The organism is Rosistilla oblonga, assembly GCF_007751715.1.
In the GTDB taxonomy this organism is placed as follows: domain Bacteria; phylum Planctomycetota; class Planctomycetia; order Pirellulales; family Pirellulaceae; genus Rosistilla; species Rosistilla oblonga.
Genome location: NZ_CP036292.1, coordinates 807400 through 865070 on the forward strand (window position 1 = coordinate 807400; position 57671 = coordinate 865070).

At 58.9% G+C, this 57671-nt stretch carries 44 protein-coding genes and 1 tRNA gene (1 of these 45 running past the window's edge); 33 read left to right on the plus strand and 12 right to left on the minus strand.

All coding sequences use genetic code 11. From position 1 onward, the window contains the following. Positions 1–718 precede the first annotated feature (718 nt). Complete coding sequence (gene dcd, locus CA51_RS02865; RefSeq protein WP_145117603.1) at positions 719–1297, minus strand: dCTP deaminase; 579 nt, start codon at positions 1295–1297, stop codon at positions 719–721. Positions 1298–1604: 307 nt separating this feature from the next. Here dcd and CA51_RS02870 point away from each other — a divergent pair, with 307 nt between their 5' ends. The 8 genes from CA51_RS02870 to CA51_RS02905 all read left to right on the plus strand — a co-directional run bounded on the left by CA51_RS02870 (position 1605) and on the right by CA51_RS02905 (position 10181). Further along, the gene (locus CA51_RS02870; protein WP_231745966.1) at positions 1605–2351 is read left to right on the plus strand and encodes a Bax inhibitor-1/YccA family protein; all 747 of its coding nucleotides are present in this window, start codon (positions 1605–1607) and stop codon (positions 2349–2351) included. 99 nt (positions 2352–2450) lie between these two features. Beyond that, a complete protein-coding gene (locus CA51_RS02875; RefSeq protein WP_145117605.1) occupies positions 2451–3170 on the plus strand; it encodes an LON peptidase substrate-binding domain-containing protein in 720 nt (239 codons plus the stop codon). 35 nt (positions 3171–3205) lie between these two features. Further along, a complete protein-coding gene (locus CA51_RS02880; RefSeq protein ID WP_145117608.1) occupies positions 3206–6148 on the plus strand; it encodes an anaerobic glycerol-3-phosphate dehydrogenase subunit C in 2943 nt (980 codons plus the stop codon). A 78-nt stretch (positions 6149–6226) separates the two neighbouring features. Continuing rightward, the gene (locus CA51_RS02885) at positions 6227–6487 is read left to right on the plus strand and encodes a MoaD/ThiS family protein (RefSeq protein WP_145117610.1); all 261 of its coding nucleotides are present in this window, start codon (positions 6227–6229) and stop codon (positions 6485–6487) included. A gap of 3 nt (positions 6488–6490) precedes the next feature. Further along, complete coding sequence (locus CA51_RS02890) at positions 6491–6925, plus strand: molybdenum cofactor biosynthesis protein MoaE (RefSeq protein WP_145117612.1); 435 nt, start codon at positions 6491–6493, stop codon at positions 6923–6925. Then, complete coding sequence (locus tag CA51_RS02895) at positions 6922–8061, plus strand: aminotransferase class V-fold PLP-dependent enzyme (protein ID WP_145117614.1); 1140 nt, start codon at positions 6922–6924, stop codon at positions 8059–8061. The genes CA51_RS02890 and CA51_RS02895 overlap by 4 nt, the downstream gene beginning before the upstream one ends. Before the next feature lie 113 nt (positions 8062–8174). Then, positions 8175–8591 carry a YkgJ family cysteine cluster protein gene (locus CA51_RS02900; protein ID WP_145117616.1) on the plus strand — a complete coding sequence of 139 codons (417 nt, stop codon included), beginning with the start codon at positions 8175–8177 and terminating at the stop codon, positions 8589–8591. 162 nt (positions 8592–8753) lie between these two features. Continuing rightward, positions 8754–10181 (plus strand): NAD-dependent malic enzyme, encoded by a 1428-nt coding sequence (locus CA51_RS02905; protein ID WP_145117619.1) that lies wholly within the window; start codon positions 8754–8756, stop codon positions 10179–10181. Between the two features lie 207 nt (positions 10182–10388). On the opposite strand, the gene tig is transcribed toward CA51_RS02905, so the two are convergent. Continuing rightward, a complete protein-coding gene (tig, locus tag CA51_RS02910) occupies positions 10389–11882 on the minus strand; it encodes a trigger factor (RefSeq protein WP_145117621.1) in 1494 nt (497 codons plus the stop codon). 39 nt (positions 11883–11921) lie between these two features. After that, a tRNA-Gly gene (locus CA51_RS02915) sits at positions 11922–11994 on the minus strand. Positions 11995–12393: 399 nt separating this feature from the next. On the opposite strand from CA51_RS02915, the gene CA51_RS02920 reads away from it, so the two are divergent. From CA51_RS02920 to CA51_RS02940, 5 genes are all read left to right on the plus strand, one after another. After that, positions 12394–13407 (plus strand): ketoacyl-ACP synthase III, encoded by a 1014-nt coding sequence (locus CA51_RS02920; protein WP_145117623.1) that lies wholly within the window; start codon positions 12394–12396, stop codon positions 13405–13407. Then, positions 13404–13955 (plus strand): YqgE/AlgH family protein, encoded by a 552-nt coding sequence (locus CA51_RS02925; RefSeq protein WP_145117625.1) that lies wholly within the window; start codon positions 13404–13406, stop codon positions 13953–13955. The genes CA51_RS02920 and CA51_RS02925 overlap by 4 nt, the downstream gene beginning before the upstream one ends. A 17-nt stretch (positions 13956–13972) precedes the next feature. Then, positions 13973–14710 carry a metallophosphoesterase family protein gene (locus tag CA51_RS02930; protein ID WP_145117627.1) on the plus strand — a complete coding sequence of 246 codons (738 nt, stop codon included), beginning with the start codon at positions 13973–13975 and terminating at the stop codon, positions 14708–14710. Between the two features lie 28 nt (positions 14711–14738). Next, the gene (locus tag CA51_RS02935; protein WP_145117629.1) at positions 14739–15482 is read left to right on the plus strand and encodes a hypothetical protein; all 744 of its coding nucleotides are present in this window, start codon (positions 14739–14741) and stop codon (positions 15480–15482) included. Positions 15483–15686: 204 nt separating this feature from the next. Then, on the plus strand, positions 15687–17495 hold the full coding sequence (locus tag CA51_RS02940; RefSeq protein WP_145117631.1) for a TolC family protein: 1809 nt from the start codon (positions 15687–15689) through the stop codon (positions 17493–17495). 42 nt (positions 17496–17537) lie between these two features. Here the strand turns inward: CA51_RS02940 and CA51_RS02945 are convergent, their stop codons facing one another. The 3 genes from CA51_RS02945 to CA51_RS02955 all read right to left on the minus strand — a co-directional run bounded on the left by CA51_RS02945 (position 17538) and on the right by CA51_RS02955 (position 21004). Next, the gene (locus tag CA51_RS02945) at positions 17538–18848 is read right to left on the minus strand and encodes a sigma-70 family RNA polymerase sigma factor (RefSeq protein ID WP_197451546.1); all 1311 of its coding nucleotides are present in this window, start codon (positions 18846–18848) and stop codon (positions 17538–17540) included. Between the two features lie 260 nt (positions 18849–19108). Beyond that, positions 19109–19918, minus strand: a complete 810-nt coding sequence (locus CA51_RS02950) for a hypothetical protein (RefSeq protein ID WP_145117635.1) — start codon at positions 19916–19918, stop codon at positions 19109–19111. A 57-nt stretch (positions 19919–19975) separates the two neighbouring features. Beyond that, positions 19976–21004 (minus strand): FAD:protein FMN transferase, encoded by a 1029-nt coding sequence (locus CA51_RS02955; protein WP_145117638.1) that lies wholly within the window; start codon positions 21002–21004, stop codon positions 19976–19978. A gap of 381 nt (positions 21005–21385) precedes the next feature. Between CA51_RS02955 and lpdA the strand changes: the two genes are divergently transcribed. The 3 genes from lpdA (at position 21386) to aspS (ending at position 26374) form a co-directional block, all read left to right on the plus strand. Further along, positions 21386–22777 (plus strand): dihydrolipoyl dehydrogenase, encoded by a 1392-nt coding sequence (gene lpdA, locus CA51_RS02960; protein ID WP_145117640.1) that lies wholly within the window; start codon positions 21386–21388, stop codon positions 22775–22777. Between the two features lie 207 nt (positions 22778–22984). Further along, positions 22985–24400, plus strand: a complete 1416-nt coding sequence (locus CA51_RS02965) for a DUF58 domain-containing protein (protein WP_145117641.1) — start codon at positions 22985–22987, stop codon at positions 24398–24400. Between the two features lie 186 nt (positions 24401–24586). After that, entirely contained in the window at positions 24587–26374 is a 1788-nt protein-coding gene (gene aspS, locus CA51_RS02970; protein ID WP_145117643.1) for an aspartate--tRNA ligase, read from the plus strand. Here the strand turns inward: aspS and CA51_RS02975 are convergent. Beyond that, positions 26371–26922: a hypothetical protein gene (locus CA51_RS02975; RefSeq protein WP_145117645.1), complete on the minus strand. Its 552-nt coding sequence runs from the start codon at positions 26920–26922 to the stop codon at positions 26371–26373. The two genes, aspS and CA51_RS02975, sit on opposite strands and share 4 nt — an antisense overlap. A gap of 26 nt (positions 26923–26948) precedes the next feature. Then, positions 26949–28607: a HEAT repeat domain-containing protein gene (locus CA51_RS02980; RefSeq protein ID WP_145282351.1), complete on the minus strand. Its 1659-nt coding sequence runs from the start codon at positions 28605–28607 to the stop codon at positions 26949–26951. An 86-nt stretch (positions 28608–28693) separates the two neighbouring features. Between CA51_RS02980 and CA51_RS02985 the strand changes: the two genes are divergently transcribed. Next, positions 28694–29725, plus strand: coding sequence for a class I SAM-dependent methyltransferase (locus tag CA51_RS02985; protein WP_197451547.1), 1032 nt, complete (start codon positions 28694–28696; stop codon positions 29723–29725). A 23-nt stretch (positions 29726–29748) separates the two neighbouring features. On the opposite strand, the gene CA51_RS02990 is transcribed toward CA51_RS02985, so the two are convergent. Next, positions 29749–30792 (minus strand): glycosyltransferase, encoded by a 1044-nt coding sequence (locus CA51_RS02990; protein WP_197451548.1) that lies wholly within the window; start codon positions 30790–30792, stop codon positions 29749–29751. Positions 30793–30906: 114 nt separating this feature from the next. On the opposite strand from CA51_RS02990, the gene CA51_RS02995 reads away from it, so the two are divergent. From CA51_RS02995 to CA51_RS03005, 3 genes are all read left to right on the plus strand, one after another. Then, positions 30907–31911 carry an NAD-dependent epimerase/dehydratase family protein gene (locus CA51_RS02995; protein WP_197451549.1) on the plus strand — a complete coding sequence of 335 codons (1005 nt, stop codon included), beginning with the start codon at positions 30907–30909 and terminating at the stop codon, positions 31909–31911. Further along, the gene (locus CA51_RS03000; RefSeq protein ID WP_145117654.1) at positions 31904–33256 is read left to right on the plus strand and encodes a hypothetical protein; all 1353 of its coding nucleotides are present in this window, start codon (positions 31904–31906) and stop codon (positions 33254–33256) included. The genes CA51_RS02995 and CA51_RS03000 overlap by 8 nt, the downstream gene beginning before the upstream one ends. A 417-nt stretch (positions 33257–33673) precedes the next feature. Then, on the plus strand, positions 33674–35101 hold the full coding sequence (locus CA51_RS03005) for a DUF6513 domain-containing protein (protein ID WP_145117656.1): 1428 nt from the start codon (positions 33674–33676) through the stop codon (positions 35099–35101). Here CA51_RS03005 and CA51_RS03010 read toward each other — a convergent pair. Next, entirely contained in the window at positions 35064–36020 is a 957-nt protein-coding gene (locus tag CA51_RS03010) for an MBL fold metallo-hydrolase (RefSeq protein ID WP_145117658.1), read from the minus strand. The genes CA51_RS03005 and CA51_RS03010 overlap by 38 nt on opposite strands. A gap of 262 nt (positions 36021–36282) precedes the next feature. Here CA51_RS03010 and CA51_RS03015 point away from each other — a divergent pair, with 262 nt between their 5' ends. The 4 genes from CA51_RS03015 (at position 36283) to CA51_RS03030 (ending at position 41085) form a co-directional block, all read left to right on the plus strand. Beyond that, on the plus strand, positions 36283–36756 hold the full coding sequence (locus CA51_RS03015; RefSeq protein ID WP_231745967.1) for a low molecular weight protein-tyrosine-phosphatase: 474 nt from the start codon (positions 36283–36285) through the stop codon (positions 36754–36756). Positions 36757–37053: 297 nt separating this feature from the next. Beyond that, on the plus strand, positions 37054–39435 hold the full coding sequence (locus CA51_RS03020; protein ID WP_145117660.1) for a zinc ribbon domain-containing protein: 2382 nt from the start codon (positions 37054–37056) through the stop codon (positions 39433–39435). Positions 39436–39543: 108 nt separating this feature from the next. Further along, positions 39544–40707 (plus strand): hypothetical protein, encoded by a 1164-nt coding sequence (locus CA51_RS03025; protein ID WP_145117662.1) that lies wholly within the window; start codon positions 39544–39546, stop codon positions 40705–40707. Positions 40708–40848: 141 nt separating this feature from the next. Next, positions 40849–41085, plus strand: coding sequence for a type II toxin-antitoxin system Phd/YefM family antitoxin (locus CA51_RS03030; RefSeq protein WP_145117664.1), 237 nt, complete (start codon positions 40849–40851; stop codon positions 41083–41085). 137 nt (positions 41086–41222) lie between these two features. On the opposite strand, the gene CA51_RS03035 is transcribed toward CA51_RS03030, so the two are convergent. After that, positions 41223–42506, minus strand: a complete 1284-nt coding sequence (locus CA51_RS03035; RefSeq protein ID WP_197451551.1) for an aminotransferase-like domain-containing protein — start codon at positions 42504–42506, stop codon at positions 41223–41225. A 315-nt stretch (positions 42507–42821) separates the two neighbouring features. Here CA51_RS03035 and CA51_RS03040 point away from each other — a divergent pair, with 315 nt between their 5' ends. The 6 genes from CA51_RS03040 to CA51_RS03065 all read left to right on the plus strand — a co-directional run bounded on the left by CA51_RS03040 (position 42822) and on the right by CA51_RS03065 (position 51018). Beyond that, the gene (locus tag CA51_RS03040) at positions 42822–43619 is read left to right on the plus strand and encodes a ComF family protein (protein WP_197451552.1); all 798 of its coding nucleotides are present in this window, start codon (positions 42822–42824) and stop codon (positions 43617–43619) included. 148 nt (positions 43620–43767) lie between these two features. Beyond that, positions 43768–44721, plus strand: coding sequence for a DUF502 domain-containing protein (locus tag CA51_RS03045; RefSeq protein ID WP_145117670.1), 954 nt, complete (start codon positions 43768–43770; stop codon positions 44719–44721). Between the two features lie 227 nt (positions 44722–44948). Beyond that, on the plus strand, positions 44949–46484 hold the full coding sequence (locus CA51_RS03050; protein ID WP_145117672.1) for a hypothetical protein: 1536 nt from the start codon (positions 44949–44951) through the stop codon (positions 46482–46484). A 101-nt stretch (positions 46485–46585) separates the two neighbouring features. Further along, the gene (locus tag CA51_RS03055) at positions 46586–48451 is read left to right on the plus strand and encodes a carbon starvation CstA family protein (RefSeq protein WP_145117674.1); all 1866 of its coding nucleotides are present in this window, start codon (positions 46586–46588) and stop codon (positions 48449–48451) included. A gap of 18 nt (positions 48452–48469) precedes the next feature. Then, the gene (locus CA51_RS03060; protein ID WP_145117676.1) at positions 48470–49477 is read left to right on the plus strand and encodes a DUF6384 family protein; all 1008 of its coding nucleotides are present in this window, start codon (positions 48470–48472) and stop codon (positions 49475–49477) included. A gap of 17 nt (positions 49478–49494) precedes the next feature. Further along, the gene (locus tag CA51_RS03065; RefSeq protein ID WP_145117679.1) at positions 49495–51018 is read left to right on the plus strand and encodes a coiled-coil domain-containing protein; all 1524 of its coding nucleotides are present in this window, start codon (positions 49495–49497) and stop codon (positions 51016–51018) included. A gap of 479 nt (positions 51019–51497) precedes the next feature. Here the strand turns inward: CA51_RS03065 and CA51_RS03070 are convergent, their stop codons facing one another. Continuing rightward, on the minus strand, positions 51498–54173 hold the full coding sequence (locus tag CA51_RS03070) for a SurA N-terminal domain-containing protein (RefSeq protein ID WP_145117681.1): 2676 nt from the start codon (positions 54171–54173) through the stop codon (positions 51498–51500). A 430-nt stretch (positions 54174–54603) separates the two neighbouring features. On the opposite strand from CA51_RS03070, the gene CA51_RS03075 reads away from it, so the two are divergent. From CA51_RS03075 to CA51_RS03085, 3 genes are all read left to right on the plus strand, one after another. Next, positions 54604–55887: a Gfo/Idh/MocA family protein gene (locus CA51_RS03075; protein ID WP_145117683.1), complete on the plus strand. Its 1284-nt coding sequence runs from the start codon at positions 54604–54606 to the stop codon at positions 55885–55887. Positions 55888–56176: 289 nt separating this feature from the next. Then, the gene (locus CA51_RS03080) at positions 56177–56923 is read left to right on the plus strand and encodes an ABC transporter ATP-binding protein (protein ID WP_145117685.1); all 747 of its coding nucleotides are present in this window, start codon (positions 56177–56179) and stop codon (positions 56921–56923) included. After that, a protein-coding gene (locus CA51_RS03085) for a hypothetical protein (RefSeq protein ID WP_145117687.1) crosses the window boundary here: on the plus strand, positions 56920–57671 show its beginning. Its footprint extends 946 nt past the window's final position; only the first 752 of its 1698 coding nucleotides appear in the window; its start codon is at positions 56920–56922; its stop codon lies off the right edge, out of view. The genes CA51_RS03080 and CA51_RS03085 overlap by 4 nt, the downstream gene beginning before the upstream one ends.

Below are 57671 nucleotides of genomic sequence, written 5' to 3' on the forward strand. Positions count from 1 at the left end.
GGTTAGTTTGCTGACGCAGCACCGCTTGGGCACTTTGCTGTCGGGGCGTTCGACGCAAGAGTTCCTCTGCTGAGACATGGGCTAATTGCTGCTGCCCCTGTCGAGCGGTTGCGTGTGCAAATTCGTAAAGGACAGGCACTTCGCGGTTTTCTTGGCTCGAGTGATGCCGACTAGCGTTTTCTGTGGCGGCAGTGGTGGCGAGTTCGCTTCGCCAGCTGGCCAAACCGCCGGGAACGTAGATTTGAGGAAGCCGCAGTTGGGGAGAGGAGCATTCAAGGCGGTCGTGCGTTTTCCGCCGCACCGCTGCCGGGGACTGCTCTCTGATTCGTCGTTCGAAGCCAGTTCCTCAGCTGAGCCATGGGCTAATTGCTACTGACCCTGTCGAGCGGTTGCTTGTGCAAATTCGTAAAGGAGAGGCACTTCGCGGTTTTCTTGGCTCGAGCGATTTTGACTAGCGTTTTCTATAGTCGCAGGAGTGGCGGGTTCGCTTCTTTAGTTGTCCAAACGGCCGGGGACGCAGGTTTATGGAAGTGGCAGTGGGGGGACGCTGTTGCTGCGGGGGAGCGATTTCCGCTTCCGCCGCGATCCCGCTGAGAGGGCTTTTTCTGTCTGGGCGTTTCGTTTTGGTTCTCGGCTGCGCTGTGGGGGGACTCAGGACCGTGACTATATAAGATGACAAGGAGTTCGTGGGACGGCTTCGCTTTACCGGAACGTTTGCTCAGGAGATCGCTTCGCGGACCAAGGATTCGAAGTCGAGTTCGAGCTGTTGGTCGGATTCGCTGCCGCCGAGTTCGCGATACATCATGCTCGGTTGGATGTCGCGACTGTTCTGATATTTGCTGCAGTACTCTTCGACATCGCCGCAGATCTCGTGGTACATGATCTGGCAGATATCGATCCCAGGATAGATTCGGATCGGTTGGACGGTGTAGATCTCCAGGGTCCAGTAGCCGCAGAACCCAGCGTCTCCGAAACCTGTGGTCACGTGGACGAACAATCCCAGTCGCCCGAGCGACGATCGGCCTTCGATCATCGGAACCAGGCCGCGGGTTTCAGTCCACTCACACGTTCGCCCCAGATAGAGGCAGCCCGGTTGCAACACAAAACCATCGGCGGGGATCTCCAGTCGCCGATACCGGTTCGGCTGCCGAATGTCCAACACCACCTCTTCGTAAACCAGCAGTTCGTCGTGCAGCGACAGATTGCAACTGTTGGGGTTCAGTTTGTCGTCGTCGAAGGGTTCGATGACGATCTGTTTTCCGATCCGCGACCTAATTTCTTCGCCCGATAGAATCATGCGATCTTTGCTCCGAGAAGGTCGGCGGCCAGGTGAGTGGGAGGGAAGCGTTGACCGCAGATGTTAATTCTCAGGCATCCGGGGACCCGATGTCAACTAATCGGCCGGACGAAACCTACCCGATTTCCAAAACAGGAATCCTTGGGGACCGGAGAATGTATGTGGTACACTTCCAATGGTTCCTGCGGTGGCAGTGTTCTCGCCGATCTGGGCCGCGTAGAATAAATGAAGCGATTACAGCAACTGAAAGTGCTTGTTTCGATTTTGTATCGAAGAGCGATTAAATAAACCCTGTGGAGTGCGTAGCGTGAGTTCAACGAATCCCTATCAATTTGAGACTGGCCAAGCTGGAATGGGCGGCAACATGATGGCTGCGTTTGCCGAAGAATCGGCTCGCGCCGGCTTCATTCGCAAGACGTATCTCCATCTCGCCGCAGCCGTCTTGGGCTTTGTCGGCATCGAAGCGCTGCTGTTGACGGCGGTTCCCGCTAACACGATGGAAATGATCGTCACCCGAATGGTTACCGGTTATGGCTGGTTGATCGTCTTAGGGGCGTTCATGGCGGTCAGTTGGATGGCTCGCCGGTGGGCCGAGAGCGGCGCGTCGCCGGGGATGCAGTACATGGGGCTGTCGCTGTACGTTGTCGGTCAGGCGATCGTCTTTTTGCCGCTGTTGTACATCGCGATGCGATTCGACCCCCAGACACCTGTGATCGCAGGAATGTTGACAAGCATCGTCTTTTTTGGACTGACAGCGTTTGTCTTTGTGACCCGCGTCGACCTTAGCTGGATGGGCAAGATCCTGTTCATGGCCGGGTTGGTCGCGATGGGAGCGATCGTCTGCGGCATCATGTTCGGTTTCTCGCTGGGGATCTTCTTCTCGGCGATCATGGTCGCGGTTGCGTCGGGGTACATCCTCTATGACACCTCCAACGTGCTGCATCACTACCGAACGGATCAATATGTCGCCGCATCGTTGGCTCTGTTTGCTTCGGTAGCACTTCTGTTTTGGTATATCCTGCAGTTGGTGATGTCGTTTTCGTCGAACGATTGATCGACGCCGGCTCTCGCTTAGCGGGAACTTTCATTTTTATGCGACCACTCCCGTAGTGGTCGTTGGTCAGGGGCAGTGTCTGGGGACAGCGATTAACCAATGTCCGATATCGAAAGTCTGACGCGATTGCCCGATCATTTTGATGGGACGGTTCGCCTGTTCCCGCTGCCTGGGGTCGTCAGTTTTCCGCATGTAATGCAACCGCTGCATATCTTTGAGCCGCGTTACTGTGATTTGCTGACCGACACGCTGGCTGCTGACCGATTGATCGCAATGGCGACGCTAGCCAGCGGTTGGGAGCCCGATTACGAAGGCCGTCCGGCGTTGGAAGAATTCGCCTGTATCGGGCGGATCGTTTCGCATACGCCGACCGACGACGAGCGTCACAATATATTGTTGTTAGGAATTCGGCGGGTGCGGATCCTGCAAGAGGTGGTCACGAATCAGACCTATCGAATGGCGAAGGTCGAGGTTTTGGACGACGTCTATTCGCCGCAAGCCGCCGCCGATCGGCCGCTGTTGAAGCGGTTGTTGTTGGAGGAGTTTCGGAAATACATTCCCGAATCCGCACTTGCTCAAGAGAACTTTAGCCAATTGTTGGACAGCCAGATGCCGTTGGGGATCGTCAGCGACATCATCGCCTACACCGTTGGCATTCCGGTCGCGCAAAAGTTGCAATTGTTAGCCGAACTCGATGTCGATCAACGGGCCAAGAAGTTGATCGCCGCACTGGCTCCTTCGCAGAGCAAAGGGGAGGTTTGCGGCCCGGAAAACGCATCGCTCTCGTCAGGATTTCCGCCGCCATTCAGTCAAAACTGACAGCTGATCCTGCCCCCGAGAGTTGACGGTTTGATATGGACGCCGACAGTATACGATTGCAAGCCGATCTGCGCGGAATCATCGAAGGGGATGTGTTGTGTGGGGATGTGCACCGGCAGATCTACGCCAGCGATGCGAGCATCTATCAATTAAAGCCGGCGGGGATCGTCCGCCCACGCTCGATCCGCGACATCGCGTCGTGTGTGCAATACGCTCGCGAACACCATCTTTCGATCCATCCCCGCGGCGCCGGTAGCGGTCTGGCGGGAGAGTCGCTGGGCCGCGGAATCGTGTTGGATATGTCGCGTTACATGCGGCGTTGGTACCGTTTAGACGATTCGTTGATCCGCGTTCAGGCGGGCGTCGTGTTGGCTCAATTGAATCGCGAACTCGCGACTCACGCCCGCTTGTACGGTCCCGATCCGCAGGCCCGCAGCGTGACCACGATGGGAGGTGTTCTTTCTCTGGACGCCTCGGGCAGCCATTGGCTCCGCTACGGATCGGCTCGCGACACCGTGCATTCGCTGCAAGTGGTCACCGCGACCGGCGAGATCGTTGAGTTTGCCAGCCATCATCGCGACTCCGAGGGCATCCCCGGTCGGATGGCGAAAGAGGTCACCGGGATCGCCAAGCGGCACTCCGAACAATTGGGGAAGCTCCGCGACGGAGCGCCTCACAATCACGGCGGCTATCGATTGGACCTCGCGGTGGCCGGGGACCAAGTCAATCTGGCCAATCTGTTGGTCGGGGCCGAAGGGACGCTGGGGATCATCGCCGAAGCGACGGTCAGCACCGAACCTATGCCGACCCACCGCGGCGTCTCGCTGTTGTTCTTTCATCGCTTGGAGCATGCTGCTCGCGGAGCGTTATTGGCAGCCGGACGTGGCGCGGCGGCTTGCGATCTAATGGATCGGCGGCTGTTGGAGATCGCTCGGGAGACCGACCCGCGGTTCGAACAATTGATCCCTCGCAATGCCGAGGCGATGTTGTTGGTCGAGTTCCAGGACGATCAGCTGCCCGAGCTGCGATCTCGTTTGCGCGACCTCAACGATTGTTTGTGCCGGCAGGAAAAGCTGGCCTTTGGTTCGCGGATGACTGTCGAACGCCGCGAACGCGATTTCTTTTGGCTGATCGTGCGGCGTGTGATCCCGCGACTGTATCGGTTGCGCGGCGATACGCGTCCGCTGCCGATCATCGAAGACATCGCGATCGAGCCTGCCAAGCTTCCCGATCTGATGGTCGAGCTGCAGAACATTTTAAAAGAGCATCAGATCACCGCGACGATGTTCGCTCACGCCGGGCACGGGCATCTGCACATCCGCCCGTTCTTGGACCTGGCCGATCCCGGCAGTCCGCAGGTCCTGCGCGAATTGGCGGAGTCGATCTTCGAGAAGGTCTTGGAGTTTGGCGGCACGATCAGCGGAGAGCATGGCGCGGGGCTCAGCCGCAGTTGGTTTCTGCCGCGGCAATACGGATCGCTGTGGCCGGCGATGATCGCTGTCAAACGGGCCTTCGATCCGGCCGGTCTGCTGAATCCTGGCAAGGTCGTCGGGTTGCCATCGCAGGGGCCCGATGAGAATCTCCGCAACGTGACGGCGATGATTCAGATCGGGCAAGAGACGGAGTCGGACGAGGAGGCGGATGCCGGTTCGGTCGCCGAGCCGAGCGTGCCGCGGTTGCCGGTGCTGCAGTCGTGGAACGATGAACCGATCGAGATGGCGACGCGAAACTGCAACGGTTGTGGGCGTTGCAAAACGCTGGCACCAAGCGAGCGGATGTGTCCGGTCTATCGCGTGCTGCCGATCGAGGAGGCATCGCCGCGGGCCAAAGCGAATCTGTTGCGTGGGGTCTTGGCTGGCGAACTGTCCGTCGATGCGTTGGCGACCGACGAGGTCAAACAGATCACCGATCTCTGTTTCGGTTGCCATCAGTGCCGGATCGAATGTCCCGCGTCGGTCGATATCCCGAAAATCGTCAACGAGCTGCGCGGGCAATACGTCGCCACCAACGGGCTGTCGGTCGCCGATTATCTGATGACGCGGATCGAGTCGATCGCGCCGCTGGCTAGCCGCGTCGCAACGGTTTCGAACTGGGTGCTGAAGAGTCCGCGTTGGCGTTGGGTTTTGGAGCGGACGATGGGGCTGGCCCGAGGCCGCCGGATCACTCCCTATGCGAAGCTCAGTTTCATGCGTTGGGCGGCGAAAAAACGACTGACTCGGCCGCTGCAAAAAGGTGGCCCCAAGGTCGCCTATTTCGTCGACTACTTCGCCAACTGGCACGACCCCGAACTCGGGCAGGCGCTTGTCGAAGTGTTGCGGCACAATCGCGTCGGCGTCTACGTGCCGCCAAATCAGTATTCGTCGATGATGCCGCGGATCGCGGCGGGCGATTTAAAAGGGGCGATGCACGCGGCGACTCACAACATTCGCATCCTGGCCGAAGCGGTTCGCCAGGGATATCAGATCGTCACGACCGAACCGACAGCCGCGCTTTGTCTGATCCAGGAATATCCCAATCTGATCGACAGCGAAGACGCTCGCCTGGTCGCCGAAAACACTTACGATTCCTGCCGCTATCTGTGGGACATGCATCTGCGGAACGAACTGTCGTTGGACTTTCGCCCGGTCGCGGCGAGCGTCGCCTACCACCAGCCATGCCATGTTCGCGCGATCGATTCGGGCAAGCCGGCTCAGCAGTTGATGGATCTGATCCCCGGGCTGCGCGTTCAGTCGATGGAGAAGGGGTGCAGCGGGATGGCTGGGCTGTACGGCATGAAACGGGAGAACTTCCGCAACAGTGTCCGCATCGGCTGGAATCTGATCAGCGGGATGCGGAAGGCTGACATTCAAGCGGCGTCGACCGAATGTAGCGCTTGCAAAAATCAGATCGAACACGGCAGCAACCGGACGACGCTGCATCCGATCAAGGTGATGGCCTACGCCTATGGGCGGCTTCCCGCTCTGACCGCTTTGGGTTAGAAGTTTATATAGGTAGGCGGCCGTACCGAGGTCCCCTGCCCTTCTGCGTCCGTTTTTCCTGAGCCTTGTTTTCCGTCGATGACCGATTCCCAAAGCACGATCGAAGTGGCGATGTTTGCCGCCGCCCAGGCGTTGGTGGGATCGGATTCGGTGACGCTGACGCTGCCCGCCGGCGCAACCGCTGGCGAGGTGTTGGTGCAACTGGGGCAGCGATGTCCGGAGCTGCAAGGTCTTTTGCCCGCCTGCCGGTTGGCTGTCGATCTGCAGTACGTGGCGGCGGATCATTTGATTTCGCCCGGTGCTCAGTTGGCGCTGATCCCTCCTGTTAGTGGAGGTTGAAGCGTGCAGCCGAACGCCGAAACGCGAGTCGTCGTTGAATTGGTCGATGGGCCGATCGAGAGCGAACCGATCTTGGAATCGCTGTCGGATCTCGATGCTGGGGCTCACAGTCTGTTTCTGGGAAAGACGCGCCGCCGAACGGCGGACAAAGAAACCGATCATCTGGTCTACGATGCCTATCGCCCGATGGCGCTGGCTGAACTGCGCCGCTTAGCCGATGCGGCGGCGGACCGCTGGCAATTAAAACGCGTCGTTGTGATCCATCGTTTGGGACGCGTCGATCTCGGCGAGGCGAGCATCGCGATCGCCGCTAGCAGTGGTCATCGCCGAGAGGTTTTTGAAGCGATCCCTTGGCTGTTGGATGAGATCAAGTCGGACGTGCCGATCTGGAAACAAGAGCATTGGTCCGATGGGCTGACGGAGTGGGTGCATCCATGAACCAACGGATCTATTTGGATAACGCAGCGACCAGCTGGCCGAAGCCGCCGGGAGTGGCAGAGGCGATCGCGGCGGAGATCACTGAAATTGGGGCCGCCGCCGGACGCGGTGCCTATGCCGCAGCGATGTCGGCAGAGCAAGTGGTCGTCAATTGCCGAGCTGCGGTCGCTCAAATGATCAACGCTCAAGCTGCGGAGATCGCGTTGACTTGCAATGGTACTCATTCGTTGAACATCGCGATTCAGGGCGTGCTGCGCCGCGGCGATCATGTCGTCACGACGCAGATTGAACACAACAGCGTCCTGCGACCGCTGGCTTGGTTGCAGGAGAGCCGCGACGTGTCGGTGACCGTTGTCCCTTGCGATCGGTTTGGATTTGTCGACGCCGATGCGATCGCTGCGGCGATCCGGGACGACACGCGTTTGGTCGCGGTCTCGCACGCGTCGAATGTGACCGGCGCGGTTCAGGATATCGCCAAGATCGGAGCGATCGTGCGGCAGCACCCTGCCCTGTTCTTGGTCGACGCGGCGCAGTCGCTTGGCCATCTGCCGATCGATGTCCAGGCGATGGCGATCGACATGCTGGCCAGTCCCGGGCACAAGGGTTGCCTGGGACCGCTGGGGACGGGAGTTTTGTTCCTGGAAAGTTCGATTCAGTCCCAGGTGCAGCCGTTGATGTATGGCGGCACGGGGACCGATTCGGATCGGATGGAAATGCCCGCTGGGATGCCGGGACGTCACGAAGCGGGTAACTTGAACGTGCCGGCGATCGCTGGATTGTTGGCGGCGCTGCGTTGGTCCGCCGGAAACGAAACGGAAGATTCAAGCGGCCCGTTGGCCGATCGACTGGCGGATGCTTTGGCGGAACTGCCGGGCGTGGAAGTCTTTCGCGATCGGGCGCGGTCGCATGTCGCGGTGGTCAGCGTGGCGATCGACGGCTGGCAGCCGACTGATGCGGCGGGAGTTTTAGACGCTCAGTTTGGAATTCAATCGCGAGCCGGCTTGCACTGTTCGCCGCGAATCCACGAAGCTTTGGGGACGTCGGCGGGGACGTTGCGGTTCAGCCTAGGACGCTTCACCAGGCAAGCCGATCTCGACCGCGCGATCGATGCCGTCGGCCAGTTGGTTGGCCAGTGAGCCAATGAAACGCAAAGCTTAACGACTTAAAACCACTCAAGACGACTTAAAAAAAGAAACTCTGCCGGCTGGATTCCATCGCCGGCTCAATTGGAACGTTTGGACGAAGATCGATGGCAGGAAAACCTTGGTACAAAGATGGCTTGCGATTTGAATGCACGCAGTGTGGCGCATGCTGCAGCGGCGAGCCGGGTTATGTGTGGGTCAACGACGACGAGATCGCGGCGCTGGCCACGCACATGCAGATGACGATCGACGATTTCGAGCACAAGTTCGTCCGCAACGTCGGTGCCGCCAAAAGTCTCGTCGAATACTCCGATGGCGACTGCATCTTTTTAGATCCCGATACCCGCGGCTGTTCGGTCTACGAAGCGCGGCCGATTCAGTGTCGCACCTGGCCGTTTTGGGACAGCACGCTGGAGGACAAGGCGGCTTGGAAAGAGACCTGCGACGTCTGCCCCGGCAGCGGCGTCGGCAAGCTGTACAACTTCAAGCAGATCGAAGCCCGTCGGAAAGAGAAGAGCGTCTGAGATCGGGCTGCCGGACGCTAGCTGATACCTCACGGAACTGCGGCTTCCCTTCGCGGCTTGGGCTGCTCTCGTCTCCCCTAGGTTCAATCTGCTAGTCTACGCGCCCATGGTGCAGCTGTTTGCGCCAACCTCTTGCTTTTGCCCGCCCCTTGGGAAACCCAAATGGACCAAACATTTTCATATTCGGCAACGATTCGACTGACCTACGCAAACGATCGTGGCATGTTGGGGAGGATCGCGACAGCGATCGGCGAGCAGGGTGGGATGATTGGGGCGATCGATATCGTCAGTTCCAGCGGAAAGGGGATCACGCGGGATGTCAGCGTGAATGCCGCCAACGCGGAACATGTGCAACGGATCGCGGAGCATCTCGAAACGATTCCGGGTCTGGAACTGCAGACGGTTTCCGACCAGGTGTTTCTGAAGCACTTGGGTGGCAAAATCGAAGTCGTTGCGAAGACGCCCATTAAAAGTCGCGATGATCTCTCGTCGGTCTACACTCCCGGCGTGGCTCGGGTTTGCATGGCGATCCACGACGACGTCGAGTCCTCTTACAGTTTGACGATCCGGAAAAATATGGTCGCCGTCGTCAGCGATGGATCGGCTGTCTTGGGGCTGGGGAACATCGGTCCCGAAGCGGCGATGCCGGTGATGGAAGGGAAGGCGATGTTGTTCAAGGAGTTCGGCGGCGTCGACGCGTTCCCGATCTGCATCGCAACGCAAGATGTCGAAGAGATCATCGCCACGGTCCAGCGTTTGGAGCCGACGTTCGGCGGGATCAATCTGGAGGATATCTCCTCGCCGCGCTGTATCGAGATCGAACGGCGGCTGAATGAAACGATGGACATTCCCGTCTTTCACGACGACCAGCACGGGACGGCGATCGTGACGTTGGCGGGGCTAGAAAATGCGCTGCGGCTGGTTCAGAAGAAGCTCAGCGAAGTCAAGATTGTCATCAACGGTGCGGGAGCTGCCGGAGCGGCGATCGCCAAGTTGTTGCAGTTGGCTGGAGCCGAGCATGTGATCGTGTGCGATCGCGAAGGGGCTATCTATGCGGGGCGAACGACGCGGATGAATCCCGTGAAGGATGAACTTGCGGCGGTCACAAACAAAGACGGTCTGCAGGGATCGCTGCGAGATGTCGTTCGCGGGGCCGACGTCTTTGTCGGCGTTTCGTCTCCCGATGTGCTGACGGTCGACGATGTCAAAAGCATGGCTGCCGATCCGATCGTTTTTGCGATGGCGAATCCCAATCCGGAGATTCGCCCGGAGCTCGCCAATGGGCACGTCGCGGTGATGGCGACGGGGCGTTCGGACCATCCCAATCAGATCAATAACGTGTTGTGCTTCCCGGGATTGTTCCGCGGCGTCTTGGATGTTCGCGCCAGCGAGGTCAACGACGCGATGAAAGTCGCGGCGGCCAAAGCGATCGCCGACATCATCACCGACGATGAACGCTGTAGCGATTACATTATCCCCAGCGTCTTCGATCGACGCGTTGCCGCCGCGGTCGCCAAAGCGGTAGCGGATGCTGCAGCCGAGACCGGCGTGGCTCGGCGTCGTCCCAAAAATTCTGCTGTCGGGCTGTAGAAAGCCAGCGGTTGTCCCGGTGCGGTTGGCACCGGGACCTCTCGGAATCGCAGACGCTTCCGAGCTGGCGATGGTTCCGCTGTGAGAAATCGCATTCGCGGCGGAGCATCGAAGGCTCGCCACGAACGAAAAAAAGGGACAGGTCGAAACCTGTCCCTTTGATTCATTTTTGTTTTGTGATTGGCGGATCGCCAATCGCCGCGATCGCTACGACTTGTTGGTTGGCGTTTCCGAAGCCTCGCCCTTGTTGCTGTCGTCGTATTTCGCTTCGGGCAACTCTTCCTTGGCGCGAACCAAGCTGTGGTCGACTGCGAAGTCGCGATCGTTGCCGGATCCGTCTTCTTTCTTCTCGGCCTTCTCTTTGGTAACCGTCGCGTCGGCAGTGATCATTTCGATCACCTTGCGTTCGACGATTTGGTTCCGCAGAGCGTCCATCTGCCCCGATTTTTCCAGGCGAGCACGGACGCGGCGTTCGGGCTGGTCGCTCTGTTCAGCGATCAGCGCGATTTCATCGTCATAATCGCTTGGTGCTGCATCGATGTCTTGATCGTCAGCGATCTTCTCTAGGATGAAGTGCTCACGCAGTGCCGCTTCGGTCTGGGCTTGAGCATTTTGTCGCGCCATGTTGACCATGTTGCGAATGTCTTCTTCCTGGAAACCGCTGCGACGCATTTCGAGGATTTGACGTTCCAGTTCGCGTCGCGTTTGGCGACGAACGAGATCTGGAGGCAATTCCCAGTTGGCGTCTTCGGTCAGGGTTTTGGTGATTTGGCTACGCAGCGAACGCTGGCGACGGTAGTCGATCTGGCGTTGCAGGCTCTCGGCGATGAACTTGCGAAGTTCTTCTTCGGTTTCGAAATCGCCAAGCTCTTCGAGAACCGCTGGAGTCAGTTCGGCAACTTCATTGCGGCTGACTTCGATGACATTGAATTCGGCTTCGATTTCTTTGCCACCCAATTCAGGATGAGCTTCTTGGCTGACGGTCACCTTGCCGGTGCGGGTTTCGCCTTCGCGAACACCTTCCATCAACTTACCAAACTCTTCGCAACGGCCGTCGGGGAAGCTAAGTCCCGAGACCAATTCGACGCGTTCCTCTTCCATTTCGGAAAGGACTTCGCCTTCGTTGCGGAAGGTCGCGGTAACCAGCAGGCGATCGCCCATCTTGGCTGCGTCGTCGACAGCTTCGTACTTCGAGTAGCGAGACATTACGCGAGCGACCGAGGCGTCGATTGCTTCGTCGTCGACTTGTTCGTCCGGTTCGGTCAGGCTGAGGCCCTTCCATTGCGGCGTATCGAATTCGGGACGGACTTCGACTTTGAATTCAAAGCGGAAATCGCCGCTCTCGGGCAGTTCGACCGATTCGAAATCGAAATCGGGTTCGCTGATCGCCGAGAAAGCTTGCTCTTCGGTCACTTGGCCCAGGCTGTCCATCAACAGCTGACCTTTGACCTGGTCGGCAACGCGTTCCTTGAACTGCTTTTCAACCAGTTTGCGCGGCGCGCGGCCAGCGCGAAAACCGGGGACGCTGGCTTCGGGAGCCAGTTCGTCGTAGGCGTTCTTTAGGTAGCGTTCGACATCACCTCGGGAGACGGTCACAACAACGTGGCGAAGACAAGTCTGCGGCGCATCGACCTCAACGGTCAGTGTCAGCTTGGTCGCTTCGGTGTTTTCGGACGAACTTGGGGCATCGGTTGTGGACATGCCGTTGAGGGCCTCTCGAGAGAAAAAAGAGAGTAGAAGAGCGGGTGATGGGATTCGAACCCACGACAACAACGTTGGCAACGTTGTGCTCTGCCAACTGAGCTACACCCGCCTGGAAATTCCTTTACTCTGAATGTTGAACACGTCTTACGTTGGACTTAGGGGCCGGGAAGGAATTCCGTGGTCCGCCAAAGTTGTTAGTGATGTTGTTGGCAACACTTGCGATAGCGTGTTCAGCGCCTCAGAGGGAATGCTGATACGAATTGTTTCGTCGCGTTCACCTCTGTGGCATGAGGGGAATTATAGAACTACCGCGATCCCGTGCAAGGCCCGGTGGTAAACTGTAGCGGATAAATTGCCAGATTAACGGTTAGGGGCGATTTGCCGACCGGTTGCCGGAGGGGAGAATGGCGTGATACGCTGGGCATCGCCGCGGTGAATGCTAGTTTTTACAACGGTTTGGGCGTTTTGTCCCGCCTGGTTCAGTCTGCCTGTTTCACGAAGGTTCCACGTGCCTTACGCCCAAATCGGACCAATTGCTGTCCATCTGCCCGAACGCGTTGAAACGAACGCTCAATTGCAAGCCGAGCATCCCGAATGGGATCTACAGGTAATTGGGGAAAAAACGGGGATCATGCAGCGGCATATCTCCGCTGACGGTGAAACGGCAGCCGATCTGGCTGTGAAGGCGGCAGAAAAACTGTTCGCAGAGCATGACATCGATCGCGAGTCGGTCGACTTTATAATGCTCTGCACTCAGACCCCCGATTACCCGCTGCCGACGACAGCTTGTCTGCTGCAACAGCGGCTGGGGCTGTCATCGACTTGCGGCGCTATCGATTACAACCTGGGCTGTTCGGGGTTTGTCTACGGTTTGGCGATGGCCGACGGTTTGATTCAATCGGGAGTCGCCCGGCGGATTTTGCTGATCACCGCTGAGACCTATTCGAAATACATCGATGCCGACGATCGCAGTCTGCGGACGATCTTCGGCGATGCCGCGGCAGCTACCTTGGTCCAAGCTAGCGACGAGAAGTCGTTGTGGGGATTCCAGTTTGGTAGCGATGGGAGTGGAGCGGACACTTTGTTAGTCGCCGATGGTGGGGCTCGCGCTCCCCAAGATGCTCACAAACCGCGACATCGCAAACGCTGGAAGAGTCGTCTTTATATGGATGGCCCCAGTTTGATCAATTTCACCGTCGGTGCGGTTCCAAAATTGATCGAAGAGATCGTCCAACGCAACGATCTGACGACCGACGACATCGATCTATTCCTGCTGCATCAAGCGACTTTTAAAATGTTGGAACAGTTGCGGATCAGCATGGGAGTCGAAGAAGCGCGTTTGCCGATTCGGCTCCGCGACGTCGGCAACACCGTCTCGGCGACCGTCCCGATTCTGATTGACGAACTTCGACGCGATGGTACGCTGAGCCAAGGTTCCACGAACGTGTTGGTTGGGTTTGGCGTCGGATGGTCGTGGGCGGGGTGTTTGTGGAAAGACACGTTTGAGCGAGCAGGTCGATGACACAACTATTAAACGGTAAGTTTCTGCTCGCATCCCCCTACCTGCCCGACAGCAATTTCCAGCGGACGGTAGTCTTCATGGTCAAGCACGATGTCGACGGAGCGTTGGGCTTGGTTCTGACCCGCCCCAGCGATCTTCGTCTGCAGCAGTTGCTCGAATCGACGATGGGGAGTTCCGGAGTCCGCGAGGATCTGGTTTATCTGGGCGGACCCGTCGAGGGCCCGCTGTGTGCATTGCACGAAGACGCTAACCTGGCCGATCTCGATTGCGAAGGAGGCCTGTTTGTCACCAGCGAACAGGAATCGATCATCCTGCTAGCGAATCGCCCCAACGCTCGGGTCCGGTTTTTTGCGGGGTACAGTGGCTGGGGAGCGGGCCAGTTGGAATCCGAAATGAAGTCGGGTGGTTGGTTGACCTGTGATGCTACCGCAGACGAGGTCTTCGGCGATTTCGAGCCGCTCTGGGAATCGCTGGTCAAACGCGTTGGGCGATCGATCATCGGCGAAGCGGTTCCGTTTGCAAGCAACGTCGATTCTCAAATGAACTAGCCCAAAAGTCGAGCAGGATGTCGGGACGCACCATCGCTTTTGGAGACATTCACGGTTGCAGTCGCGCCTTGCGGACGTTGATCGAGAATATCGCGCCGACGCCCGAGGATACGCTCGTCTTTTTAGGCGATTACGTCGATCGCGGCTCCGACAGCCGCGGTGTCGTCGATCAGTTGATCGAACTGCAGCAGCGATGCAATCTGGTGCCGCTGTTGGGCAACCATGAGATCATGTTTCTGGGCGTCGTCTGTGGCGGAATGGAAGACAAGATCTGGTTGGCGTGTGGTGGCAACGCGACGCTGGCTAGCTACGGCGGGGCGCTGCACCATATTCCGACGCGGCATATCGAGTTCCTGAAGACCTGCCGCTCCTACTGGGAAAACGATCGCAACATCTGCGTCCACGCCTCCTATCTGCCCGAACAGCCGATGGATCGGTTGGGCGAACAGCATCTTTTTTGGGAGCATCTGCCGCCGGTCGCTCCGCTGCCCCACCACAGCGGCAAGCGAGTGCTCGTTGGTCACACGCCGCAAGCCAATCTCGAGGTGTTGGATCTGGGGCATCTGGTCTGCATCGACACCTATTGTTTCGGCGGCGGTTGGTTGACGGCGTTTGATTTAGATACCGCCGAGGTTTGGCAAGCCAATCTGCACGGCCACGCTCGCCGCAAATTCGGATTGACGGTCAAGCGGCGGATCCGAGAGGCGGCCCAGGCACTGCGGCAACGGTTTTCCCGTAAGCAAGCGACTCGTTAAAAGGCTGCTCCGATCGATCGGCTTGGCAATGATGGATGAATCTCCGTGGATCGACGAATTTGAAGCGGCTTGGCAGCAGCGACGGTGGGCCGATGTCGATCGCATGTTGCGCGATCCCGAATTGCCCATCGACGATGCGGCGGAACTGGCGATGATCGACCTGGAATATCGGTGGCAATATCCGTTGCCCGAGGAGGCTTCGCGGCAGGCCGCCGTGCAAAACTCTCCGCAAGTCGAAGACTATTGCCGGCTGCGGCCCGCGTTGGCCGAAGACCCGCAGCGATTGCAGGAGTTGATCAGCGAGGAGTATCGGGTGCGGTTGAAGTGGGATCACCCGCCAACGCCCGAAGATCTCTCGACCCGCTTCGAAGCGTTACCTCGCCAGGCGATCGAAAAAATGATCTGCCGCGTCGAGCAGGAGGTCCCGCATCTGTGGTTGGCGGTTGTCCGTGGCGACACCGAACTGGTGCGGCTTCGGTTCCATCGGCCGCTGGAAATTGGTCGCCAATCGATCGGCCAGCCGCCGCCGTTTGGCGAGGTCTTGGCCGACGGCAACCGCAAGCTGGTCATCGCCGTGATCGACAACCTGCAGGTCTCCCGCCGTCAGTTGAGAATCTCGCGGTGTTCGGTCGGGGCTCGGCTGGAAAATCTCTCCAGCCAAGTTGCGGTGCAGACAGGTTTCCGCACGCGGCTGATGCCTGGTGAGACGGTCGAGCTCGCTGTGCCGCTGACGCTCACCATCGGCGATTTGCGGTTCTGCCTCAGTTGCTGATGCTTGCAAATAAGTTCGGAAAAACGCCGATTTCACGGCAATTCAGCTTGGCCCGATCGCAGCGGTTGTTCCGATAACGAAGAGGATGCACGTCCGGTGCTGCAACGCTTCATGTCGGGTGGTTCGATAGCTGCTGCGACGATTGAGTGCGTCGCCTGGAGGGCATCCAGCGAGATTCTAAGCTGATCGAAGGTCGTGATTCCCATGGCAATTGTGCGTCCCACTATTCTGCTGATTCCTACCGCGACGGTCCTTGTGATCGCCGGCGCGACGCTGGCTTGGACGCAAGATGAATCGGCCCCGCCGCGAAGCAACCCGTTGGTCGTCAGCGAGCCGGGGACCGGTAGCATTCTGGTCGAAGAGGTCCCCGACCGAAAGCGACCCGTTGTGCCGCCACCGGTCTCGCCGCCGCAGAGATCGAGCGTGCCTCGCCGTCTGCCGCCGGTCAACGATCTGGCGACGCCCCATGTCGTTGTGCCGCACCGTTTGGAAGGCGAATATTCGCGTCGCAAGGAAGCCGCTGGGGCGTCGGATATCGATAGCAAACCCGTCCCGGCGATCGAACAGCCCGATCCGGCGGTCGCGCCAGCAAACCCGCCAGCGAATGTCGAGACGCGACCGTTGCCTGCGGCTGCCGACCAAGTGCGCGACCAGTCGGTGAGGCCGCAGATGTCGCCGAACCAAGAGGTCCAACCGCAGTCGGCCCCCCTGCCCCGCAAGCCGCGAGTCTTCAGCGAGATCTTGCCGAAAGCGTTGCGAGAGGGCGAGCCGACCGAAAGCGAAACATATCGTCCAATGTCGCCGGCACCGACGGCAAACCCGTTGGCGACGGAGCCTCGCGGTGCCGAACCGATTCAGCCGGGGATGCCGTTGGTCGAACCGTCGCCCGCGAGTCCGATCTCGCCTCAGCCAGCCCGAGGCCGCGTGATTCAGGAACCGATCGGCGGGCAACCGATGGCCAGTCCCGCCGTGTCGACGACGCAGTGGACGCCTTGGTGGCAAGCCGACGTGCAGACCGGTTGCCATCTGGATGATCCTCAAAAGGTGGCTGTCGATCTGGATCAATTGATCACGATCGCGCTGCAGCATTCGCCGCTGTTGGAAGTCGTGCGACTGGATGAAGTCTTGCCGCGGCATGGCGGATATCCGATGTCCCAGCTGACGTTGCGTTACAGCCGCCCTCGCCTGCCCGGTTGCGATCCGACGCTCAGCAGCGAATTGGTCTTTGTCGCTCGCCACCGCACATCGGCTAGTCCCAGCGACACGTGTGCAGAGACCGCCGATTTCTTGTTGCAGATTGCCGATGCCTATTGGAACGTCTATCGGTTGCGAGCCCTGGTTGCGATCGCGCAGCGGCACCACGATGCGGCGCTCGCTTTATACGAACAGAGCACGCGGCAATACGCTTCGGAAAGCGACCGTCAGCGTTTTGTGACTGTCGAAGCGACGATCCGCCAGCGTCGTGCGGATGCCAATGCGATGCGGATCGAACTGAAACAGGCGCAGAACGAACTGGCGTTTTTGGTCAGCGTTCCCGGTTGGCAAAAAGATATCGAACTGATGCCGCAGGATGTTCCCTGTCAGTGCGAGTTGTCGCGCAGCGAGGCGACGGAATTGGAGTTGGCGTTGGCCGAGCGTGCCGAAGTCAAAGCTGCGATCGCGCGGTTGGGATCTGTCGGGAGGCAGTCGATCGCCGTCGATGCTCGGGCTTCGCAAGAGCTTGAGGTCGTGATGGATTTGGTGCGGTTGGACGTCAAAGACGCGATGCTGAAGCTCCGCGGCAACTTTGCTCAATTGCGACTCGAAGCCGAGACGGCTGAGAAGGTGATGGAAGAATTGGCCGTCCTGCGTGCCAACGGCGCGGAGACTCACAACATCGTGGCGATGCTCGAAGCGCAAGAGCGTTTGCGAACGGCTGAGTCGAATTATGTTACCGCTTTGGCTCGCTATAACGTCGCGATTCTGCAGCTCCGCCGTGCCGACGGACAGTTGTTCGTCGAAACGCCGCTGTAGCAGCTTCGCCGCTTGGCGATCGCGCCGACGGTCGCCAGCGATTTAGTCGTCGATCTGTTCGGCGACGTCGCGCATCTTGGCGATCGCAGTGCTTTGGATCTGCCGGATCCGTTCCCGCGACAGCGACATCGCTTGGCTGACTTGCAGCAGTGTCTTGGGGCTTCCGTCGTCCATCCCGTAACGCAGTTCGACGACGCGTCGTTCGCGTGGCAACAGCGCGTCGAGAACCATCTGCACCGTCCGGTCGATCTCCTCTCGCTCCAGCCCCGCCGTCGGATCGCTCGCCTGCGATGAATCATGCAAAAGTTCGGCGATCGATTGTCGTTGCATCGCGTTGGAGTCGTCGATCGAAACCGTCTCGCGCATCGCTTCGCGAGTGCGGTGGGCTTTGTCGACCGACACTCCCGTCAGCTTCGCCAGTTCGTCGACGGTCGGCTGGCGGTGGTGCGCGTGAACGAACAGCTCGCTCGCCTGTCGAACATCGCGGACGCCGGTCAGGACGGCGGTCGGGATCCGAACCGCTCGGGCATGAGTCGTCACGGCGCGGGAGATCGCTTGCCGGATCCACCACGTGGCGTAAGTGCTGAAGCGGAAGCCGCGGTCGGGATCAAACTTTTCGATCCCTCGCATCAGGCCGGCGTTCCCTTCCTGGATCAGGTCGGAAAATCCGAGCCCGCGGCCTCGGTAGCCCTTCGCGATCGGGATCACCAGTCGCAAGTGGTGGCTGACAAATTCCCGCTTCTGTTGCAGCAGCGATTGACGCAGCGCTTGGACTCGGCGTCGATTGGTTTGCATCGCCGAAGTGCTTTCGCCGCGCGACGCCGTCTCGTAGGCTTGTTCGAGCACCTCCAATCGCAGCGGCAGGTCGTTGACCAATCGGCGACAGACGCGAATGCGATGCCGCACCCGATGCAGTGCCGCGACGCGTCGTTTTCGAGACGTTTGCCGCGAGGCAGTTATTTTTTGGTCCAAGCTGTTTTCGTGATCGAAGCGAAGCAGCGATTGAGTTGCCACGGGCAACGCGCGTCGCAATAACGCGACACGTGTCCGATCATGAGGCGCGACGTCGATGATCGCATCGATGCGGTGGTTGCTCTGCGTCGCCTCGTTAAAGACGTCGGCGATCGACGCGATGATCGAAGCGTCGGCTAGCATCGCGCGGCGGTACGCATTCCGCGTCCGCTTGATCCGCTGCGTTGCCAGAACCTCCTCTTCGGGCGTCAATAGTTCGGTCCGCGAGACGGCTGCAAAGTATTCGGTAACCCCTTCGCTATCGTTGGGGAAGTGTCGGCCAGAGGAGATCGGCGACCGGTTTATCCAACCGCCACCGCCCTGTCGGTATGTTTTTTCCATGATATCGCCTTTCCAAATCAAGTTGGCAGAGCCAAGTGCAAGGCGACAGGGGTGCAATCGGCATGCCGGAAAGCGAAAATCGCAGCCCTTGAGCATGCGGCGGAGGCGTTTCAGCTCGATTTGAGGGTTGGGGCCCGATCGACAATCGTCGGTGGGAAACCGTACTCCTGGCAGAGTTCGAAGCCCCTCGAAGGTTTCGGTTTAGCGAAAGCGAAGGCGAATCGGCAGGCTGGCTGCTAGGGCAAGGCATGCCAGCGGTATCAGGCGTCGATTGCCAGGGCTTCGTCGATTGGCGTGGGGGATGGTTGGGTGAAGCGGCCGATGATGGCGGGGATGCTGTAGCTGGCCGCTGGGTAGACAAAGCAGACTTCGAAGGTGCCCGATCTCGGTTGTCCAAAGTCGTAATTGGTCATGAGTGTCCAGAAGCTGAGGCAGAGCAAAGCCAGTAGGACGAGCGTCGCCAGCGGCCACCGATAGGTGCGATGGCAAAACGAGGAACACCCCAATAACCAACCCGCTGTCCCGCCGACACCCAAAATTGTCATCGCTGTCAGATCACGCTGCGATGGGGCGAGTTGTTTGAAGAGCGTGAACAGCACGGCGACGCAAGTCGTGAGGGTCAACAGGCCGCGAATCGAATACTGGGATCGCGCTGCCGGATTGGGATCGTTTGCCAGCCGCCAGGCGGGAAAGCCCGCAGCAAAACTCAGCAGCCAGGCAAGCATCGCCGACGACAAAAAGAAGGGTGCAAAAAATTGGACCGTGTCGCCGCCCAAGACCGACGAGGTTGCCGTCGAAAACAAAATGGTGACGGCAAACAACACCAATCGGAGCGGCAGGTGGGGGCCCTTGGCCAAGCAGCAGGTGGCGACGGTCGCATTCCAGCTGACCAACGCACCAATAAATGCAAAGATGAACCAAGAATTGGGGTCTCGGTTTTGGATCGCACCGGACACGATGCCAATCGCGAGGATAGCCGCTCCTAAGAAGGCGATCGCTGCGACGGTGCGAGACGAACAGATTGGGCGTGTCGCGAGCGGCGTGGAATCGTTGCCATGGTCCATTTGCATTTGCCTGGTTCGTAGAGCGTGGTGCGAAGTGGCGACGAGAGCTTTTCTGCCGCAGGTCTAGTTCAGGTCGCGTGGACTCTCCTGGAACGGTTCCCAACGCTCGTCGGCGATCGCCACCGCAACGACTTCGACTTCGCTGCTGCGATCGACCTCAGCGACCCCGACGATTCCGAGCCCCGGATTGGCTTCGACGAACTGAGTCGCTTTGGGCATCCCGTCGACGAACAGCCCCGTCGCCAGGGCGTCCGATTCGGCGGCGACTTTGGCGATCAACGTCAGCGACAGCAGATCGCCGCCGGGCCAGCCGGTTCGCGGGTCGATCATGTGGCCGAGTCGTTGGCCGCGATAGTGGAAGAACTGTTTCCCCGAACCGCTCGTCGAAAGCGATTCGTTCTGCAGCCACACGCGGCCCAGTTTCCGATGGCTGCGGATCGGATGGCTCAGCGCGATCGGCCAGCCCGGTTCCCCCGGCCGTCGGCTGCCCCGCGCTACGATGCTGCTCTGCCCGCCATGGATCAGGAAGTTTTCAACGCCCGAGGTGACCAGCATCGCGACAGCTTGGTCCAGGGCGTACCCTTTGCCGATCGCCCCGAGGTTGATCCGCATCCCCGGCTGTTTGAAGCGGATCGTTTGTTGGTCGGCGTCGAGTTCCAAGTTCTTGTATCCGACAGCCTGCAGCGCCGCGGCAAGTTCTTCGTCGCTCGGCTTGCGTCCGCTGCGGTTGGTGAAACCCCAGGCGTCGACAAGCGGCCCGGCGGTGATGTCGAACGCGCCGCCGGTCGCTTCGGATATAGCGACCGCTTGTTGGACGATCTTGAAGAGGTGCGGATCGACGCGGACGGGCCGCTCGGCAGCTTCGCGGTTCAGCTTGGAGATGTCGCTGTCGGAGCGATAGACCGAAAAGATTCCCTCGAGCGTGCGAATCCATTCGAGCGCTTCCAACGCGATCTCCGGCGCCTCGCGATCGACGTCGGCCGGCATCAGCACCTCAAACTCCGTCGCCATCGCGGGGCGGATGACCGAGATCAGTTCGCCGGGGCGGGCGATGCTGGGAGAGTTTTCCGAAGGAGAAGCCGCGTTGTTCAAGGGATTGGCCGCTGAGTTGGATTTGGGTTGGAGGACGTTTTTTATGTTCCGTTTTCATTTTAGTAGCTTTTGCAGGCCGTAGGCATAGCCCGCGGTGAACGGTTGGCGCGGCGTGTTCCGTGTTTCAGTTGGCGGCTGATTTGCGCGGACACAAAAACGGACCTGACTTGGAACGGTTGGCCCGCCGGTCTGTCTATTGTCGATAGACTTGCTTTTGCTTTGCCGGGTCGCATGCGGGACTCGAATCGGCGATAAAGTAAGCCTTGCGCGACGGCGGTTTTTGCGCATGACGGCTCGCGACGGCGTCGCGAGGCGACTGGGCGCGCGGCCCGCACTCAACTTGTTAAAAACTTTTACAGCTCTTGGATCGATAGGATTGGAATGAATACGGCGCAGCATGATTTGGTTGTCTTGGGCGGTGGACCCGGTGGATACGTGGCAGCGATTCGCGCCGCTCAGCTGGGAATGAACGTCGCCTGTATCGACGAAAATGAACGCTATGGCGGCACCTGTCTCCGCGTCGGCTGTATCCCCAGCAAGGCGTTGTTGGAATCGAGCCATTTGTATCACGACGCCAAGACGTCGTTCTCCAATCACGGTCTGAAGATCGGCGATGTCGAGTTGGATCTGCCGACGATGATGAACCGCAAGGAGAAGGTCGTCGACACGCTGACCGGCGGCATCAACATGCTGCTGAAGAAGAACAAGGTGACGACTTATAACGGCCGCGGCCGCTTCATCAGCTCCGACACGATCGAAATCGAAGGCAAGACGCCCGCTCGCGTCAAAGCCGCCAAGACGATCATCGCGGTCGGCTCGCGGCCGATGTCCTTCCCGTCGATCGAAGAGGATGGCCAGCGGATCGGCAACAGTACGATGGCGCTCAGCTTTCCCGAAGTTCCCGAGCGGTTGGTTGTGATCGGCGGCGGCTACATCGGGTTGGAGCTGGGAAGCGTTTGGAATCGACTGGGCAGCAAGGTCGTCGTGCTCGAAGCCTTGGACCGCATCCTGACTGGGATCGACAGCGAACTGGCGTCGATCGCCAAGCGGACCTTCACCAAGCAGGGCTTGGAATTCAAGATGTCGACGTTTGTCGAATCAGCCAAGGTCCAAGGCGATCTGTGCGTGATCAAGACCAAGGCGGGCGAAACGATCGAAGCCGATCGCGTGCTGCTGGCGACCGGCCGCGTTCCGTCGACCGACAAGATCGGATTGGATGCTGCCGGAGTCGCGACCGACAAACGCGGGTTCCTGGAAGTCGATGCCAACTACCAAACATCGGTCCCGGGAATTTACGCTCTGGGCGATTGCATCGGCGGCGCGATGCTGGCTCACAAAGCGATGGAAGAGGGCGTCGTCTGCGTCGAGCGGATGACCGGCATGGGCAGCCACTTCAATTACGATGTGATCCCGGCGATCGTTTACACGCATCCGGAAATCGCTGCGGTCGGCAAGACCGAAGAGCAGTTGAAGGAAGCGGGGATCGAGTACAAGAAGGGAATGGCTCCCTACGGTGCCAACGGCCGTGCTCACACGCTGGGCGAGACCGAAGGCCGCGTGAAGGTCTTGGCCGACGCCAAAACCGACCGCGTGTTGGGCGTTCACATCATCGGGGCTCGAGCGGGCGATCTGATCGCCGAAGCGGGAGCGGCGATGGAGTTTGGCGCCAGCGCCGAGGATATCGCTCGCTGCTGCCACGCGCATCCAACGCTCTCCGAATCGTTGCACGAAGCGGCATTGGGCGTCGACGGCCGCGCCTTGCACACCTTTTAATTGGGCGTGGCACCGTTTGTTTTTCGGTTGATCGGCGAGGCTCTCTGCGGGCCGCGCGGGGATGGAAGCGCGGGGCGATGCCCACGCGGTTAAACTAGAAAAACTTTGTGCTGCTTGATGTGCTTAAGCATTTGGGGCGGGAAGCGTTTGAGCTTGCCGCCTCGCCGATCGCCGCGAATCGTTTGAGCTAACCGACCTGCGTTTTTAATGCCAAATTCCACAACCGAAGCGATCGGCCGCCTGGCCAACTACCCTTGGTTGTTGTTGGCCGTGGTGTTGCTGCCACTGGTGATCGTCGCGTTGGTTCGCAAGACCTATCCCAGCCGGCTGTGGATCGGACTACTGATCATCCCGGCGGCGCTCAGTCTGGCGGTGACGCTAACCGACGCCTGGGCTTACGCGGTGATCGCGGTCGACGCGGTGATCCTGGTTGTCGGCTTGGTCGACTATCTGATGTTACCCGGCTCGCGCGGCCTGACGGCTCAGCGGCAATTGGTTCGGACCGCGTCGATCGGTGCTCCGACGTCGGTCGATCTGACGGTCATCAATCGCGGGCCGCGGTCGCTTCGCGGTAGCGTGCGGGATGATCTTCCCGAAGGTTTTCTCAGCAGCCCCGAACAGCATCCGTTGACGCTGCCGTCGCGCAGCCAGTTGACGTTTCGGCGGCGATTGACGCCGATGCGTCGCGGCGTGGCTGAGCTGACGACGGTCTATCTGGAAGTCGTCAGCGGGCTGCGGTTGTGGCGGCGGCATATCGAATTGCCGTGCGAATCGAAGCTGAACGTCTATCCCGACATGAAGCAGTTGAGCGATTACGCCTTGCTGGCGCGGCAGGATCGACTGAGTCTGATCGGCGTGCGGCAGTCGCGACGGATCGGTCAGGACAACGATTTCGAGCGGCTGAGAGATTATTCCCGCGACGATAATTATCGGCACATCGATTGGCGGACGACCGCGCGGCGGAACAAGCTGACCGTTCGCCAGTTTCAAACCGACCAATCGCAGCGGGTGATCTTCATGCTCGATTGCGGTCGGATGATGACGAACGAGCACGATGGGATGACGCTGTTGGATCACGCGCTCAATTCGTTCCTGATGATGGCTCACGTCGCTCTGGCTCGCGGCGACGCCGTCGGCATGCTCTGCTTCTCCGATCGAATCCACGCCTACATCCCGCCTCGGACCGGCAAGGCGCAGATGAATCGGCTGCTGCAGGCCGGCTTCAACCAGTTCCCTCAGCTGGTCGAATCTCGCTTCGATAAGGCGTTTTTGTATCTCTCCAATCACTGCAAGCAGCGATCGTTAGTCGTGATGGCGACCAATGTGATCGATGAGGTGAACGCTGGTCAGGTGACCGATTACCTGTCGAATCTCGTCGGCAAACATCTGCCGCTGGGGATCCTGTTGCGAGATCACCAGTTGTTCGACGCGGCTGATCATCCGTCAAACGATCCGCAGCGACTGTATCGGGCCGCGGCGGCAGCGGAGATCCTGTGTTGGCGGAATCAAGTGATCCAGGACATGAAACATGCCGGAGTGCTGGCGATGGATCTGTTTCCCGAACAGATGACCGCTCCGCTGGTGAATCAGTATCTGGAAATCAAAGCCAAGCACCTGCTGTAACGCGGTTCTGGTGGCTCTACCGATCCGACAACGGCGCGTCACCGTCAATCCCCTGCCCCGACGGGTTGTTTCGGTGGTGACCTTCCCGGCCAGAGGATCGCAAGTAAAATGCTCGTCTAGATCGTTTTCGCCGGACGCGTTCCGGACCCTCCCAGCATTTCAAAAACGCCTCAAAAGGTCACTAAATTGTTACGTTCGCACACATGCGGCCAGCTTCGGTCGCAGGATATTGACACTGAAGTCACACTTTGCGGTTGGGTTGAAAGCACGCGGGACCACGGCGGTGCGGTCTTTATCGATCTCCGCGATCGCTACGGAATCACCCAGGTAGTTGTTGGCCCCGAGTGCGGTCAGGAAGCTGTCGACGCCGCCGGTCGGTTGGCGAATGAGTCGGTGATCAAGGTCGTCGGGACCGTCGCGGCGCGATTGGAAGGGAAGCACAACGATAAGCTGGCGACCGGCGATATCGAGCTGCGGACCAAGGATTTGGAACTGCTGAACAGCTGCCAACAGGCCCCGTTTGTTCCGTCGCAGCAAGATCTGCCGGGCGAAGATCTGCGACTGAAGCATCGTTATTTGGATCTCCGTCGCACCAAGATGCTCGACACGATGGTCCTTCGCAGCCGGATCATCAAGCTGATGCGCGACTATTTCGCCGATCGCGACTTCATCGACGTCGAGACGCCGATCCTGGGCCGCAGCACTCCCGAAGGTGCTCGCGATTACCTGGTTCCCAGCCGCGTTCATCCCGGCGAATTCTATGCGCTGCCGCAATCGCCTCAGCTGTACAAGCAGATCTTGATGGTCGCCGGTTTCGACCGCTACGTGCAGGTCGCCAAATGTTTCCGCGACGAAGATCTTCGCGCCGATCGCCAGCCGGAGTTCACGCAGTTGGACCTCGAGATGTCGTTTGTCGACATGGACGATGTGATCGGGATGATCGATGGTCTGGTCGGCGTGGTCGCCAAGGATGTGTTGGGGATCGACGCACCCGCCAAGTTGCCACGGATGACGTGGGACGAAGCGATGACCAAATACGGAACCGACGCTCCCGACCTGCGGTTTGGGATGGAGATCGTCGACATCAGCGATATCGCAGCGAATGTGGAGTTCCGCGTCTTCCGCGGTGCCGTCGACGCCGGCGGCAAGGTCCGCGGCATGAACGCCAAGGGAGCCGCGTCGAAATATTCGCGGCGTCAGATCGATGAACTGACCGAATACGTCAAGCAGGACTTTGGGGCCAAGGGCTTGGCTTGGTTCCGCGTCGAAGAGGACGGATCGCTCTGGTCGCCGATCAGCAAGAATCTGGAAGCGGAGCAATTGCAGGCGATCGGCCAGCGGTTGGAAGCCGAACCGGGCGACTTGTTGCTGTTCCTTGCCGATTCGTGGGAGGTGACCTGCCGCGGTTTGGCCGGTTTGCGAAAGCGATTGGGTGCGGAACTGAAGCTGTACGATCCCAAGGCGATGAGTTTTTCGTGGGTGATCGAGTTCCCGATGTTCGAACACGATGCCGAAGAGGACCGTTGGGTCGCGATGCATCATCCGTTCACCGCACCGCGGACCGCCGATTTGCCGAAGCTGAAAGAAGATCCGGCCGCTTGCCGAGCGATCGCTTACGATCTGATCATCAACGGCAGCGAAGCTGGCGGCGGCACGATCCGGATCCACGATTCGGGAATCCAACAACAGGTCTTCGATCTGCTGGGGATTTCGCCTGAACTGGCGAAGGAGCGATTTGGGTTCCTGTTGGACGCGCTGCGTCTGGGAGCGCCACCGCACGGCGGGATCGCGTTGGGAATCGATCGCTGGGTGATGTTGTTCGCCAATCTGGACAGCATCCGCGACTGCATCGCGTTCCCGAAAACGCAGAAGGCGTCCGATATGATGACCGAAGCGCCAAGCGAAGTCGACAAGAAGCAGCTGGAAGAGCTGTACTTGCGAACGACTCCGCCAGCCAGCAAGCAGCAAGCTTAAGGCTGCATTTGACGGCGGGCCAGCAGATGACGCTGCTGGCCGAAGCGGTCATATTCCAGCTGAGCGATCGCGGCGAGATCGCTCGGCAATTCGCCGATCGCACGGCGGTAATAATAATCGGCTGCCTTGAGGTGGCCTTCTTGCACGCATCGCCGGGCGTCGCGGACCAGCTGTTTCGCTGCCTCGACCGGATCGATCGGTTTCGGCGGGACAACCTTGGCCGCTTCTTTGGCCTTCTGTTGCCGCAGGAATTCCGCCGGTTCGGCGCCTAGCAATTGGCGATCCATCTCGGCCAAGTCGATGATCTGAACGTGGGCGCTCATCGTTCCGCGAGAGATTGAGCGGCCTGTCGATCGCGATCCCCAGCCCGGATTGCGGCTGCTTTCAGCCGACCGGCCGATGCTGCCCAGGTGAGCCGATCCGCCATCGGGAACCAAGACCGAGCCCGAATACTGAAACGTGCCGAACGTCGGCAGCATCACGACCTGCGCGGGGCAGGCGTTGGCGGCGATCATCGTCACGACGGCGGTCAGGATCAAGATCCGCATCGATCGGCTCCGTTGGTTCGCGAGGCTCAGCCCTCATCCAGGAAGATGTAAGACGGATTCGAAAGCAGATACCACTCTTTCCAAGCTTTGACGGCAGCTTCGACCTGTTTGGGCGTCGGGTCGTCGGGCAGGCCAAAGCCTTCGAAACGGCGGCTGACAAAACGCAAGCCGTTGCGGGCTTCGCGTTGCACCGTTTTGTCGGGGTCGGTCAGAGCGAAGATCAGCGTCGGCACGATGTCCATGTCGCTGCTCTGCCCCAGCATCCGAGCCGCCGCGCGGCGAGTCTTGTAGGGGCCGCCTTTGACCATTCGCTTCAGCCGCTTCAATTGGTCGGCTCGTTCCTGCGGATCTTTCGACAGGATCAGCGAATCGTAGATCGCTTTGTCGTCGACATCGTCGCCACCTTTTTCGAGCAAATCGAGCATTCCGCCAACGCTGCCGGCCTTGGGAGCGTCGATCAACTGGCCCCCCTTGGTCTGCATCCCCTTGGTGCTTTTGGGAAGCCCATACCCGCCCTGCATCGTTCCACTGCTCAATTCACCGATCGCGCGTCGCGTGCTGCGGATTAGGAAAAGAACGGCAAATGCTGTGTTTTCGTGCGTGGTCAACATGATTTGGTGACCCGCGGCTTTTGTCTTTTCGCCCCCCCAACCGCCGTTGGAGTCTTGCAACCGCTTGAGGTCTTCGACGCCCTGGTTGTACCAGACGGGTTCGTTTTCGTATTCGCCGACCGAGTTTTCGAGAAAGCTCATGAAGCGTTCGTGAGCGTAGGCGGCGTAGTAGTAATAAGGGTGCGGCCGCTTGGGAAAGTTCGAGAACTGAAATGGGACTTTGTTGTACAGTTGAACGGCGCGGCCGACGGAGGTGTTGATCATCGCCGCATTAAGCCGGCTGGCCTTGGCTGCCGTCTTTTCGGATTCGGGTTGGTGGATGCTGACTGCATCGGGGAGGCCATCGTCGCTCGATTTCTTTTTGCGACGGGCGCGATCTTTGTAGAAGCCAAAAAAGTCGCCAGCGATCAACAAGCTGCCCGAAGCCGCCGAGGTTAACGACATCTGGGTCCGCGTTTGTTTCACGAGCCCGCCACCGCTGGGCAGGATGCCTCGATAGCCCCACATCCCGGTCGGGTCCTGGACTTGCATCAGGTACAACGCGACGCCTTCCATGACGCGCGGTGGAACTTCGAAACCTGCTTTTTGCAGCGACCACATGCCGAGCACCGCATATTGGTTCTGCGAATTATCCCCTTCCTTTTCGTTGGGATACCCAAATCCGCCGTGCGGTTTCTGTTGAGCTAGAAAACGGCGGGCCATGCGTTTGATAGCCGCTTCGTGCTTGACGTGGTCGACATCCAGCAGCAGCAGCATCGCGAGCGAGCCGGCGTAGGTAAAGTAATGATCGACGGTGCGCGAATTCACTTGAGCATCGATATACTTTAATGCCTCGGCGACCCCAGCTTTCACTATCGGATCGGTGTGATCGTGCTCGACCTTAAAGATCGAGTAGGCCATCAACAGCTTTGTCCCTACCGGATGGTGCGAATGCTCGGTGCTCGCGGTTCGCAAGTAGGCAACGCCGCGATCGACCATCTGCATGACCTCGGGGTGCTCGGGGGAATATCCCCGGCAAATCGATGCCGTTAGCATCCAAATCAGCAGGCAAGTCAGGGGCAGTTGACGACGCATATTTAATCCCAGGTAGGCCAAGAAAAGCAGGCTTCAGCCTGTCGAAGTGGCATGAAGGCACCAGTCTATCATGCGGGGAAAGCAAGATGAACCACGAATCCTTATCCATCATACATACCATCGAAGTCCCCTGCCCATTGTGCGGGGCGGACGAATCTCGCCCGCTGCATGAGGTCGAGGACTTCACGTACGGGATTCCTGGTCGCTATACGGTCGTCCGCTGCTGCGGTTGTCGGCACCTGTTTCTGAACCCTCGCCCCACCGATGCATCGCTGCTGGACTGTTATCCCCAGCACTATGCACCCTACCACGGCGGGGACGATGCGGCCCCGGAATCGTCCGATGGCGAAAGCTCTGCGGCGGACGAGCCCAAGTCGCCGCTGCGGCGAGCGATTGGAAGCATCCCCGGTTTGAAGCGGTTTCTGTTTTGGTTGGGGCAGGAAAACGCAACCTTTCTTCCGCCTTCGCCGGTCCCTGGTAGATCGCGGTTGCTGGAGATCGGCAGTGCCGACGGCAAGTTTCTGCTGGCGGCGCAGCAGGCGGGGTGGGTTGTCGATGGGGTCGAACCGAGTCGCGAGGCGGCGCAGCGATCGATCGGCCAGGGCTTGGATGTGCAGTGCGGGATGTTTTCGGAGATGGAGGTCGCCGACGCCAGTCGCGATGCGGTCGTCTATTGGATGGTTTTGGAACATGTCACCGATCCGGCCGCGCTGCTGAAGGAATCGCTGCGGGTTCTGACTCCTGGCGGGCTGCTAGCACTGAGCGTTCCGAACGCCGGCGCGATCGAGCGTCACGTCTTCGGGCGTTATTGGTTGGGGTACGACGCGCCGCGGCATCTACAAAATTTTACCGCCAGCCAGCTCAAGCGACTGCTGCGAGAGTTCGGTTTCGAGGATCCAAAGATCATCCATCAACCGAACACACGGTATTGGTACGGCAGCGTGTCGGCGTGGGGCGGCAAGTATTTCCCCAGCCATCGCTGGCCGCAGCGTTGGATGGACTACTTCACCACCGAACCGCCAGCGTGGATGCGGTGGCCGCTGCTGTTACCAGGCAAGCTGATCGCGATGCTGGGCTGTTCGGGGCGAATCACCGTCGTGGCGCGCAAGCCGAAATAGAGTCGGCTGTTTAAGTCGGTTTTCTACTGAGTTGCCGCGCCGGTCAGGATTGCTTCCAAGCGACGCCAGTTTCCTTCGATGCTGTATTTCTGTTCGACGAGAGCTCGGCCGGCGGTTCCCAGTTGCTGGCGCAGTTGGATGTCACCGATCAATTCTTCGAGAGCGGCTTGCCACTGGGCGTCGTTGCTGGCGGCGCGACCGACGGCGTTTCCCGCCATGATCTCGTCGTTCACTCCCACCGGCGCGGCGATCCCCGGAATCCCAACGGCGAGATATTGGATCAGTTTCAAGCCGCACTTGTATTTCATCCACGGTTCTTCGGACGACAGCGGCATGATCCCGATGTCCATGTCGCGAATCATCTCGACCTCGGTCCGCGGGTCCCATTTGCGAAAGCGGACGTCGACGCCGGCCAGATTGACTTCCCCGAGTCGTTCGTCCGATGGTGCGACGACCACCAATTGCAGCGGGATCTTTCGGGCGACAGTCCGCAGCGCCGGGGCTGCCTCTTGCAAGAACGGAACGTTATGTGTCGTGCCGATCCAGCCGATCTGAGGCGTCGTTGCGCGTTGGGCTGTGGCGGGGCGGAGCGGATAATCGGCAAGCCGAACGCAAGTTGGAATTTGTTCGATCTGGGGAGTTCGCGAGGCGAGATAGTCTGCCAGCCAGCGATTGCCCGCGATCGCGACGTCGCACATCTTGGCGACTCGATCGAACTTCGCTTCGTGCCGCAGGAAGACTCCGTCGTCGAGATCCAGCACCAAACGCTGCGTCGCTTTGCGGAGTTTGGCTTCGATGTCCGAGGAGTCGTCGTCGAAGACCTCCCGTTCGATCACGATCGCATCGTAATTGCGGCGACTGGCCAGCAGGCAATGCCAGTGGCGGACGGTTCGTTTCAGCCTTTGGCTCAACCGCCAACCGATCGCGCGGAAGTGGTCGTACTTTTGCGGAAAGCTGTAAGCGACGTCGCAGCGATGTCCAGCCGACTCCAACAATGGCAGATAGGGTAAGATTCGGAAACGCGTCGACGGGACATCGCGTCCCGATACGACGAACAAAAAACGCATGGAGTATCCCTTGCTGGCGGTGCCATTTACGCTCGAACTATTGTGCATTCCAGGGCGTAATCTACACTGCATCATCGACGATTCAAACCATTCGACAGCGAGCCCGAAGCGAATATGCGAGCCATCATCACAGGAATTGCAGGTTTCATCGGCTCTCATGTGGCCACCGAAATGCTCCAGTTGGGCTGGGACGTGACCGGCATCGACGATCTCAGCGGCGGGTTTGCGGCCAACGTCCCCGAGGGTGCACGGTTTGTTCAACGCGATTGTTGCTGCGACCTGGACGATCTGTTTGGCGAGGTGAAACCCGATGTTGTGGTCCATCTGGCTGCTTATGCCGCCGAGGGTTTGAGCCACCATGTGCCGAACTTCAACTACATGAACAATTTGGTCGGGACGTCGAACGTTTTGTCGGCGGCGTCGCGATTTGGGGCTCGCCATTTCGTCTTCACGTCGTCGATCGCTGCGTATGGGCATCCGGCGACCGACAGCCCGCTGACTGAAGCGACTGCCTGTCATCCCTGCGATCCCTACGGCATTGCGAAACTGGCGTGCGAGCAACACATTGCTGCTTTCCGCGACTACTACGGTGGTCCCGACTTCACGATTTTTCGTCCCCACAATGTGTTTGGCCCCCAGCAGAACATCTCGGATCCCTATCGCAACGTGATGGGAATCTTCTTTCGTTGCGCCAAGCAGGGCCTGCCTTTTCCCGTCTTCGGTGACGGTTCTCAATCACGCAGCTTTTCTTACGTCGATGTCGTTGCGAAATGTATCGCCCAGTCGCCGGGCAACGCAGCGGCCAAGAACCAGGTCTTTAACGTCGGCGGTGATCGCGCGATGTCGATCAACGAATTAGTCGATGCGGTGGCCAAAGCCGCGGGCGTGACGGCGACTATCGATTACCTGCCGGCTCGCAAAGAGGTCCTGCACGCGCACGCAGACCATGCCAAAGCGAGAGCCGCGTTTCCGGATGTCTACCGCGATGCGATCGATTTCGAAGTCGGATTGAAGAAGATGGCTGCGTTTGTCAATCAGATGGATGTGCCGGCACCAACGCCCTGCCCTGCTCCGATCGAGATAGTTCAACAGTTGCCACCGTCGTGGAAAAATGTTTAACCAACTGCGAGGCATCGTCGAGCGTTTGCAGATCGATCGTTCGCTTGCGTATGTGCTGGCGTCGCGGATCTGGCAAGGGCTTTCGGGACCGATCACGATCCTGTTTGTCGTCAGTTTCTTGAGTCGCGATCAGCAGGGCGTCTATTACGGTGTCTTCAGCTTTGTCGCGATCCAGGCTTTTTTTGAGCTGGGGTTGTTGAACATCCTGGTTGGTTACGCGGGACACGAAGCGGCCGGTTTGGAGAGCGAGGCCGATGAGGAGCGGCGCGAGCAGGCGGCGCGAAGGATGAGTGAATTGATTCGCGCATCAAACGTCTGGTTTGCGATCGCGAGCCTGTTGTTTGCGATCGTCGCGCTGGCGTTTGGATGGTACACGTTGGCGAAAACCGAATTGGATTCGCCGGTCGCTTGGCAGTTGCCGTTTGCGATCGTGGTCCCCTGCGCTGCGCTGACCGTCTACTTTGCTCCCCGGATGGCGATCCTCGAAGGGGCGGGGTTCCGCGAGTCGATCTATCGCTATCGCTTTTTCCAAGCCGTCAGCGGGAGCCTGGCGGTTTGGATTTCGTTGGCCTTGGGGGCGGGGATCTGGTGTCTGGTGGCGGCGACCGCAACTCAAACGCTGTGGGCGTGGTACATCAGCCGCTTTCGGTTTCGCGATTTCTTTGACCGCTTCACGTCGCTGGTCCAGACGGCCACCGATTTTTCATGGGCTCGCGACGTGGTTCCGGCGCAGTGGCGGATGGCTTTGATCAGCCTTCTGCATCACGTGACGTCGCAGTGCTTCACGATCATCGTGCTGTTGTTTCACCAGAACGCGGCCGACGCCGGGAGGTTGGGGATGACGTTGACCGTGACTGGCGCGATCCAGATGCTCGCCTTGGCGTGGGTGCAAACCAAATATCCCGTCGCCGCTGCTCTGCATGGTTCGGGAGAGCGTGAAGCGGCAGGAACAATGTGGCGTCGGACCGCTGCGATTTCGACATCGATCCTGATCGCTGGGTTTGCCGTCTTCATCTTGTTGGTCGTTGTGCTGCCCGCCATCGATCGACGTTTCGAGGCTCGCTTCATCTTGCCGTCGCAGATCGCGATCCTGGGCGTTGGGTGTTTGGCGAGCCATCTGCTTGCGGTGCAAGGCTTCTACGTGCTGGCGCGGCGAATCGATCCGCTGTTGATCACCGTCCCTGGACTGGTGTTAGCTGCCGCGGCTGTGTGGGCGGCGGGCTATGTTTATTCGATTCAAGGGATCGTTGTCGCCTATGCGATCTGCATCACGCTAGTCGTGCTGCCGATGCATACTTGGGCGTACCTTACGCTCCGCAGCGATGACGATTCGGTGCGCGCATAAAAAAAGAGAGACCCCGGCCACAAATGACTTTCGCCGCACGCGACGCTTGCCATTTATTGAGTCTCTCCTGAACGCTTTTTTATGCTCGTTTAAAATTTGGTCAATAGTGATCGCGAAAAAATTTACTGCCGCCGCTGCGCGTTCGACTCGCGCGATCGCAACCCTTTCGCTGTTGCGACTGCAGGGTGGTTGTGATTGTTTGTTCCGCCGCAACGTGCGGCGGTTGTGGCGCGTCGCTCGAGAACCTCGATTCGGTGTTGATGCCAACGCCACGCTGCGGCCTCTTGCGGTCGCTAGCGTCGACTTGCCAACAATCACTCTTGGCGTGTCCGATCTGACGCAGAATCTTCACGAATTGTGGCGATCTTTTTGCGATCGCGCTTGCCATTTTTAGGCCCTGCTGCGCACGATAGGTAAATGGAAAACGCAAGTAAAAACGATGGTTTGGGCTGCCATTACCACTTCATTACCGGCCGCCTTGCCGAACACTCGTTGAGACAGGTTGTTGAATCTGTTGCGGCTCGCGTTGGATTCGAATATTCGATCGGCGTGATGCCGATCACTGTGGCTGCACTGATTACGCCAAAATGGCTTGCTCGACATTTGGATGTACCGGCGCAAGCGACCGCGGTGATCCTGCCCGGCTATTGCGTGCGTGGGCTGGCGGAGATCGATGCGATGTTGGATGTGCCCGTCCAGTGCGGGCCAAAAGACCTCAGCGATCTGCCAAATTTTTTTTCGCTTTCTAATAAAAAAAGATCGCTAAACGACTTCGATATCGAAATTGTGGCGGAAATTAATCACGCTCCAAGTCGCCAAATCGACGAGCTTTTGGCGCTCGCAAGTGGCTATGCCGCATGCGGCGCCGACATCATCGACTTGGGATGTAATCCCGAACAGCGATGGGATGGAATCAAACAAGTCGTGCCGATGTTGCGCGATCTCGGCTTGCGCGTCTCGATCGATACGCTCGATCCGATCGAAGCGGCCGATGCGTGCGCCGCCGGTGCCGAATTGGTCTTTTCAGTCAATCGCAGTAACCGCGAGATGGCAGTCGATTGGGGAACCGAGGTGGTCGTGATTCCCGACACTCCCGATGCGATCGAAACGATGGACGAAACTGCGGAATATCTGACGCAGCGGAACGTGCCGATCCGGTTGGATCCGATCTTGGAACCGATCGGATTTGGGTTTGCCGCAAGCCTGAATCGCTATATCGAAACACGGCGGCGGCATCCCGACGCGGCGATGATGATGGGGATCGGAAATCTAAGCGAACTGACCGACGTCGACTCCGCCGGCGTTAACTTTCTGCTGCTGGGGATCTGTCAGGAACTGGGCATTCAAAGCGTATTGACAACTCAGGTGATCAATTGGGCTCGCAGCAGCGTTGCCGAATGCGACCTGGCTCGGCGGATGGTCTACGCGGCTTGCAAAGAGCGGATTCCGCCAAAGAACCTTAGCGATGCGTTGGTGATGTTGCGCGATCCGCGTTTAAACGAACTGCCCGCCGGACATACCGAGCAATTGGCCGATCGGATCAAAGACAACAACTTCCGGTTGTTTGCTCAGGCGGACGAGATCAGGCTGGTCTCTCGCGATCTGCACCTGGTCGGCGACGATCCGTTTGAGATCTTTGAAGCTCTGTTGGCAACCGAGCAGGGTGAAAAGGTCGACGCTTCGCATGCCTTCTACCTTGGCTTTGAGATGTGCAAGGCGCTGACGGCGATCACGCTGGGGAAACGCTACGAGCAGGATGAGTCGCTGCGTTGGGGACATCTGACGCGCGACGAAAAGCATCACCGACTCAGTGGCAAGCGTCGTCAAAAAAAGTCAGCTGACTGAATCCCGCTGCGATCCGTTTGCGGGACGACTTGCGTTTGCTCGACTGTGCGTTTTCGGGCGCACTTTGCTGTGAATCGGCATCGGTGCAGCGATCGGTCGATGATGTTTCGTCGTCGGCATCGCAGACCGCTACGATCCCTTCGCACGGATCTTCGACCTTTAATGGATCGGTCGCCAGGAAGCGATCGGCGCACGAGACCGGGAACTCGCTGCCCAACAGTTGGCGATGGGTTTGCAATGCGACGTCGGGAGCGTTGTTTTCGTCCGACAGATGCGCCAGGCAGGCCCACTGCAAACGGGAGCTGTCGGTGCGCTGCAGCAGTCGCGCCGCTTCGAGATTCGAAATGTGTCCTCCGGGACCGCTGATCCGTTCCTGCAGCGCCGGCGGGTAGGGACCCTGGGCGAGCATGTCGGGATCGTAATTGCTTTCGATCAAGACCGCGTCCAGCGAGGCGACTGCGGCTTCGAGCCCATCGAAGACGTGACCCAGATCGGTCAGGATCCCGAATCGGCGACGCGAGTTATCGATGATGAAGACGACGCCGTCGGCACCGTCGTGAGGCGTCGAGAGGGTTTCGACAGCGACCTGGCCGAACCAGAGCGTTTCGCCCGCATCGAAGTGGCGGATGTCGGAGACACGCCCCAAGCGTTTGCGGCGGTCGACGATCGCGTGCGTCGCAGGCGTGCAATAGATCGGCAGGCCAAACTTGCGGTGGTAGACGCCCATGCAACTTGTGTGGTCGCTGTGATCGTGGGAGATGATCAAGGCATCGACGTCGTGGATGTCTTTGCCGTGTTGAGCCAGTCGCTCTTGAGCTTGGCGACCGCTGATCCCTGCATCGAACAGCAACCGCACTCCGTCGGTTTCGACGTACACGCAATTGCCACTGCTTCCCGATTGCAACGTGATGACTTCCATGGCCGCCAGTATAACGGTCGCGCGGCGTGTGGATACCTGGTCGGAAGCCGCAACCGAAGCGGCGGCTGGGAGGCAGAATCGTCGCTGGTCTGCTAGCTCTTTGGGGCACTCTAGGTGCTGGAGGCCGGCGGGCGTAAACTTGTTGGTCAATCGCGTCGGCACGTTCGCGATGTCTGTTCATGCAGAGGTCCGTCGTCGCCTCTCCCTTTCCCGAAACTGAATTCTTGCCTTGCGATGCGGGGCAGCCAACGGAGCGATCGTTTTGAAACCTTGCAGCATCTTGTTTGTATGTATGGGCAATATCTGCCGTTCACCCGCGGCTGAAGGCGTGATGCGGCGGTTGGTCGAAGCGGAGGGCTTGGACGATCGGATCACGATCGATTCGGCTGGCACGATCGGCTTCCACACCGGGAAGGCGGCGGATCGTCGGATGCGAGCCGCCGCGAAACAGCGCGGGCTCGAATTGACGAGTCGAGCGCGGCAGGTGACGGATGCGGATCTGCAAGCCTTCGATCTCGTCGTCGCCATGGATGCCGATAACGCCCGCGACCTGAACGCGCTCGTTGATGGCGGATCAGCGAACATCGTGCTGTTGAGCAGCTTTCTGGACGATGATTGGCCGAGCGACGTTCCGGACCCCTACTACGGTGGGGATGAGGGATTTGAATTTGTCTTGGAGATGCTCGACGCCGCCTGTCCAAAAATCTTGGAGTCGCTGAAGTCTGGCGCTATTTGAGGGGTTAGACTGATCGGAAAAGTTGTAGAATCGTACTGTTTGCCGAGCCACGCTAAATCGGCGAATCGTTACGATTGATGCGACAGTTGCAGCTTTCCCTGCCAGTTCCGGCAATTTGTTTTGGGTAGGACAGGCAAAGGGCTGACAACGCAGTTTCGTCGAAGCATACTCCGATAGTCCCCATGCGGCTCGGATCGGCAACGTTGACTGCTGTTCCAAGCCGCAGCGTGTCTCGTCAAACATCGCGCGACGTCAACTCGTTCTATTCCGAAATACCTGCAGACTGCGTCGAAAAACATGAATGTCGTTCACTGCCCCGGCTGCGCCCAATCGCTTCAACTGCCCGAAAACGCCAGTCCGGACATGACGCTGCAGTGTCCGCACTGCGGCGCGGTTCACCAAGTCGACCAATTCCTGCCCGCTGCAGCGGAACCCGAGGCCGCGGCAGCTGAGCCCGAAGTGGTCTTCAACGAACAAGCTCAAGAAGAGTTCTCGCAGGGGGAGATTCTGGCCGATTCGGATCCCGACGCCACCGATCAAGACGATCAGGAGCTGGAACTGCTGAGCTTCGACGAGGATATCGAAGAGCTGCCGATGATCGAAATCGAAGAGGACGGCGAAGAGGAAGAGCTGCCGAGTTTCGAGGTCGAACCTGTTGCGCTCGACGAAATGTCTGCCGACGCATCGCAGTCGGCGGATGACGCAGCCGACGAAGCGCTGCCGATGATCAATCTGGGGATGGGCGACGATGTGGAAGAGACGCCGAGGTTCGAAGCTGAACCTGCCGCGCCGGGTGAAACGTCGGCCGACGAAGATGCTGACGACGCGGCGCCGATGATCGATCTGGAGATGGACGACGAAGCCGAACAGACACCCAACTTCGAAGCGGAACCCGTCGCGTTTGGCGAAGTGTCGGACGACGACGCATCGCAGCCGATCGACGTCGATGCCGCTGCGACTGACGATGACGAACCGTTGATGATCGAACTGGAGACCGACGATCCCGCGGTGGCTGAGGCGGCTGCGGAGCCGGTCGTTGTCGATTCCGAATTGGACGTCGAACCGATTGTCGCCGCAGAGGACGCGAACGAAGACGAAGCTGTCGAACTGCCGAGCATCGAATTCGATGCAGTCGATAGTGGCGAGCCAGAGCCTGATCTCGAGGACGAAGCGGCGACCGAATTGGTCGAATCGGAAGAACCCGTTTCGGCGGAATCGCTAGCTCCCGAATCGCTGACTACCGAATCGGACGACGCCGAAGCACCGCTGGTCGCCGATCAATCGGAGTCCGCAATGCCGTTGGGCTTCACTGAGTTCGATCGCGAATCCGAGACGGAGATCGCGGACGAATCGGAACCGACGATCGACGACATGCAACCGGTAGCGGCAGTGACTCCCGCTGCTCCCAAGCGTTCGCGAGTGGCTAGCTTGGTGATGCAGATCGTCTGTCCCGAGTGCAACGATCCGGTCCGGATGCCCGAATCGCCCGCTGCGTCCGACGCGATGGTGCGTTGTCCTTGGTGCGGGCAGACCAATCCATTAAATCGCTTCGCCGATCAATTGGCCCCAGCGCTTCAGCTGGTTTCGCCGGGGACCGACAGCGTCGACACGGCGGTGGCGGCTGTCCCGTCGCGGGAATCATCAAATCAATGGAGCGCCGAAGACGCAAACGTCGACGTTGCGACGGCGCCGCGGCAAGACGATGCTTACGCCACGTTCGACGATTCGCCGATGCTCGCGTCCGAAGGTTTCGATATGTCGGCGCATGGGCTGCAGCCGCGGCCGCGTCGTCGCCAAAAACCTTCGATCGTTAAGATGCTGATCCAATGGTTCGGCGGCGGCGTGTTGGGGATCGGTGGCGCGCTGGCGATCCTGTATTTCGGCTTCCCCGAGAAGTTCCCCAAGTTCTTGCCCTTCCAACCGCCGGTCAATCGAAGCAGTTCGACCGAGGGGAGCGACGGCGAATTTGTGCCTCGCAGCGCACAACCGAACAACGATTTTGGCGGCGCCGGATTTGTCGTGGAGAACGAAGACAACGAACTGCTCGAATCGATCGAGCTTCCCGCTGCCGATGCACCCGCGGCGGAGGACGAATCCGAAGCGATCGTGCAAGCTACCGAAGCAGCCCCGCGGGTCGAACCGAAGCGGCCTCCTTCGTTTGTCGAACAGCGACTGGAAGCCGCTCGCGAAGCGTTGGCGATGACTGTTGAAACCGATCCGGAGAGTTCCGAGTTCACGGTCAACCGAAATTCGCTGTACCGTAGTATGGCGGAACTGGCCGAAGCGGTTTCCGACAACCCGTTTTCAAAGCATCCCAAGCGAGAGGCGGCGCGGTTGATGGCTGAACTGGCGAAGACACCGGCGCTGATGAAGTCGCTGGGCGGGCTCGCTCCCTATTGGCTGACGTCGTCGCGGCGGACCAGCGATGGGATTTTTCTGGTCGCTAAACTGGGCGGCAAAACCAAAGCACAATCGCGTCCCGGATATCACTCGATCCAACTGGCTCGCTACATCGGCGAATCGGCTGATGCCGAACCGATCACCCTCTTCGGGTTGTTAGATGATCTGCTCCCCTATCAGGATCAAACGGTTATGATACTGGCGGTGATTGAAAATAACGCAGCCGATATCAAGGGCGATGGCAGCCTGTTGAAGCTGTCGTCGATCCAGCCGTTGTAGTTTTTGATGCAGCCGATAGCTTTTGCTTCTTTGCAGTTGTAGCCATCGCGATCAAAACCAGCGGCAAACCAGCCGTTGTCGTTTTTTGTTCGTTTTGGAGTCGACGCAGTGCAACCCGAACCGCCCCGCCCCGACGATAACGCCAGTCGCGACAACGCCGCTGCGGATGAACTGCTTCGCGTGGCAAACGATCAGGGGCCGGTCGTTGTCGATCCGGCGGGAGCGGCGAGTTCAGAGCCGCCGGTTTCTCCAGAACCCTCTGCGGCTCCAGAACCCACGGGCAGTCTGATCGATACGCTGCTGTTTGGACTGTCGCTACCGGAGCGTTCGGCGCGGACGGTTTCCGCATTGGTCGGCGGACTGGCCAGCGAATCAGCGGCTCGCTTGATCCCTACGGCGTTCCGATCGTCCAAGAGCTACCGCGTCTTTGTCCAGCAGTCGTTGGATTTTGTGATCCACGATGTCGGCGGAGTCGTCTCGCACAAACCCGCCTCCGAAGACGCGCAAGCCGAAGGGCTGGTCGCTCGGCAAACCGTCGGCGGGATGCTCGATTTCGCCGGTGTGGCGACGTTGCACATGTCGCCGATGACGGTGTTGGCGATCATCAGCGACGTCGCGTACGGGTCGAGCACCTACATGCGTCAGTTGAGCGAAGAACTGAAACGCAAGGGATTGATCGATCAGGAATCGACGATCGATCACGTCACCGATCTGATCGACGCGCTGCAGGAAACCAGCGTCCAAGGTGCCGATGCGCTGAACGCGCCGCCGATCAATCTAGAAGGTTTGCAGCAGACGATCGATAAGACCCGCGCGGCGCTGAACCGAATCGATCCAACGACCACGATTCCGCAAGCTGAGATCAAAAGGATCTGGCAGGAGATGGAGACGGCGGCGACCAAGGCGGAGACGTCGGTCTTCGATGTCGCCACGACGATGACGATGTTCAGCATGAACCGCTTGTCGTTGGTCTCTCAGGGGGCGCTCTCGTCAGTCGTGGTCGCGGGCAATCTGATCGATCAACACATCGTCGGGCATTACGCCGATGCGTTGACCGAGATCCAGGTCCGCGGTTTGTGGACGACGTTGGCCGAATCGAGCCAGCCTTATTTGGAAGCGATCTGGAACAACTTCGACGAGACCAAATCGACGCTCACCCAAGATCTACTCAACGGCACCCTGATCGGTAAGGCTTGGGGCGGTTTGATCGGCTGGTGGCGAGGGGCCGACAAAAACAAGACGCCGCCAGCGGAAGATTCTCAACAAGGGTAGGTGAACCTTCCTGTTAAGTTTGCCACTTGAATCGCAGCCGAAAACTCTCGGTTGCTTAAGCGTTTGGCTGGAAAAATCTCGATCGCTGTGGCCGTCTGTTCTAGAATGCATATGCAAGCCAGAAAAAGTGAGGTACCGCCAATGGCTACTGTATCGATCGAAGACGCTCAATCCAAACTTGCCGAATTGATTCACAGCATGGCACCCGGGGAGGCATTGGTCATTACCGACGGAAGCCAGCCCGTTGCTTGTCTGACGGCAACAGATGCACCGCCGCCACCGACCCCGCGCAAGCCGGGGACGCTTGCTGGCACGGTGACCTACATGGCGGATGATTTCGATGCGCCATTGGATGAGTTGAGGGACTACATGCCGTGAGAGTGTTGCTCGATTCCCACGCGGTGATTTGGTGGGTCGATCAGCATCGCTTGCTCAGCCCAAATGCGCTCGCAGCAGTTGCATGAAGGATGCTTCCATTGCGAGCGGCTTCGTTCTCGGCTGTGTGATACCCCGGCTTAGACGTTGGCGGGGTTCATGACGGCGGTGATCGCTTCGCTGAGCAGTTTGATGCCGTCGCGGATTTGCGATTCGGGCTGGACGCCGAAGCTGAGTCGGATCGTGTTCTTCCGCACCGCGGCTCCTTCGCTTGGGTAACAGAACTCGCCCGGAACATACAACACGCCGCGCTCGATACATTGTTTCCAGAGTGGCGAATCGGAGCCGGCATCGACGCCCGGCGGCAGTTCCAACCAGACGTATAGGCCACCGATCGGTCGCCGATATTCGACGCCTGGGATTTCTGCCAAGTGCGTATCGCAAGCCTCTAACATGACTTGCAGTTTGCCCGCATAAGCGGTCTGCAGTCGCTGGACCTGTTCGTCGAAACGACCCGATTTCAAGATGTTCAGCATCAGTTGTTGGTTCAGGTGAGCCGAACCAAAATCGATCACCGATTTGAAGCGACGGGCCGAATCGAACAGCCAACGCGGCATCACGCCCCAACCGACGCGGATTCCGGGGCCGAAGTTTTTCGAGAAGGTCCCGCTTTCGACGGTTAATTCAGGATCGGCGCCGAGGTCGGTTAGCGTCGGGATGTCTTCGCCCGAATAACGCAAGTCGCGATAGGCGTTGTCGACCAACAGCAGGATCGGCGATTGCTGCTGCCATTTTTTCATCACGGCGATCAGTTCTTGTCGCCGAGCTTCGGGGACTGTCGAGCCGCCCGGGTTGTCGCAATACGGAATCAGGTAGACCGATTTGACCCGGTGTAGTTCGTTGTTGTCGGCCAATTGCTGCAAGCCTTGGTCCAACGATTCGGGGATCATCCCCTGGTCATCCGCTTCGATGCCAAAGGCGCGGACGCCCATATCTTTCAACAGCCCCAAGAAGACGAAATAGGTGGGAGCCGCGCAGAGCACGATGTCCCCTTCGTCGAAGACACATTCGGCGACCAGGTGCAGCAATTGGTTGCTGCCGGCGGTCAGGATCATCCGATCGGCGAGATCGTCGGCGTTGTTGCTGAAGTTCCGCCGCGCGATCGCTTGGCGAAGTTCCTGCGGCCCGTTGTTGGTGCCGTATTGCAGCGCCAACCGCCCCGTCGCGGTGTCGCCGAGCACGTTTTGAGCGGCTTCGGAAACAAACTCCAACGGCAGCGTGGCATTGTCGACAAATCCCGCGGCCAAGGAAATGATTCCTGGGTTGGCCAATGCGGCAGACATCAGCTGGCTGATCGGTTGTTCCGAAGCCCGGGTGCCGCGGGGACTGAGAAGTTGCTCGTGCGTGGAGTTGTGGAGGTTCATTCGCTGAAAAACTCGTTTGATTTCGGATCGAGTGAAGTGGAAGCAATTCATGTTAACGAATCTGTCGGGACGAGGATTCCCCAGATTTATCGCTTCGCTGTGGTAATGACAAAAGTTTTCATCGCGGGTTCGGCTGCCCCCGCTGCGGCGTCGCATAAATCGCGAACCAGCCGACGTGGCAATCGTAAAAGTTCCCATCGCAGGCTCGGCCTGCGACGGGCTTCTCGCGTTCTATTTAGATGCGCGTCGCGGGGCGTGATCGTTTGATCCGCAGAGCGGGAGAAACGGATGGCGGTCCAGCGGAAGTTTCCATTTATGGCGGCCGACAGATCGGCACGGGCTGCACCGACGGGCGGTCTGCGGCGCGATAGCGGTTGGTCGCACGTGCCGCTGTCGATCGCCAGGGCGTTTCTCGAAATGATCTATCCGCCGACCTGTACCTTGTGTGGTGGAGCGTTGGTCGATCCGGGGGCGATCGAAATGTGTGATGCTTGCATCGACGCGGTCCGCGGAAAATGTCGACACTGGTGCCGCCGCTGTGGGATGCCGATGGAACCGATGCGGTTGGGCGAACCGACTTGCAATCGATGCCTCAAACAGAAGCTGCCGTTTGCCGAAGTCGTCGTCTTGGGGCGTTATGAGGGAGCGATGCGGGAGGCTGTGATCGCCGGGAAGAAGTTCATTCACGAACCGTTGATGATGGCGTTGGGAGGATTGTTGGGGGAGCAGATTGCTAGCCAAGTCGATTCGATCCCCGAGATTGTGACCTACGTTCCATCCCATTGGCGACGTCGGTTGAAGCGTGGTACGGTGCCAGCAGCGACGCTAGCCAAGCAGGTTGGCCGGGTGTTGGGACTTCCGGTTCACCCGGCGGTCCGAAGTGTGCGGGGGACGATCAAGCAGGGGAAGTTGGCGGCTGGGCAGCGGGCTGAAAACATTTCCAATGCATTTGCGGTACGACGCCGATATCACCCCAACGGCCACAGCTATCTACTGATCGACGACGTAATGACGACCGGTGCGACGATGAGCGAAGTGACGCGGGTGTTGTTGGCAGCGGGAGCGACGCGAGTTTGCGTTGCGGCTACTGCGCGCGGCGTCGGAAAAACCTAAGCTATAGCGAGATAGAAGCGGTTCTGCGATGAACTTTTGTGCCATCGGTCCCCTATAAAAACCTAAGCTATGACACGGTAGGATCGAAGGTCGCCGCTCGGCCTCTGCTTGAATTCCCTTTTTGACGCGAAAATACCAGCAATTCTGTATGAACCCAACGAACTCTGACGAGCTGTCGCCAGCGGCGTCGCCGAGCACTGCGACCACCTTTCGCCGGGCAATCCTGCACGGTCTGGGGATCGTTATGCCGCCGTTGCTGACGATTTTGCTCTTCGTTTGGGCCTGGACCACAACCGAAAACTACGTCCTCTCACCGCTGGAAGCGGGGATTCGCAACGTTCTGGTTTGGAATCTGCAAGAGATCGAAGACGTCAAACCTGTCGATCGAAATTTTGTCGCCGATCCGACGGGAAAGAAGTTTCTTCCCCAATATGTCGTTTCGTACGTCGACCAGAATCTCCATCGCTTAGGGCCGTTTGAGCCGGTGCCGGGGACAGCGATCGCGTATTGGCATCGTTACGTCCAACTGGTCTACCTGCCCCGCACGGTGGTTGTCCCGTTTTTCTTGTTGATGTTCCTGATCCTGCTGTATTTCCTGGGGCGGATGTTTGCCAACGGGATCGGACGATTTTTTGTCCGCGCGATGGATCGATTTATCGGTCGCGTGCCGGTCGTCAGCAACGTCTATTCGTCGGTCAAACAGGTCACCGATTTTGTCTTCAGCGAACGCGATATCGAATTCAACCGCGTCGTCGCTGTCGAATATCCACGCAAGGGAATTTGGTCGATCGGATTTGTGACGGGCCAGAGCATGGCCGATATCAGCGCGGCGGCGAACGAGCCGGTGTTGAGCGTCTTGATGCCGACATCGCCGATGCCGGTGACCGGGTTTACCGTCACGGTTCGCAAGAGCGAGGCTGTCGATTTGGATCTGACGATCGATCAAGCGATTCAGTTTATCGTCAGCTGTGGCGTCGTCGTTCCGGCGAAGCAGCAGCAAGCGTTCAGCCGACTGCAGTTGAATCTGCCCGGCAGCGGCAACGCGTCGGCGATGCTGCCCGGAGACGATGGCTCCGCCGATTCGTCCACTTCGGCGGACTGATCCCGATCTTCGCAGCGACGGCAAGCGAGCCGTAAAGCGAGCTCTCGGAGCCCGCTTCAGCTGCGTTTTGGCGATGAAGATCTCTAATTTCATCGCACACGATGAATCGCTCAGCAACTATAATCCGGGTCCTGTGATGGCCGCATCGAGGGTTTTCGTATCCACTCGAAAGTTTGCCGCGAGCCATTTCTTCTTGCATCGATCGGATTGACTTGGGCAAATACCTCATGAATCGCTCGCTACTCTTGTTGTCTCTGGTTCTCTCGCTGTTGGCGGTTTCGAAGTCCGACGCTCAGTTCGAAGGAATGAAATATCGCATTCCCGCGGATGCCAACACGCTGATCTTGATCAATGCCGAAAAGGCGTTTGGTTCGCCTGTTTCGGATCGCGAGCGATGGGCGGCGCGACGCAAAGCTGCCTACGACGCGGGCGTTTCGGCACTGCCGCCAGACGCAACCGAAGTCATCTTGGCCGGTCGATCGGATCTCGAGTATGGCAAATCGGTCTGGGAACTGGCGCTGATGAAGCTCACCGGAGAGCGGAACGTCGCGACCGTGGCGACCCGTTTTGGTGGCAGCATCGATAACATCGCCGGCCGCAGTGCAGCCCGTCTGCCCGACGATCATTATGTCGTCCAGATCCGGTCGGATCTGATGGGAGCTTACACTCCCGCGAACCGCCAGGATGTGAGCCGATGGTTGAAGTCGACCGATCTGGATACCGGCCAAAAGATGTCCCCCTATCTGCAACACGCCTTCGCCTTTGCTGCCGAAGTCGGCACGCCGATCGTGATGGCGATGGATTTGAGCGGTTTGGTTTCCGAGGCGGCTGTCACGAGAAAGCTGCCGGAATTGGGATCGCTGAAGGATTCGGGCCTCTCCCCCGCCGCAGTCTCCAAACTGATCGGTGGTGTGCAGGGAATTATGCTCGGCATCACCTTAGAGGATCAGACGATCGGTGCGGTTCGAGTCGACTTCGAAGCTTCGCCCGAGATCTTGGCGAAGGTTGGCAAGCCGTTGTTGATCGAGATTTTGAGCAGCCAAGGGGCGATGATCGACGACATCCGGCAATGGACACCGTCGGTAAAGGGGAACACTTTTTTCCTGCGAGGCAAGCTGTCGGCGAGCGGAACGCGACGGGTGATGAGCGTTCTAGAACTGCCACGCTCGCTGGGAGAAGCGGTTAACGATGCAGCTTCGTCGGGAGCTGATTCCGAAGAGTCGGCGGCTCGCATCGCGTCGCAGCAATACTTCAAGAGCGTCTCGACGCTGTTGGACGATCTTCGCGACAAACCGAAGACCGATCACGTCAAAACGTTTGGGCAAGCGGCGATCTGGTACGACAAATATGCTCGCAAGATCGACAGTTTGCCGCTGTTGAATGTCGACCCGGCGCTGCTGAAATACGGCAGCGATGTCTCGGGGATGTTGCGCGACGCAGAGATGTCGATGAAAGGCGTTGGGATGCGATCGTCGGTGCGGACCGGGATGAACAGTCCAACATCTTACGGCTACAGTTCTTATGGCGGCGGATACCGTGCAGGAAGAGGCTACGACGGTGCCCTCTACGGTCCTCAGGGATATTCTGCGAGCGTGGGAGCGGCGCAGGCTTCGGTTCGCGAGGAGGGCCGCACCGACGCGGTGATTCGGGGGCAGGAGCGAACCAAGGGTGCGGCTTCGGTGCAACAGATCTGGCAGGACATCGACTCGGCGACGGCTGAAATTCGCCAGGTGATGACCGGCCGATACAGCGCCGAATTTTAGCTTCTGTGCCGTCGCGTCCAGGTCGACCAGTTTCCACCCTCTGCGACTTGGTGAATAATACGCCCCTTGTTGCAACGAGTATTTGAAACTACGGACCAAGAATGACGACTCTATTGATAGCGTTGGGCACGATGGTGGCCTACCTGATCGCGTACAACACCTACGGGCGTTGGTTGGCGCGGAAGATTTTTCAGTTGGACGACAATGCTGTCGTCCCCAGCGTGGAATTGAACGACGACCGCGATTTTGTGCCGACCGATCGTTCGGTCCTGTTCGGCCATCACTTTACTTCGATCGCCGGGACCGGTCCGATCGTGGGGCCCGCGATCGCGGTGATGTGGGGTTGGTTGCCAGCGTTGGTCTGGGTTCTGTTTGGATCGATCCTTGTCGGTGCGGTGCACGATTTTGGGGCGTTGGTCGTCTCGATCCGCAGCAAGGGGCAGACCGTTGGCGACGTCGCCGGTCGGGTGCTCAACCGCCGCGTGCGGTTGTTGTTCCTGTTGATTCTGTTCATGGCGCTGACGATCGTGTTGGCGATCTTTGGTTTGGTGATCGCCGCGGTCTTCAAGCAATATCCGGCGTCGATCATTCCCTGCTTGGTTCAGATCCCGATCGCGATGGCGATCGGCGTTTGGTTGCATCGCAAGAACGTGCATCTGTTGCTGCCGTCGTTGATCGCGTTGACCACGATGTACGCGACCCTGATCTACGGAAACTCGGGCGTCCTGGGGACGTTGAACCAAGCGATGGCCGAGTGGTCGGTGATCTCATGGGTCCTGATCCTGTTGGTCTATTCGTACGTGGCGTCGGTGCTGCCGGTCTGGATGTTGTTGCAGCCGCGCGATTACATCAATTCGCTGCAGTTGATCACCGCTCTTGGTTTGATCGTGGTCGGATTGGTCGTGGCGGGGCTGATCGGTGGAGCACCGTTGTCCGAGGGAGCCGCTCGCGTGCCGCTTGAGATCTCCGCGCCGATGGTGCGAGCTAACCCCGAGGGAGCGCCGGCGGTGATCCCTTTCCTGTTCATCACGATCGCTTGCGGTGCCTGCAGCGGTTTTCACTGCTTGGTCTCGTCGGGAACTTCCAGCAAGCAGATCAAGTGCGAGAGCGACGCGCAGTTCGTCGGTTACGGTTCGATGTTGACCGAAGGCTTTTTGGCGACGCTGGTGATCTTGGCCTGTGTGGCTGGGATTGGTTTGGGCGTGACGGAGAAGCTTGGCAGCGGAGCGGTTGTGACCGGCACGGCGGCTTATGAAGCCCGCTATCAGTCGTGGCAATCGGCTCAAGGGCTGGGAGCCAAAGTGGGCGCGTTTGTCGATGGATCAGCGAACTTTCTAAAAGCCCTGTCGATTCCCGCGGGGATCGCAGTCGCGTTGATGGGCGTCTTGGTTGCTTCGTTTGCCGGCACGACATTGGACACCGCCTGCCGGTTGCAGCGGTACGTGGTGCAAGAGCTGGCGGCGACGTTTGTTCGCGGATCGGGAAGCGAAGAGGTCGCGGTCTCGGCTAATCCGATGACCTGGCTGACCAATAAACACGGCGCGACGATCTTTGCGATCACATTGGCTCTGGCGATCGCGGCGCTACCGGCTCCGGGAGCCGAGATGACGCTGGCCAATGCGGGCAAAGGCGGTTTGATTTTGTGGCCGCTGTTTGGTGCGACCAATCAATTGTTGGCCGGCTTGGCGTTTTTGGTGATCTCGTTCTTCCTGTGGCGTCGCCGGATCCCGGTTTGGTTTGTTGTGATCCCGATGATCATGATGCTGATCATGCCAGCTTGGGCGATGATGATCGAGCTGCCCGGTTGGTTGAATCCTCCCGAGGGCCAATCGCCTAACTGGGTCGTGATCGTGATCGGTTGTGCGACTTTATTGTTGGAAGCCTGGATGGTCGTCGAGGCGATCATTTTGTGGCCCAGCGTCCGCGGGATTGTCGAAGAGGCGGCCGTTGCCAAGCCGTCGTCTTAGGCTACGATAATCACAGCCATGAATGCATCACAAAACGCCTCCGCCAACGCTGCACAAGCGGCGACCGACGATCGTTCGCCGGCCGACGACGCCGCTTCGCTTTCGTTGCCCGAGATGCTTCGCGTGTTGGAAGTCGCGCGGCAGATGCGGGAAGACCGCCAGACGGCTGAAGTCGCGCTGCGCCGCGACGAGGTTCGGACTCAGATCCGCCGCAAGTTGATCGAATCGGCGAAGGTCACCGGCGAAGAGGTTAGCGACGCGGAGGTCGATGCCGCGATCGAACAATACTTCGACACGATGCACGTGTTGAAAGAGCCTAAGTTTGGGTTCGAATCGCTGTTGGCGCACGTCTATGTGATGCGGCGACGCGTCGCCGCCGGGGCTGCCGCGGTTGCCGTCGCCCTTGCGATCACCTGGTATGCGTTCCTGTCGCCCTGGGCACCGCTCAGCCCCACGGTTCGGGCGGAGCGTGCTGCGGCGGTGCAAGTCGAACAATCGCAGGTCTTGTTGCAGCAGATCGAATCGGCTTCGTTGGATCCCGATGCCACCGCCGAAGCGTCGCGGTTGATGGCTGAGGTGCAAGCGGCTGGCGCGGCGAACCCTGCTGCTGCCACGGCGGCTCACGAGCGGTTGAACAAGTTGTGGGGGCAGATGCAAAAGCAGTACGAGGTCCACATCGTTTCGGGTGCCAGCGAGATGTCGGCTTTCGAACGCGACTTTACCGACGATCAAGGGACGCGGTTGGCCGGATATTACGTGGTCGTCGAAACGCGTTCGCCCGAGGGACGCGTGCTGCGACAATCGATCCGCAACGCCGAAACGGGTGAAGAGCAGTTGGTCGCTCGTTGGGCCGAACGGGTTTCCAAAGATGTCTACGAGCGATTGCGGGACGACAAAGTGTCCGATGGCGTGCTGAACGAAACCTTGTTTGCGGTCAAGCGTCGCGGCGAGATCGAGGAACGGGTTCAGATCCCAACGCGTAGCGGCGAAATGCTGCAGCGGAAAGCTCAGATTACCAACTGGTAGCCACTCGCAGGATATCTATGCCAACCTCCGGTTCCGAAGTGCTTCGCGAGATGACTCGCGCGATCCAAGATGCCAAGCGTCAGCGCGACGCGTTGCAATCGCAGCATCGCGAGATCCTGCAACAGACCGACGATCTGGTCGGTCAGCGCGGGCAGACGTTGGTCGAATTGGCGGAGAGCTATCTTCCCGAGCTGAGTCAGACGACGGTGCGGCAGGTCTGGAACGAGATCCGCCCGGCGATTCAGGATGTGTTGCTGCGGAAAGAGGCTAGGCATCGCGAATTGGTCGCCGAGCACCAGCGGTTGGAAGCGGTCCAAACGCAGCTGCGCGGCGAACTGCAGACGCTCAACGGCAAGTTGGACGCTATTTACGGCGAGCGCGATTCGCTCAGCAAACAGCTCAGCGAACAGCTGTCGGGCGATCCCGCCTTCCAACAACTGACCGACAAAGCGGCGATCGCGGAAATCAATCTGCAGCGAGCCGAATCGAGTTTGGCTGAGGTCGAACACGATGTGATCGCCAAGCTGCCCGCGTATCAGCGGAGTCGGTTGTTTCAGTATCTGCACAAGCGAAAGATGGGAACGCCGCAATACACAGCCCGCGGCTGGCGTCGGCGGATGGATCGTTGGGTTGGCCGGCTGATCGATTATCCCAAGGCGCGGAAGAGTTATGAGTTCTTGAGCGAAGTGCCCGGCAAGATGCGGGAATTGATCGCCGAGCGACGCGATGCGCTCAATCAGTTGTTGGATCGATTGGAGCGATCGCAGCAGAAGGTCGCTGCCGAACTTGGCCTGGACAAAGTCTTGGATCAAATCGAATCGCGCGAAGACCAACGCGACGATCTGTTGGAGCAACTGGAACAGACGGTTGTGCAGACCAACGCAAACGGCGCCGAGATCGACAAGCTGTTGGACAGCGAGGGGCCGTTTTACGCCGAGGCGATCGATAAATATCGACGGCTGTTGGAACAGACCCATACGCTGACTCTGGAGCAGCGGGCGGCGCAGTCTCCCGATCCGATCGACGACCAATTGGTCGCGCGTTTAAAACATCTCGACGAAGAGATCCAGCAGTTTCAGAAGGCTGCCGACGCTCGCCGACGCCAGCTGAAAGAAGCCGAGGACTTTGCCGAATCGATCGACTATCTGGTCCAGCAGTTCCAGCGGGCGCGGTTCGATGATTCGCGGAGCTATTTCGACGACAAGCTGAACATCCGCGAATCGCTCAGCCGTTTAGCCGATGGCCGCGAGCGCCCCGATCTGTTGTGGCAACACATCCGTCGCCACCAGCACACCGCGCCGAACTGGTACGAGGAAAACTCGCGTCGAGTCGTCAACGCGGCGAATTCGCCGATGGGTCAGATCCTGTTGCAGACGATGGCTCACGCCGCCGGGGCGGCGCTCCGCGAAAACGCACGCCGTGCCGGATCGCGACGGATGAGCTACCCAACGTCGTCGACGCGATCGTCCAGTCGAACGACAAGCCGGCCGAGAATGCCAACTCCCAAACGCTCCGGTTTCAGCACCCGCAAAGGGTTTTGAGGGAAGAGGCACTGTCCATTTCGCTTCACCCGCCCAAGCGAAAGCTGGGAGTGTCGGGAAGTGAGCGTTTAGCGAGTCTTCCAGGGAGGGCCTTCCCTGGAATCGAATGCCGGGAATTGCTGCGGACTCCCCTCCCCGAACATCGCTTCGCTTGTTCGACCCTCCCCTGTCAAACTGCGTTTGGGGAGGGTGAAGGCAATTGTTGGCGATGCTGACTTCACCCGCCCAAGCGAAAGCTGGGAGGGTCGGGGAATGAGCGTTTAGCGAGTTTTCCGGGGAGGGCTCGCAGCGGTGCATCGTGGCGAAGCCACGGCATGTAGAAGCCAGAACGCGAGTCCCGGGAAGTCAGCAGTACGATAGCTATGGCATCCAATAGCCTGGGACGCGAGTCCCAGGTGTCGGATTAACCACGCGTTTTACATTCGCGAAGCGACGGCATTAGCTCATCTGTTGTCGCTTCGCGACTTAGCCAACTCGGCTTACTCTTGGTTTTCCCAAGTCACGCCCATTTCGGATTCCAGCGAAGCGTACCAATCGCGGAACAATTGGCCCGCTTGGAAGTTGGCGAACTGTCGCAGACGCATCCGTTGAGCTGGTTCCATGAAGTCTTCGCGGAGCTTTTCGAGGTCGGGCGACGTCGATTTCACCTGGAAGACGTAGAACGTATTCTCCGGCTGATTCGCCGCGCTACCAAACGCTTTCTCGGAAGTCGAGAAGACAGCTTTCATGAAGTCGGGGCCGACGCGGTCCAGATCTGGAACGCTCAATCCAAAGCCTTGCATCGCGGTGAACGGACCGACGTCGCTGATCACCAAGGTCTGTTTGGCTTCAGGGATCTCGGTCGTGATCGATTCCGCATTGGCGTTGTTCAACTTGGTCGCCAACGCTTCGGCTTCCTCTTTGGCCAATTCACGAGCCTTCTGTAGACGCAGTGCGTCTTTGACTTCGCCTTCGATCTCTTCGAATTCGGGAGTAAACGGCTCACGCTGTTCGGTCTTCCAGAATACGAAAGCCGATCCGGGCGGGTTGCTGTCGGTTCGCTTAGGCGTGTAATCGGGGAATTGGTTGTTGTAGATCAGGCTGGCAAACGAATCGCCACCGCCAAATCCCATCCCTTGCGTTTGCGAACTGGCGATCGGTTGATCGGCGACCGAGATCGGATCCTGCATTCCGGTCACGCCGTACTGCAGCCCCAACGCCTCGCCCAGTTCCTTCAAGCTGAAGGCGGGAGGATCGCCGACATCTTTGCCCTGTTCCTTGTCGCCCTGCCACAACATGCGGACGCCAAAGTAACGCTTCATCTCGCTCTCGGCTTGTGCCATCGCTTTCTGCATCGCAGCACGAGCCGCTGGCAACGCCAGTTCGCTGGCGACCTGATCCTTCACCTCTTCAAAGGTTTGGACTCGCATCTTGGGAGCTTCGGGAGGCGTCAGTTCGTCGGCTGGAGCCGCTTCGGCCGCCGCTTCTTCTTTCATCTCCGGCTTCGCGTCGGCAGGCTTTTCCTCTGCTGGTTTTTCTTCCGCAGGCTTTTCTTCAGCAGGCTTGTCGTCCGCCTTCGGCTTCTCTTCGCTCTTGGCAGGCTCTTCCTTCTTCTCTTCAGCCGGTTTGGCTTCTTCCTTCATCTCCGGCTTCGCGTCAGCAGGTTTTTCCTCTGCTGGCTTTTCGTCCGCCTTAGGCTTCTCTTCGCTCTTGGCAGGCTCTTCCTTCTTCTCGTCAGCCGGCTTGGCTTCTTCCTTCATCTCCGGCTTCTCTTCTGCTGGTTTTTCTTCAGCAGGCTTTTCGTCCGCCTTGGGTTTCTCTTCGCTCTTGGCAGGCTCTTCCTTCTTCTCTTCAGCCGGCTTGGCTTCTTCTTTCACCTCTGGCTTCGCGTCAGCAGGTTTCTCCTCAGCTGGCTTTTCGTCCGCCTTGGGCTTTTCTTCGCTCTTGGCAGGTTCGTCCTTCTTCTCTTCAGCCTTTGGCTTTTCGTCCGCAGGCTTCTCTTCGGCTACTGGCTTCTCTTCTTCAGCCTGTTCGTCCTTGTCGTCGTCTTGCGGGCGAAACGCTGCTAGACGGAACATCGAACGACGGTTGGTCGACGATTGATCCGCTTCCGCTTTGGCATCGCTGTCAGCTTCCGCCTTGGGCTCTTCCGCAGGCTTTTCGTCGGCGGGCTTTTCGTCGGCGGGCTTATCGTCGGCAGGCTTTTCGTCGGTAGGCTTTTCGTCAGCAGGCTTTTCGTCAGCAGGCTTTTCGTCAGCAGGCTTTTCGTCGGCAGGCTTTTCGTCAGCAGGCTTTTCTTCGACGACAAACTCTTTAAACCGGCCTTCGGCGACCAAGCGGTCGTATTCAGCTCGCAGTGTTTCGTCGCTGATCTTCTTCTTTTCAGCTTCCAGGAAGCTATCGAACGACGCTGTCAGGTATTCGACGTTAGCCGAATAGTTGCGACGGAAGCCGGGCGTGGCGGAATCGGGATTTGGGAAATCGTCTTTGTGCTTTTCGTACAGCGCTTTGACTTCCGATTCAGGCAGCTTGTCGTCGGGAATTTGAGTGGTGAAGTTGGCGACGACGACTGGATAGGCATCGATCGTCGCTTGTTGGTTCATCTGCTTGAACAGCTCCCAGCTCTCGCCGGGCGATGTCAGCGGTTGAGCCCCCGCAGCGATACCGGTCTGTCCGACGCGTTCGACCGCGTTGGCTAGCAGTTCGGTTTTGAGGACGCTTGCCAATTGGTAGCGACCGATTTGGTTGTCGGACGATTGCGACAGGATCGCGTACATCTCGTTTTCGTTGACTTTGTCGTTGGCATACAGACGCAGCCATTGTTCGATGGCACCGTCGTCGAGGTCGAAGCCCATCTCCTTGGCTTTCCGCGACAACAGGTAGGTTCGCAGAGCGTTATCGAGCGACAATTGGTTGGAGATGCCCACGCGTTGGACGTTCCCCTGTTGGTCGACGACAAATCCTGGGACTTGCGGGCGGCCACCCTTGTCCATCACTTGCTTGGCCAAATCGGCGAGGAAGCGGGTGGTCATCTGATGGTTGCGGACATAGCGATTCATCTTCGCCATATCGATTTCTTCGCCACCAATCGTCGCGACAGCTTCGCTTTGGCCACCGGTTCCACGGGTCGAATCCAGATAAACCTGGAGCGCCGGAAGGACGACAAATGCAATCATGGCCAAACCGGCCAAGGCCGCGACCATTGCCTTTTGATTACGACGAAAAATCGACAGTGGGCCTGTCATAGTGGTGCTACTTTCGTGACTGGAGCTTTTAAAACGAACCTTTCAGGTGGGCAACCGATGCCACCAATCAAGGCGAAGCGAAACCTACATCATATGTCGGGTCGGCGGATGCTGCCAAACCGGTGTGCCGCTAGCAAAAAATGCCCCATCTGCGCACCGCTCCCAACATTTTCAAGGGCTGTCAAAGTACACCGCACCGAATCAAAGGGTCAAGGCCGGAGTCGGTTGGGGAAACCTTGGGAGACTCCGCAAAAAAACAGCAGCAAACCTCTTGTCGATCCGTTATCTTAGAACAGGCTATTAATTTACCCGCCTGCTTGAATCCCACCAAAACTCTCCCCTCTTTCGAAGGAAAGTCTACATGTTCGATCGCCGTCAATTTATTGCCTCTTCCGTTGCGACCACGGTTGCTGCCACCGCGGCGCATTCCAAAGCCTCCGCCGCCGATGCCAACAAGCCTGTTAAAGTTGGCGTGATGGGCCTTTCACGCGGTATGTCGCTCGCCACCGACCTGGCCAAGATGGACGGTGTCGAAGTCAAATATATCTGCGACGTCGACAGCACTCGGCTCGCTTCGGGCGCTGAAAAGCTGGGCAAGATCGCTGGCACGTCCCCCGAAGCGATCACCGATTTCCGCAAGATCCTGGATGACAAAGAAGTCGACGCGTTGGTCTGCGCCGCTCCCAACCATTGGCACGGCCCTGCGACGATCATGGCCTGCAAAGCGGGCAAGCACGTCTACGTCGAAAAGCCAGCCAGCCACAACGCCCAAGAAGGCGAATGGATGATCGAGGCGGCTGAAAAGTACAACCGCGTCGTCCAAGTCGGTACGCAGCGCCGCAGTGCTCCCGAAATGATCCAAGCGATGGAAAAATTGCAATCCGGAGCGATCGGCAAGGTCTTCCTGTCGCGCGGCTATTATGTCAACCAACGCGGTTCGATCGGAAAGGTTGAACCGAGTGCACCGCCAGAAAACCTCGATTACGCGCTTTGGGAAGGCCCTGCCCCGCACCGCGAATACAAATCGAACGTCGTTCCTTACAACTGGCACTGGAACTGGCACTGGGGCGGTGGCGAATTGGCTAACAACGGCGTCCACACGCTGGACATCTGTCGTTGGGGAATGGGAGTCGATTATCCGACTCGCACGACGATCTCCGGCGGCCGCTACTGCTACGACGACGATCAAATCACTCCCGACACACAAGTTGTCGCGTTTGAATTTGGCGATGGCAGCCAGATCACCTGGCAAGGCACCTCGTGCAACAAGCACAACGTCAACCCATTTGTCTCGTTCTACGGAACCGAGGGTTCGATGGAAGTCGACAGCAACGGTGGCTTCAAGTTGTTCAATCGAGCCAACAAGATGGTCGAGGAGGTCAAGGGAACGAACAACGGCCAACTGGCTCACCTGACGAACTTCGTCGACGCGGTTCGCAGCGGCGATGCTTCGACCCTGAACCAACCGATCGCCGAAGGGCATTGCAGCACGATGATGTGCCACTTGGGCGTGATCGCGTATCGCACCGGCCAAGATGTCGTCTCCGATCCAACCAACGGCCACATCCAAGGGCCGCAGGAACAGAAGGCTATGTGGGGACGCGAGTACAACCCAGCTTGGGAAGCTGACGTTTCGAAGATCTAATTCTTCCCGGCCTCTTCCACCTGTAACACTTCCGCTCTGCGACAATCTCTTGTTGTCGCCAACATCGTTACAGGTGTCGCAAACCGACCCGAAGGCAGTCCCCGCGCGGGGGACTGCCACGGTTCTGATTCGGTTCTCTCTTTCGCTGGCGGGTTTGCAAGGTAGATCTTCGTTGGACAACCCAGCGGTCTTGCGGGCTCGCACGAGTCGACGTTGCATCAGGCGAGCCATGGCCGCGGTGGGTCCATTCGAAGCCTCGATGCCTCCGCTCAAAAGCCCAGCGATATCTATGATCCGCGCACTCGATTTTCACAAAGCCTACGATGACACCATCGCGGTGGCAGGTCTCTCCTTTGAAGTCTTGCCCGGCCAAGTCCTTGGACTCGTCGGGCCCAACGGCGCCGGGAAGACGACGACGCTGCGAGCGTTGAGCGGGCTGATTCCGGCGACGCGCGGACGATTGGAAGTCGCTGGGCTGGATGTCGAACAGCATCCGATCGCGGTCAAGCAGCAGACGGCGTATGTCCCCGACGATCCACAATTGTTCGACGACCTGACCGTCGGCCAACACATGGACTTCTTCGCTTCGGTCTACCGCGTCGCCGATGCCGACAGCAAAACACAACAACTGCTGCAGACCTTCGACTTGATCGAGAAGGTTGACCAGCGAGCGAGCGCCCTCAGCCGCGGGATGCGACAAAAACTTGCCGTTTGTTGCGCGTACCTCTATTCGCCGGCGGCGATCCTGTTGGATGAACCGATGACCGGGTTGGACCCGCCGGGGATTCGCAATCTGTTGGAATCGGTTCGCCAGCGAGCGGCCGATGGTGCGGCGATCATGATCAGTTCGCATCTGTTGGCGATGATCGAATCGGTCTGCACCGATGTGCTGGTGTTGGAACGCGGCCGCGCCAAGTTCTGTGGATCGATCGATGCGTTTAAAGCTCGCTTCGAATCGGCCGGAACGCCGGCGTCGTTGGAACAGGCTTTCTTCGCCGCGACGGCTTGCGAGCTGCCGGTGGGAGCAAGTGGATGAACGCGTTGACCTTAGAAGCTTGCTTCCCGCGCAGTCTGCGACAGTTGCTGCAGATGCGAACGGTTGCCAAATTGAACCGCTTGAAACGTCGGATCCTTGCGCCCCGGCGAATCGTGTTGACAGTGCTGGCTGTTCTATTGGGAACGCTGTGGGCCGGGCAGGCGTTGTTGGGAATCCTGATGCGCCCCGCCGCCGATCCCCAGCGATTGCAGTTATGGATCACCAGCGGCTTGGTCCTGTATGCCTATTGGCATCTGTTGCGCGCGGTTTGGAACAGCGAGTTGGCCGGGATCGTGTGGTCGCGTCCCGAGCGCGAACTGCTCTGGACCGCTCCGCTGTCGCCAACGCAATTGATCGGTTACCGCTTGGCCGGCGGCATCGGACCCTCTGTCCTCAAAGCGACGCTGCTGACCGTCGTGTTGCTGCCCGATTCCTCGCGGATCGAACTGACATTTCTGGGGCTGTTGATGGCTCTGGGAATCCTGGAACTGACGCGGATGATCATCGAGATCGGATGTTCGGGATTGTCCAAGGGAGCGTTGTTCCGGTTTCGCATCGGCGTCACCTCCGTCGCGGTCGCGATCGCTGCGTCGGTTGGCGTTAGCGTCTGGTCGAACTGGGATCCCGATTTCGGCATGCCCGCGGTCCAGTTGCCCAACCTGATGCTCGGCGGCCTGGTCGACCTCAGCCAAGGGCCTGTTGCTCGCACGATCGGTTATCCGCTGCGCTACCTCGCCGACATCGCGAT

Excerpts from the sequence above, each read along its gene's own strand:
- dcd (WP_145117603.1), bottom strand. The coding sequence starts at position 1,297 with ATGATTCTATCGGGCGAAGAAATTAGGTCGCGGATCGGAAAACAGATC.
- CA51_RS02875 (WP_145117605.1), top strand. The coding sequence starts at position 2,451 with ATGTCCGATATCGAAAGTCTGACGCGATTGCCCGATCATTTTGATGGG.
- CA51_RS02880 (WP_145117608.1), top strand. The coding sequence starts at position 3,206 with ATGGACGCCGACAGTATACGATTGCAAGCCGATCTGCGCGGAATCATC.
- CA51_RS02885 (WP_145117610.1), top strand. The coding sequence starts at position 6,227 with ATGACCGATTCCCAAAGCACGATCGAAGTGGCGATGTTTGCCGCCGCC.
- CA51_RS02895 (WP_145117614.1), top strand. The coding sequence starts at position 6,922 with ATGAACCAACGGATCTATTTGGATAACGCAGCGACCAGCTGGCCGAAG.
- CA51_RS02900 (WP_145117616.1), top strand. The coding sequence starts at position 8,175 with ATGGCAGGAAAACCTTGGTACAAAGATGGCTTGCGATTTGAATGCACG.
- CA51_RS02905 (WP_145117619.1), top strand. The coding sequence starts at position 8,754 with ATGGACCAAACATTTTCATATTCGGCAACGATTCGACTGACCTACGCA.
- tig (WP_145117621.1), bottom strand. The coding sequence starts at position 11,882 with ATGTCCACAACCGATGCCCCAAGTTCGTCCGAAAACACCGAAGCGACC.
- CA51_RS02925 (WP_145117625.1), top strand. The coding sequence starts at position 13,404 with ATGACACAACTATTAAACGGTAAGTTTCTGCTCGCATCCCCCTACCTG.
- CA51_RS02930 (WP_145117627.1), top strand. The coding sequence starts at position 13,973 with ATGTCGGGACGCACCATCGCTTTTGGAGACATTCACGGTTGCAGTCGC.
- CA51_RS02935 (WP_145117629.1), top strand. The coding sequence starts at position 14,739 with ATGATGGATGAATCTCCGTGGATCGACGAATTTGAAGCGGCTTGGCAG.
- CA51_RS02940 (WP_145117631.1), top strand. The coding sequence starts at position 15,687 with ATGGCAATTGTGCGTCCCACTATTCTGCTGATTCCTACCGCGACGGTC.
- CA51_RS02945 (WP_197451546.1), bottom strand. The coding sequence starts at position 18,848 with ATGGAAAAAACATACCGACAGGGCGGTGGCGGTTGGATAAACCGGTCG.
- CA51_RS02950 (WP_145117635.1), bottom strand. The coding sequence starts at position 19,918 with ATGCAAATGGACCATGGCAACGATTCCACGCCGCTCGCGACACGCCCA.
- lpdA (WP_145117640.1), top strand. The coding sequence starts at position 21,386 with ATGAATACGGCGCAGCATGATTTGGTTGTCTTGGGCGGTGGACCCGGT.
- CA51_RS02965 (WP_145117641.1), top strand. The coding sequence starts at position 22,985 with ATGCCAAATTCCACAACCGAAGCGATCGGCCGCCTGGCCAACTACCCT.
- CA51_RS02975 (WP_145117645.1), bottom strand. The coding sequence starts at position 26,922 with ATGCGGATCTTGATCCTGACCGCCGTCGTGACGATGATCGCCGCCAAC.
- CA51_RS02980 (WP_145282351.1), bottom strand. The coding sequence starts at position 28,607 with ATGCGTCGTCAACTGCCCCTGACTTGCCTGCTGATTTGGATGCTAACG.
- CA51_RS02985 (WP_197451547.1), top strand. The coding sequence starts at position 28,694 with ATGAACCACGAATCCTTATCCATCATACATACCATCGAAGTCCCCTGC.
- CA51_RS02990 (WP_197451548.1), bottom strand. The coding sequence starts at position 30,792 with ATGCGTTTTTTGTTCGTCGTATCGGGACGCGATGTCCCGTCGACGCGT.
- CA51_RS02995 (WP_197451549.1), top strand. The coding sequence starts at position 30,907 with ATGCGAGCCATCATCACAGGAATTGCAGGTTTCATCGGCTCTCATGTG.
- CA51_RS03000 (WP_145117654.1), top strand. The coding sequence starts at position 31,904 with ATGTTTAACCAACTGCGAGGCATCGTCGAGCGTTTGCAGATCGATCGT.
- CA51_RS03005 (WP_145117656.1), top strand. The coding sequence starts at position 33,674 with ATGGAAAACGCAAGTAAAAACGATGGTTTGGGCTGCCATTACCACTTC.
- CA51_RS03010 (WP_145117658.1), bottom strand. The coding sequence starts at position 36,020 with ATGGAAGTCATCACGTTGCAATCGGGAAGCAGTGGCAATTGCGTGTAC.
- CA51_RS03020 (WP_145117660.1), top strand. The coding sequence starts at position 37,054 with ATGAATGTCGTTCACTGCCCCGGCTGCGCCCAATCGCTTCAACTGCCC.
- CA51_RS03030 (WP_145117664.1), top strand. The coding sequence starts at position 40,849 with ATGGCTACTGTATCGATCGAAGACGCTCAATCCAAACTTGCCGAATTG.
- CA51_RS03035 (WP_197451551.1), bottom strand. The coding sequence starts at position 42,506 with ATGAACCTCCACAACTCCACGCACGAGCAACTTCTCAGTCCCCGCGGC.
- CA51_RS03040 (WP_197451552.1), top strand. The coding sequence starts at position 42,822 with ATGGCGGCCGACAGATCGGCACGGGCTGCACCGACGGGCGGTCTGCGG.
- CA51_RS03045 (WP_145117670.1), top strand. The coding sequence starts at position 43,768 with ATGAACCCAACGAACTCTGACGAGCTGTCGCCAGCGGCGTCGCCGAGC.
- CA51_RS03050 (WP_145117672.1), top strand. The coding sequence starts at position 44,949 with ATGAATCGCTCGCTACTCTTGTTGTCTCTGGTTCTCTCGCTGTTGGCG.
- CA51_RS03055 (WP_145117674.1), top strand. The coding sequence starts at position 46,586 with ATGACGACTCTATTGATAGCGTTGGGCACGATGGTGGCCTACCTGATC.
- CA51_RS03060 (WP_145117676.1), top strand. The coding sequence starts at position 48,470 with ATGAATGCATCACAAAACGCCTCCGCCAACGCTGCACAAGCGGCGACC.
- CA51_RS03065 (WP_145117679.1), top strand. The coding sequence starts at position 49,495 with ATGCCAACCTCCGGTTCCGAAGTGCTTCGCGAGATGACTCGCGCGATC.
- CA51_RS03070 (WP_145117681.1), bottom strand. The coding sequence starts at position 54,173 with ATGATTGCATTTGTCGTCCTTCCGGCGCTCCAGGTTTATCTGGATTCG.
- CA51_RS03075 (WP_145117683.1), top strand. The coding sequence starts at position 54,604 with ATGTTCGATCGCCGTCAATTTATTGCCTCTTCCGTTGCGACCACGGTT.
- CA51_RS03080 (WP_145117685.1), top strand. The coding sequence starts at position 56,177 with ATGATCCGCGCACTCGATTTTCACAAAGCCTACGATGACACCATCGCG.